The 42,337-nt window shown below is 64.1% G+C and carries 41 protein-coding genes; 20 read left to right on the top strand and 21 right to left on the bottom strand.

The features are described 5' to 3' along the window. Together groEL and HY852_RS20185 are read left to right on the top strand one after the other, a co-directional pair. A partial coding sequence (gene groEL / locus HY852_RS20190; protein WP_291606574.1) for a chaperonin GroEL occupies nt 1–834 on the top strand: 834 nt, incomplete at its 5' end. A gap of 142 nt (nt 835–976) precedes the next feature. Further along, nucleotides 977–2,173: a hypothetical protein gene (locus tag HY852_RS20185; RefSeq protein WP_291606573.1), complete on the top strand. Its 1,197-nt coding sequence runs from the start codon at nt 977–979 to the stop codon at nt 2,171–2,173. A gap of 130 nt (nt 2,174–2,303) precedes the next feature. Here the strand turns inward: HY852_RS20185 and HY852_RS20180 are convergent, their stop codons facing one another. Continuing rightward, a complete protein-coding gene (locus HY852_RS20180; protein ID WP_291606572.1) occupies nt 2,304–2,708 on the bottom strand; it encodes an META domain-containing protein in 405 nt (134 codons plus the stop codon). A 601-nt stretch (nt 2,709–3,309) separates the two neighbouring features. Between HY852_RS20180 and HY852_RS20175 the strand changes: the two genes are divergently transcribed. Next, entirely contained in the window at nt 3,310–5,076 is a 1,767-nt protein-coding gene (locus HY852_RS20175; protein ID WP_291606571.1) for an ABC transporter ATP-binding protein/permease, read from the top strand. Between the two features lie 323 nt (nt 5,077–5,399). Here the strand turns inward: HY852_RS20175 and HY852_RS20170 are convergent, their stop codons facing one another. The 4 genes from HY852_RS20170 to HY852_RS20155 form a co-directional block, all read right to left on the bottom strand. Next, nucleotides 5,400–6,410, bottom strand: a complete 1,011-nt coding sequence (locus tag HY852_RS20170) for a TorF family putative porin (RefSeq protein WP_291606570.1) — start codon at nt 6,408–6,410, stop codon at nt 5,400–5,402. Nucleotides 6,411–6,827: 417 nt separating this feature from the next. Further along, nucleotides 6,828–7,208 (bottom strand): histone, encoded by a 381-nt coding sequence (locus tag HY852_RS20165; protein ID WP_291606569.1) that lies wholly within the window; start codon nt 7,206–7,208, stop codon nt 6,828–6,830. Nucleotides 7,209–7,282: 74 nt separating this feature from the next. Continuing rightward, entirely contained in the window at nt 7,283–8,596 is a 1,314-nt protein-coding gene (gene glcF, locus HY852_RS20160) for a glycolate oxidase subunit GlcF (protein WP_291606568.1), read from the bottom strand. Then, complete coding sequence (locus HY852_RS20155; RefSeq protein ID WP_291606567.1) at nt 8,593–9,831, bottom strand: FAD-binding protein; 1,239 nt, start codon at nt 9,829–9,831, stop codon at nt 8,593–8,595. Before HY852_RS20155 ends, glcF begins: the two co-directional genes overlap by 4 nt. Before the next feature lie 219 nt (nt 9,832–10,050). On the opposite strand from HY852_RS20155, the gene HY852_RS20150 reads away from it, so the two are divergent. Then, complete coding sequence (locus HY852_RS20150; protein WP_291606565.1) at nt 10,051–10,734, top strand: antibiotic biosynthesis monooxygenase; 684 nt, start codon at nt 10,051–10,053, stop codon at nt 10,732–10,734. A 17-nt stretch (nt 10,735–10,751) separates the two neighbouring features. On the opposite strand, the gene HY852_RS20145 is transcribed toward HY852_RS20150, so the two are convergent. Further along, nucleotides 10,752–12,245: an FAD-linked oxidase C-terminal domain-containing protein gene (locus tag HY852_RS20145; protein WP_291606564.1), complete on the bottom strand. Its 1,494-nt coding sequence runs from the start codon at nt 12,243–12,245 to the stop codon at nt 10,752–10,754. Nucleotides 12,246–12,471: 226 nt separating this feature from the next. Between HY852_RS20145 and HY852_RS20140 the strand changes: the two genes are divergently transcribed. Further along, nucleotides 12,472–12,867, top strand: coding sequence for a cytochrome c family protein (locus HY852_RS20140; protein WP_291606563.1), 396 nt, complete (start codon nt 12,472–12,474; stop codon nt 12,865–12,867). Between the two features lie 25 nt (nt 12,868–12,892). Here the strand turns inward: HY852_RS20140 and HY852_RS20135 are convergent, their stop codons facing one another. Next, nucleotides 12,893–13,849, bottom strand: a complete 957-nt coding sequence (locus HY852_RS20135; RefSeq protein ID WP_291606562.1) for an alpha/beta hydrolase — start codon at nt 13,847–13,849, stop codon at nt 12,893–12,895. Nucleotides 13,850–14,259: 410 nt separating this feature from the next. Here HY852_RS20135 and HY852_RS20130 point away from each other — a divergent pair, with 410 nt between their 5' ends. Then, on the top strand, nt 14,260–14,442 hold the full coding sequence (locus HY852_RS20130; protein ID WP_291606561.1) for a hypothetical protein: 183 nt from the start codon (nt 14,260–14,262) through the stop codon (nt 14,440–14,442). A gap of 117 nt (nt 14,443–14,559) precedes the next feature. Here HY852_RS20130 and HY852_RS20125 read toward each other — a convergent pair whose 3' ends face one another. The 3 genes from HY852_RS20125 to ykgO form a co-directional block, all read right to left on the bottom strand. Next, entirely contained in the window at nt 14,560–14,829 is a 270-nt protein-coding gene (locus HY852_RS20125; protein ID WP_291606560.1) for a hypothetical protein, read from the bottom strand. A gap of 190 nt (nt 14,830–15,019) precedes the next feature. After that, nucleotides 15,020–15,607 carry a hypothetical protein gene (locus HY852_RS20120; protein WP_291606579.1) on the bottom strand — a complete coding sequence of 196 codons (588 nt, stop codon included), beginning with the start codon at nt 15,605–15,607 and terminating at the stop codon, nt 15,020–15,022. Nucleotides 15,608–15,759: 152 nt separating this feature from the next. Further along, entirely contained in the window at nt 15,760–15,885 is a 126-nt protein-coding gene (ykgO, locus tag HY852_RS20115; RefSeq protein WP_006611362.1) for a type B 50S ribosomal protein L36, read from the bottom strand. A 290-nt stretch (nt 15,886–16,175) separates the two neighbouring features. On the opposite strand from ykgO, the gene HY852_RS20110 reads away from it, so the two are divergent. From HY852_RS20110 to HY852_RS20095, 4 genes are read left to right on the top strand one after another with little or no spacing between them, the layout of a single operon-like run. After that, nucleotides 16,176–17,060, top strand: coding sequence for an amidohydrolase family protein (locus HY852_RS20110; RefSeq protein ID WP_291606552.1), 885 nt, complete (start codon nt 16,176–16,178; stop codon nt 17,058–17,060). Between the two features lie 32 nt (nt 17,061–17,092). Beyond that, nucleotides 17,093–17,929: a dienelactone hydrolase family protein gene (locus HY852_RS20105; RefSeq protein WP_291606551.1), complete on the top strand. Its 837-nt coding sequence runs from the start codon at nt 17,093–17,095 to the stop codon at nt 17,927–17,929. Further along, nucleotides 17,926–18,666 (top strand): haloacid dehalogenase type II, encoded by a 741-nt coding sequence (locus HY852_RS20100; protein WP_291606549.1) that lies wholly within the window; start codon nt 17,926–17,928, stop codon nt 18,664–18,666. The genes HY852_RS20105 and HY852_RS20100 overlap by 4 nt, the downstream gene beginning before the upstream one ends. Further along, nucleotides 18,663–19,130, top strand: a complete 468-nt coding sequence (locus HY852_RS20095) for a YbaK/EbsC family protein (protein WP_291606548.1) — start codon at nt 18,663–18,665, stop codon at nt 19,128–19,130. The genes HY852_RS20100 and HY852_RS20095 overlap by 4 nt, the downstream gene beginning before the upstream one ends. 12 nt (nt 19,131–19,142) lie before the next feature. Here the strand turns inward: HY852_RS20095 and HY852_RS20090 are convergent, their stop codons facing one another. The 3 genes from HY852_RS20090 to HY852_RS20080 all read right to left on the bottom strand — a co-directional run bounded on the left by HY852_RS20090 (nt 19,143) and on the right by HY852_RS20080 (nt 21,755). Further along, nucleotides 19,143–19,505, bottom strand: coding sequence for a hypothetical protein (locus tag HY852_RS20090; RefSeq protein WP_291606547.1), 363 nt, complete (start codon nt 19,503–19,505; stop codon nt 19,143–19,145). A gap of 124 nt (nt 19,506–19,629) precedes the next feature. Beyond that, a complete protein-coding gene (locus tag HY852_RS20085; RefSeq protein ID WP_291606578.1) occupies nt 19,630–20,619 on the bottom strand; it encodes a tripartite tricarboxylate transporter substrate binding protein in 990 nt (329 codons plus the stop codon). A 227-nt stretch (nt 20,620–20,846) separates the two neighbouring features. Next, nucleotides 20,847–21,755: a LysR family transcriptional regulator gene (locus tag HY852_RS20080; protein WP_291606546.1), complete on the bottom strand. Its 909-nt coding sequence runs from the start codon at nt 21,753–21,755 to the stop codon at nt 20,847–20,849. A gap of 105 nt (nt 21,756–21,860) precedes the next feature. Here HY852_RS20080 and HY852_RS20075 point away from each other — a divergent pair, with 105 nt between their 5' ends. The 3 genes from HY852_RS20075 (at nt 21,861) to HY852_RS20065 (ending at nt 23,533) form a co-directional block, all read left to right on the top strand. Continuing rightward, nucleotides 21,861–22,559 (top strand): pirin family protein, encoded by a 699-nt coding sequence (locus HY852_RS20075; RefSeq protein ID WP_291606545.1) that lies wholly within the window; start codon nt 21,861–21,863, stop codon nt 22,557–22,559. Nucleotides 22,560–22,732: 173 nt separating this feature from the next. Continuing rightward, nucleotides 22,733–23,332 (top strand): NAD(P)H:quinone oxidoreductase, encoded by a 600-nt coding sequence (wrbA, locus tag HY852_RS20070; RefSeq protein WP_291606544.1) that lies wholly within the window; start codon nt 22,733–22,735, stop codon nt 23,330–23,332. 69 nt (nt 23,333–23,401) lie between these two features. Next, nucleotides 23,402–23,533, top strand: a complete 132-nt coding sequence (locus HY852_RS20065) for a hypothetical protein (protein ID WP_291606543.1) — start codon at nt 23,402–23,404, stop codon at nt 23,531–23,533. A 51-nt stretch (nt 23,534–23,584) separates the two neighbouring features. Here the strand turns inward: HY852_RS20065 and HY852_RS20060 are convergent, their stop codons facing one another. Further along, entirely contained in the window at nt 23,585–24,748 is a 1,164-nt protein-coding gene (locus tag HY852_RS20060; RefSeq protein ID WP_291606577.1) for a GNAT family N-acetyltransferase, read from the bottom strand. Nucleotides 24,749–25,004: 256 nt separating this feature from the next. Here HY852_RS20060 and HY852_RS20055 point away from each other — a divergent pair, with 256 nt between their 5' ends. Beyond that, a complete protein-coding gene (locus HY852_RS20055) occupies nt 25,005–26,102 on the top strand; it encodes a glycosyltransferase (RefSeq protein WP_291606542.1) in 1,098 nt (365 codons plus the stop codon). 13 nt (nt 26,103–26,115) lie between these two features. Here the strand turns inward: HY852_RS20055 and HY852_RS20050 are convergent, their stop codons facing one another. From HY852_RS20050 to HY852_RS20035, 4 genes are all read right to left on the bottom strand, one after another. Beyond that, nucleotides 26,116–27,429 carry an O-antigen ligase gene (locus HY852_RS20050; protein WP_291606541.1) on the bottom strand — a complete coding sequence of 438 codons (1,314 nt, stop codon included), beginning with the start codon at nt 27,427–27,429 and terminating at the stop codon, nt 26,116–26,118. Continuing rightward, on the bottom strand, nt 27,426–28,352 hold the full coding sequence (locus HY852_RS20045; protein ID WP_291606575.1) for a glycosyltransferase: 927 nt from the start codon (nt 28,350–28,352) through the stop codon (nt 27,426–27,428). Before HY852_RS20045 ends, HY852_RS20050 begins: the two co-directional genes overlap by 4 nt. Nucleotides 28,353–28,660: 308 nt before the next feature. After that, entirely contained in the window at nt 28,661–29,644 is a 984-nt protein-coding gene (locus HY852_RS20040) for a hypothetical protein (RefSeq protein WP_291606540.1), read from the bottom strand. Then, nucleotides 29,631–31,526: an acyltransferase family protein gene (locus HY852_RS20035; RefSeq protein WP_291606539.1), complete on the bottom strand. Its 1,896-nt coding sequence runs from the start codon at nt 31,524–31,526 to the stop codon at nt 29,631–29,633. Before HY852_RS20035 ends, HY852_RS20040 begins: the two co-directional genes overlap by 14 nt. 585 nt (nt 31,527–32,111) lie before the next feature. Here HY852_RS20035 and HY852_RS20030 point away from each other — a divergent pair. From HY852_RS20030 to galE, 6 genes are all read left to right on the top strand, one after another. Beyond that, a complete protein-coding gene (locus HY852_RS20030) occupies nt 32,112–33,041 on the top strand; it encodes a DUF6492 family protein (protein ID WP_291606538.1) in 930 nt (309 codons plus the stop codon). Continuing rightward, nucleotides 33,035–34,480: a lipopolysaccharide biosynthesis protein gene (locus HY852_RS20025; protein WP_291606537.1), complete on the top strand. Its 1,446-nt coding sequence runs from the start codon at nt 33,035–33,037 to the stop codon at nt 34,478–34,480. Before HY852_RS20030 ends, HY852_RS20025 begins: the two co-directional genes overlap by 7 nt. Before the next feature lie 4 nt (nt 34,481–34,484). Further along, on the top strand, nt 34,485–35,309 hold the full coding sequence (locus HY852_RS20020; RefSeq protein WP_291606535.1) for a bifunctional 2-polyprenyl-6-hydroxyphenol methylase/3-demethylubiquinol 3-O-methyltransferase UbiG: 825 nt from the start codon (nt 34,485–34,487) through the stop codon (nt 35,307–35,309). Between the two features lie 331 nt (nt 35,310–35,640). Continuing rightward, nucleotides 35,641–37,911: an exopolysaccharide transport family protein gene (locus HY852_RS20015; RefSeq protein WP_291606534.1), complete on the top strand. Its 2,271-nt coding sequence runs from the start codon at nt 35,641–35,643 to the stop codon at nt 37,909–37,911. Next, the gene (locus HY852_RS20010) at nt 37,904–38,704 is read left to right on the top strand and encodes a WecB/TagA/CpsF family glycosyltransferase (RefSeq protein WP_291606533.1); all 801 of its coding nucleotides are present in this window, start codon (nt 37,904–37,906) and stop codon (nt 38,702–38,704) included. Before HY852_RS20015 ends, HY852_RS20010 begins: the two co-directional genes overlap by 8 nt. Nucleotides 38,705–38,719: 15 nt before the next feature. After that, on the top strand, nt 38,720–39,715 hold the full coding sequence (gene galE, locus HY852_RS20005) for a UDP-glucose 4-epimerase GalE (protein ID WP_291606532.1): 996 nt from the start codon (nt 38,720–38,722) through the stop codon (nt 39,713–39,715). 84 nt (nt 39,716–39,799) lie between these two features. Here galE and HY852_RS20000 read toward each other — a convergent pair whose 3' ends face one another. The 3 genes from HY852_RS20000 to HY852_RS19990 form a co-directional block, all read right to left on the bottom strand. Next, nucleotides 39,800–40,345, bottom strand: a complete 546-nt coding sequence (locus tag HY852_RS20000) for a heme-binding protein (protein WP_291606531.1) — start codon at nt 40,343–40,345, stop codon at nt 39,800–39,802. Between the two features lie 160 nt (nt 40,346–40,505). Further along, nucleotides 40,506–41,363, bottom strand: coding sequence for a D-amino-acid transaminase (locus tag HY852_RS19995; protein ID WP_291606530.1), 858 nt, complete (start codon nt 41,361–41,363; stop codon nt 40,506–40,508). Nucleotides 41,364–41,485: 122 nt separating this feature from the next. Then, the gene (locus HY852_RS19990) at nt 41,486–42,217 is read right to left on the bottom strand and encodes an amino acid ABC transporter ATP-binding protein (protein WP_291606529.1); all 732 of its coding nucleotides are present in this window, start codon (nt 42,215–42,217) and stop codon (nt 41,486–41,488) included. Nucleotides 42,218–42,337 lie beyond the last annotated feature (120 nt).

Below are 42,337 nucleotides of genomic sequence, written 5' to 3'. Positions count from 1 at the left end.
GGCGGCCTCAAGGTCGCGGCGGTCAAGGCGCCGGGCTGCGGCGACCGCCGCAAGGCCCTGCGGGAGGCCATCGCGATCCTGACCGGCGGCCAGCTCATCTCCGACGAACTCGGCATCAAGCTTGAAGGCGTCACGCTCAACATGCTCGGCCGCACCCGCAAGGTCGTGATCGACAAGGAGAACACCACGATCGTCAACGGCGCCGGCAAGAAGAAGGACATCGAGGCGCGCGTCGCGCAGATCAAGGCGCAGATCGAGGAGACCACCTCCGACTACGACCGCGAGAAGCTGCAGGAACGGCTGGCCAAGCTCGCCGGCGGCGTGGCGGTGATCCGTGTCGGCGGCGCCACCGAGATCGAGGTCAAGGAGAAGAAGGATCGCGTTGATGACGCGCTCAACGCCACCCGCGCCGCGGTGCAGGAAGGCATCGTGCCCGGCGGCGGCGTGGCGCTGCTGCGGGCCAAGCGTGCGGTCGGCCGCATCCACAACGAGAACGCCGACGTCCAGGCCGGCATCAACATCGTGCTGAAGGCGCTGGAAGCGCCGGTGCGCCAGATCTCCGAGAACGCCGGGCTTGAAGGCTCGGTGGTGGTCGGCAAGATCCTGGAGAACAAGTCGGAGACGTTCGGCTTCGATGCGCAGTCCGAGCAATATGTCGACATGGTCGAGAAGGGGATCATCGACCCGGCCAAGGTGGTGCGTACCGCCCTGCAGGACGCCTCCTCCGTCGCCGGTCTGCTCGTGACCACCGAGGCGATGGTCGCCGAGCTGCCGAAGAAGGAAGCCGCGCCGGCCATGCCGTCCGGTGGCGGAATGGGCGGCATGGGTTTCTGACCCGGTCTGCTCGCTCCATTTCGACAAGAAGGCCGCCTTCGGGCGGCCTTTATTTTTGCGCAAGCCGCCGTGCTTTCCGATTCAAGTGCCGCCGAAAAGGCACTAGGTTGGCGCCGATTCTGCCCGTTCAAGGAAGGTACCGATGCGCGCGCTTCTGTTCTGCCTGGCGGCCCTGGTGGCGGCTTTGCCAAGTTCCGCTCCCGCCCAGATCAAGGCTTCGCCCAAGGCTGCACCGCCGACCACGGAGACCCGCTATTTCACCTCCATCGACGGATTGATGGAGGGCAACGCCGACGTGATCCTGAAAGAGACCCGGCAAGGAAAGACGCTCACCGCGGCGGTCCTCGACGTTTGCTACCCGCTCGACAAGGGTTCCGGACGCAAGGACCGCTTCGTCGCCAACCTGTCGGTCAGCGGCCAGACCCTTACCGGCAACACGCAGACCCTTGGCGAGAAATCGCCCGTCACGATCAAGCTGCAGCGCAAGCCGACCGGCGAGACGTTCGAATTCCGCGGCCAGATCACGATCGGCCGCACAGTGACCGAAGTGGCGTCCTCGGACAATTCCGACCTCAGCGAGAGGGAATTCCAGGAAAACCAGACCATTGACGACGGCATCACGCCGTCGCCGAAGGATTTCACCGAGGTCTCTCCCGAAGCGATCGGCGTCCGGATCAAGCTCGAGGCCGCAACCGAGCTCCTCAAGAGCCTGAAGGGGCAGGACGTCGAGGTGTCGCTGTCAAGCCTGCCCATCACGTGCGACGAGCTGCGCGCCGGCGAGCAGACCATCAATCTCACGACCGACCCGGAGCGCGCGGGCGCGCTGATCGCACGGCTCAAGTCGACGCCCGGCGTGGTCGCCGTCGGCTGGACCGCCGGCATCGTGGAGATCGATCGCGCGATCCGCTTTCCGGCGGCCGACTGGCGCGACGGCGACAACGTCAACAAGGACAAGCTCGCGAGTGTCGTCTCAGGCGTGCTGAGCAGGACGCTGGCGGCAAGTCCGGCCTCGTCCAGCTGGAATCCGACGACCGGAACGTTGAAGCTGACCTTCAAGCGGCCGAGCCAACTCTATCCGGCCCTGGGCCTTACCGACACAATCGAGGTCGCCGGGCTGGTGTCGACCGACAAGCCCGGCGCATCCGACCGCCTGATGTTGTGGATCGGAAGCCCCTCGATCACGACCGCGGACGAAGGCCCCGGCCCCAAGCTCAACCTGTCCGACGAAGCGACCGGCGAGGAAGAAGGCGAGCTGCCCGACGACAACGGTTCGGTCGAAGCGCTGGCCAGGGAATTGAATGGGCAGCGCTGGGACGCCGACAAGTCCGCTTGGAAATAGGCGCATCCCTGCGCCCGTCATCCCCCGCAAGAGCGGACGATCCGGTATTCCGGAGAAAAGGCAGAGAACGGAAAGGCCGCGGCGTACTGGATGCCCCGCATGCGCGGAGCATGACCAGGCGGTAGAGCTGTCAGTTCGTATTGATTCGGAAGCGCAGCGTCTTCGGGCCGATGAAGGAGACGAGAGTGCCCTGCCGCTTCCAGCTCGCAGTCTCGCTCAATGCCGCGACCAGATCGTCATCGGCCTGCGCCTTGGCCGGCGGACAGGCCCGGTCCTGCATCTGTCCGGGCATGAAGATCACGGTGTTGCCGGCAACCGAGAACTGGCCCTTGCCGCCCTTGCACCAGAGCTCCAGCACGACCTCGCCATTGTCTCCGATCTCAAGGTTCGGAATCCGTTTCGAGCCGGGCTGCGGCGCGGTCTCGAGGGACATCTCGGTCCCGAACGGAAACTCCTCCGCGGCCCGGACACTTTCGGCCAAAGACACCAGCAACACCGCAGCAGCGGCGAATGCGAACCACTTGCTCGAAACCATGCACACCCTCGATTTCTGACCGGACGCCCTTCTATAAGACGGCAAGGGGCTTGAACAGGTTCGCCGCGCAAGGCGCGCAACGGGATCATGTTGAATTTCCTGTCGCCCTCAAGGAGTCCTTGATCCTGATCTTTGGGAATGAGGGCGCCCGTTTTAGTCGGATGAGACCCATTCGGTCCGCATCATGCCCCAACAAAACAAAATCCCGCCAACGGATCGCTCGCGGGGATTTTCGTTGCGAAACGCGCCTCGTGGCTACTTCAGAACCATTTCCGTGAATGGATAGACACAGGCCTGTAGCGTCACCGGCACGCCGAGCATGATCGAGTGCAGAACAGGCGTTGATCATTTTGCCCGTCACGACGCCAGAGGAGGTGGAGAGTGGAAGTGGCTATGAGGGTTGCGGATACCCGCAAATCCAGCGGTTCCCAACCCGCTCACAAGCTCGCGAAGTCGAAGTGCCCGACCGTTGCGCCCGTGCTAGGGTCGATGACCGGGCCGGGACAAGTCGTCGCAGGCTGTGAGATTTGCAATCGTCTCGCCGCCCTTTTCCCGCTGTTGCCTCCGGCATTTGCGCCCACCCCGCAGGAGACCATTATCTGTGAAGAACTTCCGCGCGACGCTCGCGACCGTATGGCGTATCGCCATCCCCTATTTCCGATCGGAAGACAAACTGGCGGGCCGGACACTGCTTGCAGCCGTGATCGCGATCGAACTGTCCCTGGTCGCGATCGATGTCCTGGTCAACCAGTGGTACGCCCGCTTCTACAATGCGCTGCAGGAGCGCGCCTGGGACGCGTTCGTCTGGGAACTCGGCATCTTCACCGTCCTGGCGACGACTGCCGTCGTGCTGGCCGTCTATCAGCTCTACCTCAACCAATGGCTCCAGATCCGCTGGCGGCGCTGGCTGACCATCCACTACCTCGGTGAGTGGCTCGACGGCGCCAATCATTACCGGATGCAGCTCAGCGGCGATGCCGCCGACAACCCGGATCAGCGCATCACCGAGGACGTGAAGATGTTCGTTGAGCAGACGCTGGGCATCTTCATCGGCCTGCTCAGCTCGATCGTAACGCTCGCCTCGTTCGTCGTCATCCTGTGGGGCCTCTCCAACGCGGCGCCCCTCCACCTGTTCGGCGGTGAACTCGAGATCCCCGGCTACCTGGTCTGGGGCGCGCTGATCTATGCGATCTTCGGCACCGCCCTGACGCACTGGATCGGCTCGCCGCTGGTCAATCTCGACTTCCACCAGCAGCGCTTTGAGGCCGACTTTCGCTTCAATCTGGTCCGGGTGCGCGAGAACTCCGAGCAGATCGCCCTGCTCAAAGGCGAGAGCGCCGAGCGCGAGCGGCTGCTCGATCGCTTCGGCCGCGTGGTCGGCAACTGGTACGCCATCATGAGCCGGACCAAGCGCGTCACAGCGTTCACGGCGAGCTACGCGCAGGCCGCCGTGATCTTTCCCTTCGTGCTGGTGGCGCCGGCCTATTTTGCGGGCAAGATCCAGCTCGGCGGCATGATGCAGACCGCCTCCGCCTTCGGCAGCGTGCAAAAGGCGCTGTCCTTCTTCGTTACCATCTACCGCTCGCTGGCGGAATGGCGCGCGGTGGTGGCGCGGCTCGACGGTTTCGAGCAGTCGATCGGCAGCGCCGCGAGGCTGCAGCAAAGCGACGAGGCGATCGAAGTGCTGACTCCGGAAGGCCACGACGAGATCGGACTCGAACAGCTCCTCGTCAAGCTGCCGAACGGCGCGCCGCTGGTGGCCGCGAGCGGTTTCAGGATTTCCACCGGCGAGCGGCTGCTGGTGACCGGGCCGTCGGGTGCCGGCAAATCCACCCTATTCCGCGCCATCGCCGGGATCTGGCCCTTCGGCACCGGGACGATCTCGATCCCGAAGCAGACCACGCTGATGATGCTGCCGCAGCGGCCGTATTTTCCGGTCGGCCGGCTGGCGGACGCCATCATGTACCCCGCCCGGAGCGGCGAGTTCGGCCCGGAGCGCATCCGCGACGTATTGACGGCAGTCGGGCTGCCCCGGTTCGCGGAGCGGCTGGAAGAGGAGGCGCACTGGAACCGAATGCTGTCGCTCGGCGAGCAGCAGCGGTTGGGGCTTGCACGGGCGCTGCTGCATGCGCCGGATTTCCTGTTCCTCGACGAGGCGACGGCCTCGCTGGACGAACCCTCCGAGGCGAAGCTCTATCGGTTGCTGGAAGAGAAACTGCCCTTCACCACAATCGTCTCGATCGGCCATCGCTCGACGCTGGAGGCGTTCCACAACCGCGATGCGGTCCTGACACACGATGGCGAGGTCTTCGTGCTCCAGGCCCGCAGTGAGCCGGCGATCCCCGCCGAACAAAGCGGGGCCGGCTAGAGATCGACAGATACGAACTCACCAGCCGTTATCGGGTGGAAAGCGTGTCGGCGCGGTGTCGATGTTTCTCCTCATGGTGAGGAGGGCGCCGTCTCGAACCATGAGGTGCGGCTGCCGCCTCGGGGCCTCATCCTTTTGAGACGCGCTCCTTCGGAGCGCTCCTCAGGACGAGGAGCTAAAGCCGATGACGTGGGACTGATTTGATCCGCGCCGCTGAACGCCTGCTGGAGCGCCGGCAAGCGCGTTCACGTCTCGAACCAACGCCCAAAACGAAAGGGGCGGCAGATCGCTCTGCCGCCCCTCAGGTAATTCCGGATCAGACCTTACTTCAGGTTGGTGACCGCCGTCAGGTCGACCGAGAGCTTGGCGATGCCGGCCGCGCCGCACCAGTTGGAGCCAACGCCCGTTGGATTGATCGGCGTCACGTTGGTACCGCTAGACGCGGTGATGTTGCCGCGCGCGGCAAAGTCGCTGGTGAACGCGTTGCAATCGCCCTTGGACAGGTCGGTGTCGGAGTAACGCAGATCCAGCGTGAACACCTTGTAGGTGAAGCCGATGCCGATGTTCCAGGTGTTGTAGTCGGCGTAATCAATGCCGTTCGGGAATGCAGCGACACCGTAGAAGCTGTCCGACGTTCCGAGCCACTGACGGCCGAACTCACCGGACACATACATGCCGACGCCGCTCGAACCGAAGACCGTGCTCGGCGCGGTGAACTTGGCGGTGATCGAGGAGTAGTTGCCCCAGGCGCCGGAGTTGAGGAAGCTCGGCGTATAGTACTCGTTCAGGCCGATCGCCCAGTTGTCGTTGATGGTGTAGGTCATCTTGCCATACACCTCGAAGAAGTTCAGGTTCTTCTTGATCACGTTGGTGTTGAGCAGCGCCTTCTCGGCGCACTCGGCGCCCTGGAAGTTGCCCGCAAAGTCGATTCCGGGGGCGCCGTAATAGCAGGTGCCGCCTGGATACAGATAGCCCCACACACCGATGTCGAACGCGAAAGCGCCGAAGGTCGGACGAATACCGCCGTAGATGTCGATCTCGGCCGCGGCGCGGTTCGGGAACGAAATGCTCTCACCGGCAACACCGATATAGAGCTGCAGGTCCTTGGTGACGTTGTAGCGCGGCTCGAAATAGGCGGCGACCGACGGCTTGTGGTTGGACTGGGTGATGCCGCGGAAGACGTAGTCGCTCATGATGGCGCTGCCGAAGGCGATATCCCACGGATCAAATGCCGGCGCCGGAGGAGCCTTGTAGGCCTTGACCGGCATATCCGCCGCCAGAGCCGAACCTGTTACCATTGCCAGCGCCGTTGCCAGCAGAGCGACTTTCTTCATGAGGATCCCCATCACCGTTCTTGATGTCGGTCCGATCCCGGCCCCCCGGGCATGCGACCGACTGCAACCAATGTTCTTACTCGGGCCAATTTGTTACGCGGCCCCGGACTCCGGAAGCAAAAAACTCGTGCATCTGCCGACTTTTTGGGCGTTGCGGCCGTTTTGCGACAGGTTGTTCGCGTGTGTTGCATTAACACCACATCTTTTGGCGAACCGGACGGCAGCAAATCCCGTGGCAATACGGGCCGGCAAGCGTTGTAATGCGGTGCCGGGCGCCGCCGCGAATCAATCGGCGCCGCGCTGTTCGCACATGGAAAAGGCCGCAGCGATGCTGCTGCGGCCTTATCAAGTCCCATAACGAGTGGTGAGACGGGGCCGGGATTCCTGACCCGCCTCCACTCGGGGCTAACTTGGAGTCTACCCCTGGCCTTCGCTCGTCGGCGAGGAGCCGTCACCGCCCCATGAGTTTGAAGACGGGGTCGCCCAACTCGCTTCGGATGACGCCTCGGGAGCCGGAGCTTCTGTCGAGACCTCGGGCTTCGGGGCAGGCGCCGCTTTTCTCTTCGCTGCGCGCTTCTTCGGTGCGGCCTTCTTCGCTACCTTTTTCGCTGCCTTTTTCGGCGCGGCAGCCTTCCTGGCGGATTTCCTCGCCGACTTCTTGGCGGACTTCTTCGCCGACTTCTTGGCTGCCTTCTTGCCTGCCTTCCTGGCAGACTTCTTCTTCGCCGCTACGACCCTTTTAGCCTTCTTGGCATTTTTAGCCTTTTTGGCCTTCTTGCTCTTCTTCGCTTTCGCCATTGTGAACCTCCTGTTGCCGCCGAACGATGTCCATCGGGCGATTCCAGAGTCACTCGAGGCGTGAGGCCAGTGGACTAACTTGATCCTGGCCGCGGACCGCCCGTCGCCCAATCGAGAAGCTCAATCGTGTGCACAACCGGAACTGATGTGCCGCTGGCAATCTGCACCATGCAGCCGATATTGCCCGCAGCGATCATGTCCGGTTTGACGCTTGCGATATTGGCGACCTTGCGATCGCGCAATTTGCTCGCAAGGTCGGGCTGGAGAATGTTGTAGGTCCCCGCCGAACCGCAACACAAATGGCTCTCCGGCACATCTTTCACTACGAATCCGTTCTTGGAAAGCAATTCTTTCGGCAGCTGCGTGATTTTCTGCCCATGCTGCAGCGAACAGGCCGAGTGATAAGCGACCACAACGTTGGTCGTTTGCACGGGGCGCAGCTCGAGACCAGCGACATATTCGCTGACGTCCTTTGCGAGCGCGGACACCTTTGCTGCGTCCTCGGAGAAGTTGCGATCCTCACGCAAGAGATAGCCGTAATCCTTGATGACCGTGCCGCAGCCGGACGTCGTGACCAGGATGGCATCAAGGCCGCCCCGCGCCGCCTCGGCGCACCATGCCGTCACGTTGGCCCGCGCCCGAGCCAACGCGTCATCTTCGCGACCGAGATGATGGGTCAAAGCACCGCAGCACTGCTCGTCCCTGACCAGCACAACCTCGACGCCATGGCGGGTCAGAAGGTTGATGGCGGCCTGGTTGATCCGGGGAGCCAGCACCTGCTGCGCACAGCCCTGCAACAGAGCGATCCGCCCGCGCTTTGGCCCGATGGCGGGGAAAACCGTGCCGGCGGCCGGCCCGGGCGACGGCAGGCTGCGTGGCGCCAGCGCCAGCATTGCCCTGATCCGCCGCAGGAGGGTCGGGGTTGAGGAGGGCCCCTTCGGCGCCGGCAGCACGGCCAGTATCGGCCGGCCGAAGCGCGCCAACATCATGCCGGCGCGGAATCGCTTCGGATCCGGCAGGATGTGCCCCAGCACCGCACGCAGCATGCGCTCCGTTACCGGTCTGCGATAGTTTCGTTCGATCCTGACCCGCGCCTGATCGACCAGATGCATGTAGTGCACGCCCGACGGACAGGTGGTCATGCACGCAAGGCACGACAGGCAGCGGTCGATGTGCTTGACGACGTCCTCGGTTGGCGGCTGGTCCTTCTCCAGCATTTCCTTGATCAGGTAGATGCGGCCGCGGGGGCTGTCGAGCTCGTCTCCGAGCAGCACGTAGGTCGGACAGGTCGCGGTACAGAAGCCGCAATGCACGCAGGCGCGCAGGATCTTGTCGGCCTCGGCAATGTCGGGATCGGCGAGCTGGGCCAGGCTGAACTCGGTCTTCATGGCACGCCGCTCCGGCTCAGCCTGCCGCGATTGAAGATGGTCTTGGGATCGAAGCTGGCGCGCACGCGCTCGCTCAAGCCGGCAATACCGGAAGGCTGCGGGTGGAAGACAGCCACGTTGCGGCGGACCTCGTCGGAGGCGCGAATCAGGGTGGCGTGGCCGCCAACCGCCTCGGCCCGCTCTCGGACCAGGGCGGCGTGCGCATCCGCCTTCGGCGGCAGGGCCGCCCAGATCAGGCCGCCGCCCCAATCGTAAATCACGTCGCCACCGGTCTCCCGTGCGAGCTGCTGGCCGACAGTCCCGCCGATGGCGGGAGGACAGACGATCCGCCACACCGGCCAGGCCCCGAGCGCCGCGCCCGCCGCAAAGGGCCGCACGTCGCGGATGACGCTCCAGAGCTCGGCCGAAGCCGCATCTTCGACGACCCGGGCAGCTCCGAACGGGGCCAGCAATTGCACCAGCGAAGCGGCCCGGCTGGCGGCGGAGGCCGTGATCCCCTCGAGCCGGAGCAGCGTGATCGCCGCCTCGTGCGAGAGCCACTCGGCTGGCCCCTCGGTCCCGGCGCGGAAGGCCGAGCTCGGCAGGTGGGCTGCGGCGGACACGTCGAAGGGCGAGCCCAGCGCCGCCGTCATGGCCTTGTTCGCCGAGACGTCGTCCAGACCTTGCAGCACCAGGGTGCGTTCGCTTTCCGGCTTTGGCATGACCTTCAACGTCACCTCGGTCATCACCGCGAGCGTTCCCCATGAGCCGGTCAGCAGCTTGCAGAGATCGTAGCCGGTGACGTTCTTCACCACCTTGCCGCCGGTCTTGAAGCTGTCGCCGAAGCCGGACACGGCGTGGGCGCCCAACAGGTGGTCGCGCGCTCCACCCGACTTGATGCGGCGCGGCCCCGCCAATCCTGCGCCGATCATGCCGCCGATGGTACCGACCTCGGGCGTGCCGAGGAGCGCGGCCGTGTTCATCGGCTCGAAGGCGAACTGCTGACCCTTGGAATCGATCAACGACATCACGTCGGCGAGCGGCGCGCCGGCCTCGGCCGTGATGATGAGCTCGTTGGGCTCGTAAGAGGTGACCGCGTTCAGCGCCGATACGTCGAGCACCGCGTTGGTCCCCATCGGCTGGCCGATCTGGCGCTTGCTGCCATGGCCAATGATCTCAAGCGGCTGCTCGCTGGCAATCGCCGCGCGCACCGCCTGCTCGACATCCCTGGCGTCGCGTACTTTGAGAATATCCACCTGCCAGCGGGTAGCGAAATTTGCGTCCGAAATCAAATTGAGCGACCCGCTGTCCTGCCCCTCCGCCGGTTGAGGCCAGACCGTTTCACCGCCTCCCGACCTTCGCTTGAGAGCCCCATGGAACCGCGCGGCCGGTCCCCTTCTTGTCTTTCCGGCCCCGAGCACATCAACTTGCCAGATACGAGAGCTCCCGTTCAGGACGGGCCGAAAGGACAAGAGATGTTTTCCGTGATCTTCGAGTTTCGTCCGAAAGCGGAAAAGAAGGACGAATATCTCGGCCTTGCCCACCGATTGAGGCCCATTCTTCAAACGATGGACGGCTTCGTCGACAACGAACGTTTCGAGAGCGCGCTGCGGCCGGGATGGCTGCTGTCGCATTCGAGCTGGCGCGACGAAAAATCCCTGGTGCGGTGGCGCACCAACGCCGAGCATTGCGCGGTCCAGGCCAGGGGACGATCGGAGATTTTCGACGACTACCATCTGCGCGTCGGCGAGCAGATCGCCGACAGTGACCCGCCGCCGCACGCCGCCATTGGCCAAAGCCGCTTCGACGAGACCGAAATCGGCAGCGCCAAGATCGTGACGTTCACCGAAGTCGCTCCGATCGAGGCGAGCGCGTTGACCGCCGATCGCCTGCCAGCCGAGCTTGGGCTCGACCTCAATCAGGGCGCGCTTGCCGGCTATGACATCTGGGCCAGCATCTATCATGAGGGCAATCTGGCCGTTCTGGTCGGCTGGAAAGATGCGAAGTCGGCCGAGGCCTTTGCGCCAAGGAAGACCGACGCCATCGACAAGCTGCGCCACCGCAAGGTCCGCATCCTGCGCGACTACGGGCGGTTCGACCGGCGCGAGGCGCCGCAGTTCTATCCCGACATCACGGACGCGAGGGCCGCGCCCCCCTAGCCGGCCCGGTCAGGCGGTCAGAACCTCGGGATATCCGGGAATGCGAGCTTGCCCGCGTGAACGTGCATGCGGCCGAGCTCGGCGCAGCGGTGCAGCGTCGGGAATACCTTGCCGGGATTGAGCAGGCCCTGCGCGTCGAACGCACATTTCAGCCGCTGCTGCTGGTTGAGATCGATCTCGCTGAACATCTCCGGCATGAGATCGCGCTTCTCGATGCCGACGCCATGTTCACCGGTGAGCACGCCGCCGAGTTCCACGCAGCAGCGCAGAATGTCGGCTCCGAACGCTTCCGCGCGCTCCATCTCGCCGGGCTTGTTGGCATCGTAGAGAATCAGGGGATGCAGGTTGCCGTCCCCGGCGTGAAAAACGTTGGCGCAGGCGAGCTGGTACTTTTCCGAGAGCTGGCGGATGCGCGCCAATGCCTTCGGCAGCATGCCGCGCGGGATGGTGCCGTCCATGCAGAGGTAGTCGGGCGAGATGCGCCCGACGGCCGGAAAAGCCGCCTTGCGGCCGGCCCAGAACAGGTTTCGCTCGGCCTCGGACGTCGAGATCTGGCACGTCGTCGAGCCGCAGCCGCGCGCGATCGCTTCGACCCGCTTGATCAGTTCGTCGACTTCGACGGAAGGGCCATCGAGCTCGATGATCAGGAGCGCCTCGACGTCGAGCGGATAGCCGGCATGGACGAAGGCCTCCGCGGCGTGGATGGCGGGCTTGTCCATCATCTCCATGCCGCCGGGGATGATGCCGGCGCCGATGATCTGCGCCACGCACTCACCGGCCGCCTCGACCTCGGCGAACCCCACCATCAGGGCCCGCGCCGTCTCCGGCTTCTGCAGGATGCGCACGGTGATCTCGGTGATGACGCCGAGCAGGCCTTCGGAACCGGTGATGATGCCCATCAGGTCATAGCCGGCGTTCTCCGCCGACTTGCCGCCGATCCGAAGCACCTCGCCCGTCACCAGGACGATTTCGCAGCCCAGCACGTTGTTGGTGGTCATGCCGTACTTCAGGCAATGAACGCCGCCGGAATTCTCCGCAACGTTGCCGCCGATCGAACAGGCGATCTGCGAGGACGGATCGGGCGCGTAGTAGAAGCCGGCATGCGCCACCGCCTGGCTGATGGCGAGATTGGTGACCCCGGGCTCCGTCACCACCACGCGGTTGTCGAAATCGATTTCACGGATGCGCTTGAACTTGCCAAGTCCCAGCAGCACGCCGTCCGCAAGCGGCAGGGCGCCGCCCGACAACGACGTTCCCGAGCCGCGGGGCACCACCTTGATGCCCTGCTCGAAGCAGTATTTCAGGACGCGCGACACCTGCTCGGTCGTATCGGGGAGCACCACGACCATCGGCACCTGCCGATATGCCGTCAGGCCGTCGGTCTCATAGGCGCGCATCTCCTTGTTGCTGTCGATCACGCCTTCGCCGGGGACGATGGCGCGCAGCGCGGCAACGATCTCGTCCCGGCGCGCCAGGACGGCTTCATCGGGCGCGGGCATCATGATCGCCATATGCAGAAGTCTCCCCGGGATTCTGACCCACTCGAATTGCACCACGGATCGAGCACGTCCAAGCGTTGTCGCTGGACAGCCTTGGAGCAGCATCGGACTACAACATAGCTCATCTCCGACGTCGTCGACATCGGTAATCCTTGAACTTTGTTTGGACTTGTGGGTCCGGGGAGACCCATGCCAAGAACCGCGGGGCCAACGTTCCGGAATCACACGAGCCATTCTCATGAACAAGTTCAGCTTCTGCGCCCTCATCCTCTTCGGCTCGTGCGTGGCCGCTCGCCCGGTCGTGGCGCAGGACGTCGCGGCCGGCAAAACGTCGTTCAACAAATGCGTGGCCTGTCACGCGGTCGGCGAAGGCGCGAGGACCAGGGTCGGACCGCAGCTCAACGGACTCGACGGTCGCAAGTCCGGCACCGCGCCGGGCTTCTCCTATTCGGACGCGAACAGGAATTCCGGCATTACCTGGAACGAAGCCGAATTCAGGGAATACATGAAGGATCCGAGGTTGAAGGTTCCGGGCAACAAGATGGCCTTCGCCGGCATCAAGAGCGAGAAAGAGATCATGGATCTCTGGGCCTTTCTCTTCCAGTTCGACGGCGACGGAAAGATCAAGAAGTAATCTCGGACCGCGCGCGGGAGACGCGCTATCTATTGCAGCCCCGGCCGACCACGACGCCTTCGATCATCGACTCGATCTCGGATCTGACGAGATCAGGTACGGCGTTCTGCACCATGTGACCAAGTTCGGGCCGCACGACCAGCCGCGCATGAGGGACGGCCGCGGCAAAACGGCGCGCGTGGATATTGGTTGACACGGTCTTGTCGGCCTCGCCTGCGATGATCACGGTCGGCGCCGCGATCTCGCGGTAACGGGGCGCCTGCTCCGCGACGGCTTCCTTCAGCGTCACGAGATCATACGCGTTGGCGATGAACTCGCGCGGGCGCAACAGCAGCGGCGTTGCCGAGTCCCTTACGAAGCCGTCCGGCATGGTCTGGGGCAGAAACACGCCGCGGGCGCCCGGCCCGGTGAGGAAGTAGCCGAGCGGCAGGGTGATGGTGTAGGCGAGCAGCGGGCCGATGACCGGCCTCGCGATCATGGAATTGTATCGTCCGACGCCGCCGCGCCAGGGGTGAGTGACCGGCGCAAGCATCACGAGACCGGCGACGCGCCGCGGATAATCCAGCGCCATGCGCGTGCCGAGCGCGCCGCTCCATGAATGAACCACGAACAAGGCACGATCGATGCCGAGCTTGCCGAGCATTTCATCGATCATGCGAGCCTGGATCGCCGGCGTCGAATCCTGGCGCCTTGCCCGCGTGCTCCAGCCATGGCCCGGACGATCGATCAGGATCACGCGCCTCGTTGCAGCAAGGAGGTCGCCGAGCGGCCGCCGCATCACCTCGAGGTTGGAGCTTGCGCCGTGGAGCATGACGATGGGCGGCCCGGCATCCCGTGGGCCGATATCGACCATGTGAAGCGTGGCGCCTTCGACTTCGATCATGCGGCCTTGCGCAGGATGCCGGCGCTCAACCACCCGAACACCGAGTTGCGTGATCACGACGAGCAGCGCGAGCGCCGTCACGGCAAGGATTGCGATCATGGAGATGATCCGGGCAATGAAGGCACGCGCGAATTACGAATGTACCGACTGGGGCTCCCGCACGGAAGCCGGCATCAGCATCAAGGTACCAGCGCGCGCTCAATCTTCAGCGCCGGGCGGCAGCATCCGAGCCTCGGTTGGACTGCGGTCTGCTGGCCACTCCCAACACGAAAACTTTAGCTGTGGATATCAAGCCTGCCGCAACGAACCGAAACATCAGTGGAATCAACGAACTCCTCAGTCGATGAAACTGGAAACGGCCCACCTTCATCCAGCCGTCAGGTTCCTACTCCATATTATCGCCATCGTCAGTTTCGCCATGATGGGGAGAAGGCGCCGGTACCTTCCACGTAATCCACAGGAACGCGGGAAGAACCTGCTCATTGTTAAGTTTTGTACAGGAGGCTTGTATGAGTTCCAGATCAAGCGACGCGGCGATCGATGAGATCGTGGAAAGCTGCAGCGGCGACCTGCGCGGTGCGGTGCGGGCGCTTCTCTTGGTCAACGAGCGCCTGGAGGCTGAACTTGCCGAACTTTATGCGGCCGCGGCTCACCAAAGCCTCACCGAACGCGGCGGCAACGTTCTGCACTAGCCGACACCCGCTCCTTCGCGCCTGTTTCTGCGTGGGTGTCCGGCTCTGATGAGCGCCCGCTTCTCGTCTGAACGCCGACAGGCTCACATCAACGTCCGCTGAACCGTCTTGCCGCCCTCACTTGTCGGCGGAATTGCCATCGGCCGCCGGCTCGTCTTTGGTGTCGTCCTTGGGGCACGCGCCTATCGTCGAGCGGGCGAGCTTGGCGTCGTCCTTCGACGTGTACGGACCGTCCCCGAACCAGATATCGCCAAAAATGACCGGGTTGCTGGTTACGATGTCGCATGTGTTGGTGGCGCGGTTGCCGACAACCCAGTAATTGTCGGCCGAGAACGCGGCCGCTTCTAGGACCATCAAGGTCGCACCGGCGAGTATCAAACGCCGCATCGCTTTGCTCCTACCGCGTAGTGAAATGCAGGTAAGTGTCGGGCGCGGAAACCGCACCCGGCCGCGAGCGAGCATATACGCTGGAGGTTAATTTTAGTGCGGCCGGATCGATCAATTACGATCATTGCCCGCACCACACCCGGCACGGAATTCCGCAACATACGCACAGCTCCCGCGCAAAGCTCGTACGCTAGATGTCGCGGCCCTCAACCTTCTCGCTCAAGCTCCTGACCAGTTCCGGCACCTTTTCGAGGTGCGGATTGACGGCGAGCGCCTTGCGGAAGGCATCCAGGGCGCGCTTGTCCTGACCAAGCTCCTGCATGATCATGCCAAGGCCGGCCAGCGCACCGAAATGACGGGGCTCCCGCAACAGCACCTGCTCGATATCGGCCAGCGACCGCATGTAATCGTTCTTCAGGTAGTAGAGCGTGGCGCGCCGATTCCACGCCTCGATGTAGTCGGGCCGTAGCTTGACGATTGCGTCGAGCAGTTTCATGGCGACGTCGGCCTGGTGCGCGTCCATGGCCGTCTTGGCCCGCGTCATCAACAGTGCGGCGGTATCGCTGGACGTCTGCAGCCAGACCGCCCAGATCCGGGCCTCGACATGCTTGGCGCTGGCCTGGTCCGGCGCGGCCTTCAGCGCCCCGAACAGGAAATCGAGGTTCTTGCCGCGCTCGACCTTCGGCAGCTTGCTGGGAGCTTCCGGCAACCGCTTCTGCTTGGGCGAAAGGGCGTGCGGGTCGTCCTGCGCAAAGGCTGCGGCCGGCACCGCGATCATCAACGCGGCGAGAAGCACGGTGTGCCGGAGGTTGCGCACGTCAGGGATTCTCAACTCCATACGAGGACTCTAAACGCAGCAAGCCGCCCTTGCAAAGCAAGGACGGCGTCAAAGACCTGTGAAGCGGAGTTTCGCGTTCGGGAACGCGCCGGTCAGCCCTGCCGCGCCTTGAACCGACGCTGCACCTTGTTGATGACGTAGACCCGGCCCTTACGACGGACCAGACGGTTGGCGCGGTGGCGGCCACGCAGCGATTTCAGCGAGTTACGGACCTTCATGAGAGAATCCTAAAGCTTCGAAAGGCCGTGTTCGGCACTACCGTGACGGGCGCGCGAATATGGCAAAATGGGATTTCCCGCCGACGGACCGATCCGCCCGGGACGGGGCGGTTTCTAAGCCATGGAGAGGCCGACTGTCAATGCAACCGGCTGTGCCGGGGCTTCCCGGGGCAGCTCGTCGGAGCCAGGCCCGCCTGCCCGGGAACCCGACTTCAGGCCTCTCCATTGCCAAATTCGTTATATAGTATAATCAATTCGCCAGAACCAAGCCTCCCCCGGGGAAACGAACAATGGCCAAACTGAAGCTGCCCAACATCGACGACGTCGTCGCAATCGACATCCACACCCATGCCGAGGAGCCCTGCGGCTGTCATCCTGACGACGGCTACGACGATTTCCAGGCGCGGATGGCCGAGTATTTCAAGTCGCCGAACAAGCATCCGCCGACCGTGCCGGAGACCGCCGCCTACTACCGCTCGAAGAATATCGCCGCCGTGATCTTCCCGGTCGATGCCGAGCGGGAGACCGGTTTCCGCCGCTACAACAATTACGAGATGCTGGAGGTCGCCTCAGAGCATCTCGACGTCCTCATCCCCTTCGTCAGCATCGATCCCCACAAGGGCAAGCTCGGGGTGCGCGAGGCGAAGAAGCTGATGGAGGAATACGGCGTCCGCGGCTTCAAATTCCACCCCACCATGCAAGGTTTCTACGCCAACGATCGCCTCGCCTATCCGCTCTATGAGGCGATCAGCGACGGCGGCGCGATTGCGCTGTTCCACACCGGGCAGACGGGCGTGGGCAGCGGCATGCCCGGCGGAATGGGTATGCGGCTGAAATATTCCAATCCCATGTACATGGACGACGTGGCGGCGGATTTCCCAGACCTGAAGATCATCCTCGCCCACCCGTCCTTCCCCTGGCAGGAAGAGGCACTGTCGGTCGCGACCCACAAGCCGAACGTCTACATCGACCTGTCCGGCTGGTCGCCGAAGTATTTTCCGCCGATCCTCGTGCGCTACATCAACTCCATCCTGCAGGACAAGATGCTGTTCGGCTCGGACTGGCCGGTGATCACGCCCGACCGGTGGCTGGCCGATTTCGCCAAGATCGAGATCCGCGAGGAGATCAGGCCCAAGGTACTGAAAGCGAACGCGCGGAAGATTTTGGGCATCTAGCGGAGTATCTTCGCGGCGACGCGAGGTGGTCCGTGACAAACTTCGCCAACGTTGCCGCCCTCCTAGCCGCGCTCCTGCCTGGAGGCGCGGTTGTGAACGCCGCGGCCGAGCCGCCCGCGGCGCTTGTCGAACTCGAAAGTCCGCTGGCCAGCCCGCAGCCGCTGCAGGGCTATCTGCGACTGCCCGGCGGCCCGGGCCCCTCGCCTGCTGTCGTGCTGCTGCATGGCTGCAGCGGCAATTGGCGGCAGCTCGACGAGCGCTGGGGCGGGCGGCTCGCGGCCTGGGGTTATGTAACGCTGACCGTCGACAGGTTCGGTCCGCGGGGACTCTCCAGCACCTGCACCGCCGGCCCGCCGGCCGCGATGCTTCACGACGCCTATCGCGCGCTGAGTTTCCTGACCGGACAATCACCGGTCGACCCTGCCCGGGTTGCAGTGATGGGATTTTCCCAGGACGCGTGGCTGGCGCTGTTCTCGGTCGAGCGCGGCGTCATCGAACGCAGTGCGACGGAAAAATTTCGTGCGGCGATCGCCTTCTACCCGCCTTGCCGCGGCTTCAAGGACGACATGACGGTGCCAACCCTGATCCTGGTCGGCGAGTTCGACGACTGGACACCCGCGAGAGAGTGCCGCAACCTGGTCGAGGGCCGCGACGATTGGGGAATCTCGCGCGAGAAGGGCAAGGGTATTCCGATCGAGCTCATCGTCTATCCCGGCGCGTATCACGGCTTTGACATGCCCCAGTACAGGACGCCGGCGCGGCTTCTTGGCCGTCATCTCGAATTCAATCAGGTCGCGGCGGATCAATCGGTCGACGCGGTCAGAAAATTCCTGTATGCGACGATCGGCGGAAAAGAGAAATCACCGTGACCCTCAAAGCCGTTGTGTTCGACGCCTACGGTACGCTCTACGACATTCAGTCGGTCGCTGATGTCACCGAGGACGCGTTTCCCGGCTACGGCGAGATCATCACGCAGGTCTGGCGCATCAAGCAGCTCGAATACAGCTGGCTGCGTTCGTTGATGCGCCGCTACCAGGATTTTTCCGTGGTGACGCGCGAGTCGCTCGCCTACACGCTGCGGGTGCTCGGGCTGAACTACGAGAAAGATGTGTTCGAGAGCATCATCGACAAATATCTGCATCTCGATCTCTATCCGGATGCGCCGGCCGCGCTTGCGGCGCTGAAGCCGCGGCGGCTGGCCATCCTGTCCAACGGCAGCCCGGAGATGCTGAATGCGCTGGTGCGCAACAGCGGGCTCGACCGCGTGCTCGATGCCACGATCAGCGTCGACGCGAACAAGATCTTCAAGCCGAGCCCCGAGGCCTACACGCTGATCGAACAGGAGCTCGGCACCCCGCCGGACCAGGTCCTTTTCATCTCCTCCAATCCGTGGGACGCCTGCGGCGCCAAGGCCTTCGGCCTGAACGTCGCCTGGATCGAGCGCGTCACGCCGGAAGCGATGGCGCTCGCCTGCGTCGAGAGCGACCTCGTGCCGCCGCTCACGATGTTCAAGGCGCTGAGGACCCAGATGGACGAGCTTGGCCTCGAGCCGGACTACCGCATTCGCTCACTATCGGAACTGCCTGACATTGTTGCCAGCCTATGAGCCTTGAGTCCGTTCGCGCGTTCTTCGCCGCGAAAGCCCCCGACATCGCCGTGATCGAATCGCCGATAAGCTCGGCAACGGTGGCGCTAGCCGCCGAAGCCTATGGCGTCGAGCCGGGACGGATCGCCAAGACGCTCTCCTTGCGCGTCGGCGAGCGCGTGGTGCTGATCGTTGCGAGCGGAACCTCGCGGATGGACAACAGGAAGGTGAAAGCCCTGTTCGGCGTGAAGCCGAAGATGCTCTCGCTCGACGAGGTCGCCGACATCACCGGTCACGAGGTCGGCGGCGTCTGCCCGTTCGGACTGAGGAGCCCGCTTCCGGTCTATTGCGACCTCTCGCTGAAGGCGTTCGACGAGGTGGTGCCGGCCGCCGGCTCAACCCACAGCGCCGTGCGTATCGCGCCGCAGCGAATGGCCGAGCTGGTCTCGGCCGATTGGGTCGATCTCTGCGAACACCGGCCCTGAGGGCGAAGCGATCTAGTACTCCTCATCATCATAGTAGGGCGGCGGCGGCCCAGGCCGCATGGCATAGGGCGGCGGCGCAGGCACTGCGTATGGCCGCGCCCGTACCATCCGGCCGTTTGGACCCCGAACCGGCGCAACGACGTCGGATTGGAATACGGCCCGACAGCCCGGAGAGAGCTGCGGTGTATTCTGCTGCAGGCAGGCGACGATGCCGTTCACATTCGGAATCTGGTGGCCGCACAGGCGCCAGACGTCGGGCGTACAGGCCATCTGCTGTTCGGCCGTGCCGCGATATTCCTGCGCTGATGCCGGGCCCTGAATGATCAAGCCGCCGATCGACAGCGCAAGGCTCAGCGCAATCCGCTGTGTTCGCATGCTGGGGCCCTCCCAAAACAAAATGAGTGGCCGATGAAGGAAGTTGGTCAATCAATGAGGCAGAGGAAGGTTCTTACGCGCAACAAAACGTGAAGTGATCCATGCCGGGCGTGGAAGCTGGCGGCTATTCCACCCGGCCGATCTTCTTCACCGCCGCGATCAGCCGGGCGCTGTCTTCGGCGACGAACTTCGAGAATTCCGGCGCGTCCAGATAGGCGACCGGGCTGCCCGCGCTCTCGAAGGTCTTGATGACCTCGGGTGCCTTCACAGCCTGTGCCATCGCTTCGCGCAGCCGAGTCATGATCGGCGCGGGCACCGCGGCCTGCGCGAATAGTCCCGCCCAGATGTAGAACTCGACGTCTTTGTAGCCGAGTTCCCCGAATGTCGGCAGATCCGGAAAACTCGCGATGCGGGTGGAGCCCCAGTTGGCCAGCACGCGCATCTTGCCCTCATCGACCTGCTGCTTCAGCGTGCCCGGCGCCGAGGCCAGCGCCTGCACCGTCCCACCAAGCAGCGCGGTCAGCGCCGGACCGGCGCCGCGGAACGGCACGTGCAGCAGTTTGATGCCGGCGCTCGCGGTGAACATTTCCATCGCGACGTGCAGCGTGCCGTATGGACCGGACGAACCATAGGGAATCTGGCCGGGACGTTTCCTGGCGTCCTCGACGAAATCCTGCAACGTCTTCCATGGCGCCGAGGCGGGCACCGCGAGCAGCGTCGGATCGGCGAGCACGCGCGCTACCGGCGCGAACTGCGAGACTTCATACGCCACGGGACGGCCGAACAATCGATCCGCCTCCGGCAGCACCGCCAGCGACGACAACGTCATCAGCAGCGTGTATCCGTCGGGCGCAGCACGCGCCGCCGCCGCATTGCCGATCGAGCCGCCGCCACCGCCGGCACGATTGTCCACGATGACCGGCTTGCCAAGGATGCGCTCGAGCGCCAGCGCCACGGGACGGGCGGCGAGATCGGCCTGCCCGCCTGCGGGAAACGGCACGATCATGGTGATGTTGCGAGAGGGATAGGCGTCTTGCGCGAGGGCTTCACCGGGGAATGGGGCGCGCGCCAGCGGCAGGATCGCGGCAGCGCGCAAGAGGTTGCGGCGGTTTATCACAGGCGCCTCCGAGGTGTTTTATTGTCTTGATCAGCAGCCTAGCTTGTTCGGCCATCCGCACGAAAGATCTCTTTGCGCGCATCCACGTGTTGGCCTGCCGGTGGAAGATTCCGGCTTTTGCCCTGCGGCATCGAGACATAAGCAGTTGCTGCTTGTGGCGGTGGGCACGCTTCAGCAGCCCACCCTACGAACTTTTGTTTTAGCGGGTTCAACACCCATCCACGCTAGCGCTTCTTTCCCTTCGCGAATTGCGTTGTGAGAAATTCCACCAGCACCTCGACGCGCGCGGGTCGCGGGCCGCCGGGCGGCATCACCAGATGCACCGCGCCCTCGGGTTGCTTCCAGCCCTTGAGGATCACCTCGACCTCGCCGCGCGCGATGGCGTCGCCGACGATGAACTCCGGCAGATCGGCAATCCCGAGTCCGGCGAGTAACGCCGGCATGACAGCTTCGCCGTTGTTGGCGCGCAACTGCCCGCCAGGACGTACGCTGGCCTGCTCGCCCGCCGCATTGGTGTACTGCCAGACGTTGGGCGTGGAGAGATAGGCGTAGCCGAAGCACTTGTGCTGGGCCAGATGCATCGGATGGGTCGGCCGGCCGTAGCGCTTCAGGTAGGAAGGCGCGGCGACCGTATAGCGGGGCATGGCGCAGAGGCGTCGCGCGATGAGCGAGGAATCCGGCAGGCGCGCTATCCGCAAGGCAAGATCAAAGCCCTCGCCGATCAGGTCGATGGTCGCATCGCTCAGGTGGAGGTCGATCGACACTTCCGGATATTCCTTGAGGAATTGCGGCAGGAGCGGCGCCACCGTCTTCACGCCGAAGGTCATCGGCATCGCGAGCCGCACCAGGCCGCGCGGCGCAACCGATTGCGCCAGCGTCTCGTTCTCCGCCGCCTCGCCGTCGGCGAGGAGGCGCGTCGCCCGTTCGGCGAGCCTTTGGCCGGCGTCGGTGAGCGCAAGACGCCGCGAGGTGCGGTTGAACAGCCGCGCGCCGAGCCGCTCTTCCAGCCGGGTCACTGCCTTGGAAACGGTCGCTTTGGAGATCGCCAGTTCGCCTGCGGCCGCCGCAAACGACCGCAATTCCACGACTTTTGCAAAGATCGCGAGCGCCTCGAAGTCGGGAAGCCTGGCCATGCGCGAAATCCAGTTTCTCACTTTTGGAAACAATATGTTTCGATAGTTTCTATTTTTATACCAGGCGCGAGTGCTTATCCAGAGGGCAACGAAAGGGGTTTAAGCATGATCGAACTCAGACCATTCGCAAGGCTCGGCAGCGCCGATCACGGCTGGCTCAAGGCCAAGCATCATTTCTCGTTCGCCGGCTATTTCGACCCTGACAACATGGGACACGGCTCGTTGCGGGTGTGGAATGACGACGAGATCGCGCCCAACACCGGCTTTCCGGCCCATCCCCATGCCAACATGGAGATCATCACCTACGTCCGCGAAGGCGCGATCACGCACCAGGACAGCCTCGGCAACAAGGGACGCACCGAGGCCGGCGACGTCCAGGTGATGAGCGCAGGGACCGGCATTCGCCACTCCGAATACAATCTGGAGCCGACGACGACAAAGATCTTCCAGATCTGGATCGAGCCGGTTGCGCCCGGCGGCCAGCCGACCTGGGGATCGAAGCCGTTTCCGAAAGCCGATCGCTCCGGCAAGCTCATCACCATCGCAAGCGGCATCGAGGGCGATAGCGAGGCCCTGCCGATCCGTGCCGACGCGCGCGTGCTGGCGACGACCCTGAAGGCGGGCGAAAGCGCGGAATACGCCCCGGCCAGATCGCGCCATCTCTATCTCGTGCCGGCCGCAGGCAGCCTCGAGGTCAACGGCGTGCGCGTGAATGCGCGTGACGGCGCAGCGATCCGGGACGAAGCCAAGCTCAAGATCACCGCGCTGGAAGATTCGGAACTGGTGCTGGTCGACGCGGCCTGATCGCAACCTTTGTGATCCCCGGGCAGAAGCGCAAAGCCCGTCTTTGCGTGATGCCGCGGCATTCACGACTTCCCAAAAATTCGGAACCGCTGATGGCCGGAAACACAGTCCGGCCATGACGGCCGAAACTATTTCGAACAGTTCACATCAAGTTCAAAACCACGGAGAGCCTCATGGCAAAAGTACTCGTCCTCTACTATTCCTCCTACGGCCATATCGAGGCGATGGCGAACGCGGTAGCCGAAGGGGCGCGCGAAGCCGGCGCCACGGTCGACATCAAGCGCGTGCCGGAACTGGTGTCGCCCGAGGTCGCCAAGGCATCGCATTACAAGCTCGATCAGGCCGCGCCGGTGGCGAGGATCGAGGAACTTGCGAACTACGATGCAATCATCGTCGGTACCGGCACCCGCTTTGGTCGAATTGCGTCGCAGATGGCAAACTTCCTCGATCAGGCCGGCGGGCTGTGGGCCAAGGGCGCGCTGAACGGCAAGGTCGGCGGTGCCTTTACCTCGAGCGCAACCCAGCACGGCGGCCAGGAGACCACGCTGTTCTCGATCATCACCAACCTGCTGCATTTCGGCATGGTGGTGGTCGGCCTGAACTACGGATTCGCCGGCCAGATGAAGCTCGATGAGATCACCGGAGGCGCGCCCTATGGCGCCACCACCATCACCGGCGGCGACGGCAGCCGGCAACCCAGCGCCAACGAGCTGGCAGGCGCACGTTATCAAGGACGCGTGATCGCGGAGACCGCGAACAAACTGCATGGCTGATGCGATGCGGGCGGCATTCTTTTTTGCGAATGCCGCCCCCATTTCCCGCCGGCACCGAAGGAGAAGGTAATGGTCGAAATTCTGCTGATTGCCCAGTTGATCCACAAGCCGATGCAGGTCATGGCGCGGCGCTGGTATTGCCGCGGACTGTCTCGCGCTTCACGCGGGCGACTGCACTGCGCCGACTGCACTCGTTCGTGAGCCGCGCGTGATCAACGGCTCGCAGTCGGCCGCGTCTGATCCGGCTCGCACTCAGTTGTCCTCGCGCGGCGCAGGCCTGCCGAGCGCGCGGCTGATCCATTCGGCAAGCCGCGGATAGCGCCGCAATTCCTGGGCGGCACGGTCACGCAGAACGAGAGGAATTCCCCGCCAGCCGATTGCAGCGCTGACGTCGGTCAGCGGCAGCGGCGTTGCACCGAACCGGCGCTTGTAGACGAAATTGCCGATGCTGAGGTCGAACTCACGCACACCGTCTGCGTGCAAAGCAGCCATGGTCCGCTCGGTGATGAGCCGGCTCGGCGAACAATGCGACCATTTCTTTCCAGCGTTGCTGATGCGCAGGAACACGAAATTGCTCTCGCGCCGGATACCGAGAACCGTTGCCACCACGCCTTCGTCGCAACTCAAGGACGACACGACGGCATAGCCTTCCTTGAGTCCGCGCTTCACCAGATCCCGATAGAACTTGCCCCAGCTCCCGTCGTTCAGGATGAACGACTCGCCGATCGACTCCATTCGCGCTTCCTGCTGCGCATCCATGACGTCGATCAACCGCAGGGCCTCTTCCGTGTCGTTGATCATCCTGAAACCGGCGCCCGGATAGCGATTGAAGACGCGCCAGCTTCGCGGCAGCTGCATCCGCTTGATCGAGGCCCGGTAGGTCTCGAAATCGTCATCGACCTCGATGATGTTGCCGTTCAGCGAGCACGACCCGATGCGCCCCAAAGCCACCAGCGGATTCGGCCTGCCGTCGATTTTGGCCGGCATCTTCTGCATCCGGATCAGATCCACGCGTTCGGGCAACCGGCGCAACGCGGCATGCAGCGCCCGGGCCATGGCGTGCATGGCTTCGGGGTCGCGCGGCGCACCCGCGCCCAGTATCGGCGCATTGTAGTCGGTTAAACCGAGGTCGGCGAACTCGACCAGACGAACGCCGTGCTGCTCGCGGCAGATCAGCGGCACCAGCGCAACGTTGCGCTGCGTAGCGGCGTCCGAGATCAGGGCGATCAAGGGGGAGGCGCGATCGAACGCGCTGTACCATGCATCCAGCCACTGCTTGTGCTGGAAGGCTGTGCCGTAACCCGAACCGTCCCAGAGGGCGCAGGCCAGATTCCAGTCACGCACAAATTCGACGCGGAACTCGGAAGCGGTTGATGCTGCCCGCACCTCGGCCCTTCCAAGCTCCCAGACGGCCATCTCGTTCACTTTATCTTACCTTCTTTCGCACTCTCGTGCTTGTCCCGCGATCGCTTGGTCCGGTTGGGGTGTTCGTCGCAGGTTGCTGTCGCATACCGTCACACCACCAGCTGCCGTCCCGATCTGGGACGGCACGTGGCGCTTACCGGACTATCTGGCAATTTGAGTGCCTCGGACCGGCGCTCTCGCTTACCGGAAGCTAATGTCTGCACGGTATGGCTAACGGGACACCGTCCCTCAGGCGCACAGCTCCACGATGGCCTCAGAACCTGCATATCAGGCGCTCTTCCTGACCGCCGGACCGCAGATGCACTGCGGCGTCGGTCAGTTCACCCGCAAGCTTTGCGAGACCGTCGGCAAGCTCGAACCTGGCGGCGTCGCCACGTTAACCTTGACGCGGACGGAAGGAACGCTGGCCGACATCTGGAGCCGTGTCGGATCTGCACGCAATGTGGTGTGCAACTTCCCGATCGTGGCCTGGAAGCGCGTGATCGCGAGGCCGCTGCTCGCGCTGGCGATGGCGCGGCTGCGCGGCAGGCGCGTCATCCTGATGCAGCACGAATGGGCAGGCCTGCACTGGATGCGACGGCTGACCTACGTTCCGGCACTGCTCCTTGCCGATACAATCGTGATGTTCTCGCCGCTGGTTCGCCGCGAGCTCGCCGCCGACCGCCTCGTCGGCTGGACGGCTCGCAAGTGCGTGCTGGCCCCCTTGCCTCCGAACCTCCCGGCACCGGCCGCAATTGCCGAATCCGAGCTGCGGCAGCGGCTCGCCGATGCCAGGAAGCAGGGGCGGCTCGTCATCGGCCATTTCGGGTCGATCTATCCAGGCAAACAGCCCAATGCGCTGCTGTCGATCTGCGCCGCCCTCAAGCAACGCGGCCTGAAGCCGGTGATCGTCTATGTCGGCTCGTTCATCCGCGGCATGGACCGGATCGAGCAGGAGTTCTATGCCCGCGCCGCCGAGCTCGGCCTGACGGACGACGTCATCGTTAGCGGTTACGTCGCTTCCGATCACGAGGTGTTCGGCATCTTCAACCAGGTCGACGCGTTCTGCTATCCCCTCGAAGAAGGCATCAGCGCACGACGATCCAGTATTCTCGCCTGCGCGCAATCGGGCCGTCCGCTGATCGTCACCGGTCCGGCAGAGGCGGATGAATTCGACCATCATCCGAGGTTCAAGGAGCTGATCGACCGCGGCGCCATCATTCTGGTGCCGCGCGGCGCCACCGAAGCGGCCTATGCGGACGGCATCGCAGCCGCGGTCACGCGGCACTCGGTACGGGTACCGTTCGACTTCGACGCCTGGTGGCGCGACGTCGCCGAGGCGACGCGGGCACAATTCGCGAACTGACCTGAAAAGCCGCCTACCCGACCGCCTTGAAGCGGGCGAGATAGTGCAGGCCGAACACAGCGAGCAGGAAGGTGAACCACAGTGGATCGGAGCGGTCGAGGAAGAAGCTCTCGAGCGAGGAGAGGTAGAGTCCGAACAACCAGATGCGCAACAGCGCCATCGCCAACGGGCCGTTGTTGCCGCCTTCGTCGGCAAGCTGAAAGTCGCGCAGCGGCGTGATGACCACTGCGAAAATCAACAGGAGGAGCCCCGGCAGCCCCATGCCCAGGGCCGTGTCGAGATAGCCGTTATGACTGTGCGAGGCGGTTTCCGCCCATTCCTTGCCTTCGGGAAGGCTGCGGACGGTATCGGAGCCCCAGAACGCCGCAAAGCCGTAGCCCGTCGGCAGGCGCTCCTGCAGCGACTGCAGGGCAAAGGTCCAGATGTCGGTTCGGCCGGTGAAGCTGGTGTCGAGCGGCAGATGCTGGACGAGCTCGGCGAACAGCGGGCTTATCACCGTTCCGATGCTGAGCAGGTTGAGCACCACGAGCGGCGTCACCAGCATCACCATGCGCAAGCCGTAGCTGCGCACGATCGAGGTCAACGACGTCACCACCAGCACGGCGATTGCCAGCACCGGCGCGCTCTTGCCCGAGGTGTTCAGCAAGAACACCGACGCCAGCGCCAGGATCGCAACGCCCGAGATCCAGGCGCCGGACCGGACGATGTAGATGCCGATGAACAGCAGCATCGCCATGATGCCCGCGGCCATGTTCTTGTGGCCGAATGCGCCGCGCCAATCGCCCGCAAGCTGCGGCTCCTGGGTATCGCTGGCGAGGTGGATCGATAGTTGCGGGGCGAACAGGATGCCGAGATAGCACACCACCAGCAGCACCAGGGCCGCGACACTGAACCAGCGCATCAATTCGTGCTGCGATTTTGGCAGCAGCATGATGGCCGCGGCGACGCCGATCACGCAAACGGTCAGGCTGACGCGGCGGATCGACGTGCCGGGGTCAAGCGACAGCACCACGGTGATGGCCAGCCACGCGGCGAACAGCATGAAGGGCGGTGAAAGCAGGGTGGCGATGCCGCGCATGTTGTCGCGCATCGCAAGCGCGACCGTCATCACCGCGAGACAGCCGAAGGTGATATAGGTCGGCGCCTCGTTTCCGGTCGTGGTGTCCTTGAGCTGCTGGTCGCCGAGGTCTACGAACGGACGCAGCGAAATCCAGGCCAGCAACACGGCGCCGATGAACGCAGCGCCGCGCACAATGTCCATCACCTGCTGGCGCCGCATTCCCGACAGGACGGCACGGAACTCCGAGCTGGTGACGAGCTCGCTCACGTGATCTTCGAGGCCTTGTAGGGTTGCGGCTCGATGCCGAGCGCCGCCAGCGCACTGCCGAGGGCGACGACAATCGGATGCAGCGCGGTCAATGCCTCCCGCCTGCTCAGCGCGACACGAACGGCCCGAAACAGCGACAGCGGCAACCTGGCCAGCACCCTTGCGAACAGCGCCACCCGGGACCACGGCGTCTGCGCCCACTTGCGCTGGACATGGTAGTTGATGGCGCCGATCCGCAGGCCGCGGATGGCGATCCAGCGGGTACTGGTCCGCACTTCCGGCACGGTCTCGGTGATCACGGCTTCGGCGACCCAGTGGAATTTCATGCCCGCCTGCCGGCACTGCTCGAAGAAGTCGACGTCGCCGCCGCCGAGATAGTTGAAACGCAAGTCGAAAGCTGGCGCGCCCAGCGCATCAAATACCCTGCGGGTGATCAGGCAATTGCCGCAGCCATAGATGACCGGCACCGGGCCGGTCCGGTCGTAGAAGGGAGCAAACGCCGGGTGGCTCTGAAGCTTCTGCTTAGATCCGTTGTCGAACACAGGGAAGACCGGGCCGCCCACTACATCCGCATCGGCCGTCTCAGCGGCGCGAACCATCAATTCGAGCCATTCGGACGAGGCGACCTCGTCATCGTCGATCATCAGGAAATGCGCTGCGTCGGGGAAGATCGCGAGCGCGGTCTCGAAAGCGGCGTTGATGGCGTGGCAGTTGCCCTGCTGCTGCTCCACCACGCAAACGCCGGGAAACCTGCCGCCGCGCAGGAATTCAGCCGCAACGCCGGCGCCCTCGGCTCCAATGGCGTCGTTGTCGACGATCACCACGGCGAAGCGGCGGGTCGTGAGCTGCTGGGCCAGCGACTCCAGGGTCTTGCGCAGGTGCTGCGGGCGACGAAAGGTCGGAATGCAGACGACCGTCGTCATCGACGGGTCCAGCGCCGGAGAAGCGGCGACCCAGGCGCGGACGGAAAGCGATCGGTTCGTGGGGATTGGCGTCGGCAGGCGGTCGAGCATGTCAGTACGCATTCTTCTTGAAAACGGTCTCGTCGCGTCCAGACGCATCGTCTTTCGAGATCGGGACAGAATTGTCCCGATCTGATCGACGGGTTCGGATCGCCGGAACCTAGGCCATGGTGGTTGCAATATTCGGTCCGCCACCTGCCTTGGCGCTGCCGAAGCCTGCCTATGGTTAACTCAGTCCGAAGATGGCGGCAGCAAGCCGGCCCCGCCCATTAGTGGCGGCCGGCGAAGAGCTTCCTGAACAGCCGTTGCGACTGCGGAAACTGGTTGTTGTCGATCTGGGTTGGCCACAGGCCGTTCACGTCGAAGTAGGCCGCGTAAGCGATGAGGGATTCGTTCTGTACGAACCAGGCGTGCATTCGCTCGATGAAGAACGGATTATCGCCGAAATTGCCGACGCCCCATTCGGGATAGCTCATCTGCTTGCCGTGCCGGGCGGCAAAGTCGCGCTGCCACTCCAGTCCGAACGGTGCGTTCAGATAGAACCCGTTCCAGCGTTCCTCGGCCGTGCCCTCATACTTGAAATCATAGACGTCGAGGCCGATGTAATCGACGACGTCGTCGCCGGGATAGGCGAGGTCCGCAGGTGATTCCTGCGGTCCCCAGCCCGGACACCAGTCGAACCTGAACTCGCCGGAGTGTCGCCGGAAGATCGCGACCACGCGGCGGAAGGCGGCGACGTAGTCGGCTTCATGACCGCCGGCGAACCACGCCATCTGGGCAAGGTTCATCTCCCAGCCGAGGCGGATGATCGCCCGGGGCTGCCCTTCGGCAATCGCGCGGGCGGCGGCTTCGAACTCGGCGTCATGGCGCCCGTCCGCGACGTCCGAAAGCGGCGTGCCTTTCATCGTCAGCGGCACGGACCACACGACATTCCGCGAGGGATTGAGCTTCTTCCAGAGACCCGGCACCCAGGTCCAGCGATGGAAATCGTCCCAGGTCGAATCGGCATAGAAATCGATTGCAAGCACGGAAGACGGTTTCTGCTTCAGCCACTTCTCCCAGGACTGGAGCGTCGGCTCGCGCCCTTCGCCCTGCCATTTGACGAAGGCACCGGCGAGCTTGGGCGGCATCGCGCTCGAAGGCGAATCGTTGGCTTCCTCGCGCGCGCCGGCACCCGAGGCGCCCACAGCGACGACCAGGACCAGGGCGAGTGCGGCGTGCCAGATACGATCTTTGTGCTCAGTTCGAGACATCGTCAGCCTTGGCCATGCGCTTGACGAAATGCGCGGCAAGCCGTCGAGCCACCTCGACCGAACCTTTCATCGTGAGATGCCCGGCATCGAACTGCATCGGGGTGTCGCCTTCGGCAAATTCGTCGCACTGGCCACGGCCGCACATCGCGTCATAAACGGAAAGATAGCTGGCGCCATGCGCGGTCACCATCTGACCCATCTTCACGTCGCGCTCCTGAATGCCTGGTGTGCGCATACGGCCGGCGATTGCCGGATTGCCGCGCAGGATCTCGTCGGCGAGAAGGCGCGGCAGCGCGCCGTCATATTCCACGATCGGACCGAGGACGGCAACGTCGAGCCCGCGCGCCTTCAGCGCATCCAGCGTCCGCTCCAGGCCGGGAAGGTCCTCATCCTTCCACGAGGCCGCGAGCAGGACCTTGTCGATCCGGTTGTTGACGAGAAAATCGTCAAACACGAACCGCATGAGCTTGGGACAGGCGCGCGTATCCAGCAGCGAAACGCCGGATATGGCCGGACGGCACATGCTGACGGTGGCCTGCATGACGTTCACCTCTGGCAAGGCCGAGGTGAGGCCGAACCAGAGATGCGCGGCGTGGCTGTCGCCGACGAGCAGATAGTTCGGCCGCGTCGCGTCGAGCTTGAGGCAGGATTCCAGATCGAGCTGTTGGCGGTTGGTCGCAAGAAAGCAGCGCCCGGTACGGAACTGGCCGGACGGATCGTAGGCAAGAAAGGAGGCGATCGAGACCACCCGCTCGGGGAAGCGGAACGGCGCGCCCTTGACGACGAGGACCAGGCCGCACAGCGCCAGCGTCGAGGCCATGGCCGTCGACGCTGTTCCGAACACAATCGCCTTGGATCGCGTCTTCGCCATCGCACGGAACGGCGTCTCGATATATTTCCACGACAGGTAGGCGACGCCTATCGAGATTGCGACCAGCACCACCTTGGTCAACCCGGCAGGCCCGAGCGAGAACACCGCGTCGGTGCGCTCGAAAACGATGAACGGCCAGTGCCACAGATAAAGCGAATAGGAGATCAGGCCGATGAAGACGATCGGCCGCCATGAAAGCAGTCGTCCCGCGAGCGAAACCCCAGCTTCGCTGGAAGCGATCACCAGCGCCGCGCCCAGACCCGCGAGCGACGTCATCAGGAGCAGCGGCACCGAGGGGGAGCCAAGAAAGATGACGCCGAGCAGCAGGAACAGGCCGGCGATTCCGCATACGTTCCTCACCCATTCGCCTTGGGGCGCCGGAATGAACCTGATCGACAGCAGGGCCCCGAGCGCCAGCTCCCAGGCGCGCAACGGCGTCAGATAGAACACGAAGGCCTCGTTGCGGTAGCTGACAACGAAGGCTGCCGCGAAAGAAACGAGGGCGGCCCCCGCAAACAGCAGCTTGGCCCGCTTCGGCACGAAGCGATAAGCAAACAGCATGAAGAGCGGCACCACGAAATAGAACTGCTCCTCGACCCCGAGCGACCAGGTGTGCAGCAGCGGCTTGGTCTCGGCGGGCGCGTCGAAATAGCCGGCTGTGCCGGCGAAGTAGACGTTCGAGACCGAGAACACCGCGCTCGCAAGACTCCTGGCGTAATCTTCCAGCTCGACGGGCAGCAGGTAGGCGTAGGCGAGAACGCTTGTGACCGCGAACATGGCGAACAACGCGGGCAGGATGCGCAGGATTCGCCGCTTGTAGAACTGACCGAGTGAGAAGCATCCTTTGGCGATATCCGCGTCGATCATTCCGCAGATCAGATAGCCGGAAATGACGAAGAAGATATCGACGCCGACGAAGCCGCCGGAAAAGCCGGGAATCCCTGCATGGTAGAACAGCACGGGAAGTACGGCGAGCGCGCGCAGGCCGTCGATGTCGGGACGGTATTTCATCAATCTCGCTCCAGCCTGGTGCGGCGAGATCGGCGAACGGCGGCCGTCTCAAAGACGGACAACCCGCAGAACGGGATTGTGCCGAAACGGGGCTGCGCCATTGCTAACGCCGCGCTGCCAGACCATCTCGGGCGAAAATGCGCCTCTGTCTTCATACTTCCAAACCTTCGTCGAGGAGATCGGCGATTCCCGGCCGCTTCTGCAATATCCGGTCCAGCCATTCGGCTCCTGACGACGACGGTCGCATCATGGTTACCGCTCGCCCTTGATACCGGCCACTTTGAGGCCTTTCGCCTCCGTAGACCGCTCGCGCTGACACGGGCGGTGTTGCAAATGCGGACAGGCCGGACAGTCGCGCGCGTGCATGCCGAAGGGGTCGTTCGCCAATGCCTTTTCGCAGCACGCGCGGGAGCGGGTTTGCTGGGGCTGATTCGCTTGATGGGCCTACAGTTCGCGAAATTAACCCTTCCAGCGTCGCGCTCCGGAGTTTGGGTCCATCCGGCACCGATCTTGCTGACAGGTTCCTCGAGTCATCAAAGCCTCGAAAACGACGGCCGAAGATGTTGCTGCCGGAGCTTATTGTAAATGAACCCCGTCGCGTTGCTGACCCCGACCTACAGGCGCGATCTGGAATTGTGCACCCTGCTTTGCGAGAGCGTGGACCGCCACGTCACCGCGTTCTCCAGGCATTACCTGCTCGTGCCCGATTGCGACGAGGCCATCTTCGCGCCGCTTGCAAGCGAGCGCCGAGTCGTGCTGCCGGCCTCGCGCTTTCTGCCCGCCTGGCTCCGGCCGCTGCCGTCCGTCATCCAGCGCAAGCGACGCCAGTTCTGGTGGTCGTTGCGGGCGAGCCCCGTGAGCGGCTGGCATGTGCAGCAGATCCTGAAGATCGCGGCCAGTGCCTCCCTGCCCGAACAGCGGTTCTGCATCCTTGATTCGGACGTGGTGTTCTTCCGCAAGTTCGACCTGACGCCGTTCGAACATCCAAACGCAATTCCGCTCCTCAACATCGTGAACGGGGTGACGCCGGGTCTGCTGCGCCATGTAGCCTGGATTGAGACCACCCATCAGCTGCTGGGCTATCCGGTACCGAACCTGCCGGCCTCCGACTTTATCGGCCACCTCATCTTCTGGGACCAGGAGACGGTCCGAGAAATGATCTCGCGCGTCGAAGCCATCGGCGATTGCGAATGGGTCGAGGCACTGTGCCGGGTCCGCAACTTCTCCGAATACATGCTGTACGGCTACTTCGCCCAGACCGTCAGAAAGGCGCGCGCCCGCCACATCCCAGTCGCGACCACGCCCTGTCTCAGCTACTGGGACGAACCGACGCTCGGTAAGGACGAATTGCATTGCCTGCTGCAGCGCGCCGACAGCAATGATGTCGCTTTCTCCATCGCCTCCTTCTCCGGCACGCCGGTCAAGACCATTCGCGCGGTCATCGCCGAGAACGAGGCTCCGCTCGCGCCCGCCAATTTCAGCGGCAAGGATGCCGAGGTCGCATTGTCATGCTGATTGGCCAGGCCAGCCTCTATCTGATCGCCAACGCGGTCTCAGCCTTGGTCGGGCTGGTGAGCGTGTGGGTCTTCACACGCCTGTTCTCGCCGCACGACTACGGCATCTACCTGCTCGGCGTGGGCTTCGCTGCCGTCGTCAGCGTGTTCCTGGGGGGCTGGTTTCGCAACCTGATCATGGGCGGGCAGGCCCGCAATGACGGGACCGACGTTCGCGGCACCGTGATCGCCGGATACACGCTCTGCTGCTTGTTGACTCCGATCGCCTACGGCATCGCCCGACTTGTCGGGCTGGAGACGGAAGCGGCGATCGCCGCGGTCGTATTGGCTGTTGCCATCGGGCTGTTCGAATTGAACCAGGACCTGGCCAAAGCGCGCTTGCAGGCAAGCACGGTCATGATCGCGACCGTGGTGCGCGCCGTCTCGGCGGTAGGTCTCGGCATAGCCGTTGCGCTTCTCGGCGCGCAGGGCGTCCTGCTGTTGCTGTCGTCCGCCGCCGCCTATCTGCTCGCCGTCCTGATCCGGTCGCGCCGGACCTGGCACGGCACGATCATCACCTTCCGCCGTGCCGAACTTCTGCAGGCGGCCCGGCAAGGCCTGCCGCTCACCCTGTCCTTGACCCTGCTCGCGATTGCCAGCGTTACCGACCGCTTCATGGTCGGAAACCTCGTCGGGGCGGCAGCGGCCGGAAAGTATATCGCCGCACAGGATCTGGTCCGACAGACCCTGATGCTGCCGGCCATGAGCGCCGCGTCGGCCTTCGTGCCGCTATCGGTGCAGATTCGGACTCATGAGGGCGATGCGGCGGCGCGAAGTCACCTCGCCGAATGCGCCGAGCTACTGCTGAGCATCACGCTGCCGGTATGCCTGGGCTTTGCCATGATTGCCTCGCATGTCGCCAACGTCGTCCTGGGACCGGAATTCCGCGACCTTGCCGCCGAGATCATGCCGATCATCGCGGTGGCGGTGATCTTCCAGATCCTCACCCAGCAGTATCTGCACAACAGCTTCCTGCTGTCGGGGCGCAACAGCTTCTATCTGATCAATACCTTCTCGATTATCGCCGCCAATGTCATCCTGTCCTACGTCCTGGTCGGGCACTACGGCACCATAGGCGCGGCGTGGGCACGGCTCGGAGCCGACGCGATCGGCCTCGCCACGGCACTCGCCCTCACCCGCCGGGCCTATCCGATCCCGATTCCGCTGCGCCGGTTTGCGCTCACGATTATCGCCGGGCTGATCATGTCGCTGGTGGTCGGCGCGCTCGATCGCAACCTCCATGTGGCGGACCTGACCGCCTGCATCCTGCTTGCCGGAGCCGGGATGATCGTCTGCGCAGTGCTGTACTGGCTGCTCGACATCTCCAAGACCCGCGCGCGCGCCAGATACGGCCTTGCGCTGTGCCGGACCAAACTCGTCAATCTGAACATCGGGCAGTGAACGAATGCCACAAACAGCAGCACTCGATCTCGACGACACCGTTCCTTCCATCGCGCCCGCTGAACCGGCCGCGAAGCCGCAGCTTGCGCCCACCTTGCCGCGGGCGCTTCTTGATCTCGCGCCCGGCGAGGCGCGCGACAGCCTGCTCAGGATCCACACCCTTCTCGTCGCCGAACTGCCGAAAGGCAACCTCGCCATCTACGAAGCGGGCGGCGGCTCCACGAGCTTCCTTCCCCTCAACGTCCTCGATCGCGCCCGTATCACGGTAGTCGACATCGACGAAGACCAGATCCGCAATAACGACTATGCGCAGGAGCCGATCCTGGGCGACATCCAGACCCATCGCTTCGCGCCCGACAGCTTCGATCTGGTCATCTGCTACAACGTCATCGAGCATCTGCCCGATGTCGAAGCGGCGCTGACTAATTTCTGCGAGGCGCTCAAGCGCGGCGGGCTGATCCTGATCGGCGCGCCCAATCCGCGCTCCCTGTCCGGCGTCGTCACCCAATACTCGCCTCACTGGTTCCATGTCTGGTTCTACCGGTATGTGCGCGGCATCAAGGAGGCGGGCAAACCAGGCCAAGCGCCGTTTCCGACCTTCTTCCATTCGCTGGTGACGCCTTCCAGGCTCGAAGCCTTCGCCCGCGCGCATGGGCTCGAGGTGATCTACCGCAGGGAGGTCGAGAGTCCGCGATTTCCGGAAATGCGCGCGCGCAAGCCGCTGCTTGCCGCCTTGGTCGACGCGCTCGCCGCCACGCTGAACATGGTGCTGCCCGGCAAGACCGACGTCCGCCGCGGCGACTATCACATCGTCCTGCGCAAGCGCTGAGCCGCCAACATGGTGCACCATCGCATCCGCACGAGAGCAGAAGAGGGGTCGCCGATCGGCGGCATCCCGCGGACGCGCGCCGTGCACGAAGCACGACGCACTAACGAAGCATTAAGCTTTGAAAGCAGCTGGAGCGCAGCACTTCACAGGCGCGGAACCCGCGGCGGGCCAAGGCCCTTAAACGCTTTGTTTGCCAATTCGGTGAATAGTCCCTCAATGGGTATGGTTAATTTTTCCTGTTGCATTGACCCGGTGCCGGTCCCGGCTCGCGTGACCCGAAGAGCAGCCCCTCAGCCGAAGCGTATGACAGTTGCAATGGAAGCTGGGGCTCATGCTTGACTATGATCAGCCGATAGATCGCGCCGAGCCGGCGACCCGATCCGCGCCGAAACCGCTGGCAGGACTCAGCGTGGCTGAGCTCTCGCGCCTGGTCTGGCGGCGCAAGGCGATGATCGCGAGCGCCGGCCTGATCTGCGCCTGCCTCGCCGTCGTGATCGGCAAGAACCTTCCACCGCGCTATACGGCGACCGCCCAGCTTTATGTCGATCCGCGAGAGCTGCAGCTCGTCGATCGCGAGTTGACCCCGCGCGCCCAGGACGTCTCGGGCATGGCCATGGTGGTGGAGAGCCAGGCCCGCCTGATCACGTCGAACGGCGTGCTGCTGCAGGTTATCCGAGAGAACAACCTGGACAAGGATCCGGAGTTCGGAGGCGTCGGCGGCGGTGGCGCAAAGGGGCTGCTCTCGTCGCTGTTCGGCGGCGAGCCCCGCCCGGCCGACGAAGACAAGGCGGCGCAGACCGCAGCGCTGGAGGCGCTGAACAAGCACATCACGATCCGCAAGACGGAACGCAGCTTCATCGTCGACGTGGAGGTGTGGTCGCAGGATCCCGCCAGGGCGGCGATGCTCGCCAACACCCTGGCCAAGGCCTATCTCGCCGAGTCCCGCAACTCGCAGGCCACCGCCGCGCGGCGCGCCACCACCGACCTGTCGAGCCGACTCAAGGAGCTGCGCGACCGTCTGCGCAATGCCGAGACCGCGCTCGCGACCTACAAGGCGCAGAACAACTTCGTCGGTACGCAGGACACGCTGATCAGCGACCAGCAGCTTTCCGCCAGCAACCAGCGGCTCGCCGCGGCCCGGGCCGCGACGCTGGACGCGCAGGCTAAATACGACCAGATCGAGGCAAGCCGCCGCGCCGCGACCGACGCCGGCGCGATCCCTGAAGCGCTGCAGTCGCCGACGATTGCCAACCTGCGCTCGCAATATGCCGATGCCCGCAAGCGCTACGCGGAGCTGGCGGCCGAACTGGGACCGCGTCACCCTTCGCTGCGCCAGACCGAGAAGCAGGTCGAGGATCTCAGGCGGACCATCAACGAGGAGATCGACCGTTTCGCCCAGGCCGCCAGGAACGACCTGACCCGCGCCCGCGACTATGAGGCATCGCTGAACAAGGCGCTGGAGACGCAGAAGCGCTACAGCGTCCAGCTGAGCCAGGCTTCGGTGCGGCTGCGCGAACTCGAACGCGAGGTCGATGCCAGCCGCGACGTCTATCAGGCCTTTCTCAAGCGATCACGGGAGACCGAGGAGCAGGAGAGCCTCAATACTTCGGCCGCACGCATCATCGGCGAGGCCACCATTCCGCAGCGGCGCACCTTCCCGCCCGGGATGAGCCTGCTCGCGATGCTCGGACTGCTGCTCGGGGCGCTTGCCGCTGCCGGCTGGGTGATCGCGGCCGACCGGCTGTCCTTCGACGCGACCGAGCCGGAACCTTCCAGGCGCGGACGCGCCGCCATGATGCCGACGCAAGCGACGGCCGCGCCGCCGCAGCAGGCACCGCTCGCCCTCATCGAAAAGCCGCTCATCGCGCGCCTGCAGGAAACCGACGTCATCCGTACGCTCGGCGCAATCCTCGCGATCGACGACACGATCGACCTCACCCGGCTGGGTTGGCCGACCCTGCGCCCGGGTTTCCCGTTGACTACCCTGCTCAACGCCTTGCGCGACATGCGGACCGCAGTCGTGAAGCGCTCGCCCGGCCACCCCGTTCCCGTGATTGCGATCGTCGGAGCGGGTAATGGCGAGGAACGCACCGTCGCAGCGCTCAACGTTGCTCTCGCGGCCGCGCGTGACGGCGCCAGGATCCTGATCATCGACGCCGACCACTCGGCCCAGCTGCTGTCGAACAGAATCGACAAACCCAACAGTGACGAGCCGAGCAGGTTTGGCTGGCTCTCACTCGGCAACAAGGGGCCGGGCGAGATCAAGACCGCGAACGAAATCTCGATCTTGCCGGCAGCGACGGCCGAAGCCGGCAAGGCCGCGGACACGATGATCAAGGCCATCGCCCAGGTGCGCTCCGCGGGCGGCTACGATTTCATCATCCTGGACGGGCCCGCCATGCCGGTCAGCGATGCCGATCGCAAGCTGCTTGATGGGGCCGACGGCCTGATCGCAGTGCTGCCGACCAGCCTCGATATCAACGACAGCATGGAAGACATCATCACCGCCCTTGGCGGCGCCGAGCGCAAGCTCGTCGGCGTCATCCTCAACGAACTCACTCCCGCGTCCGAGCCCCTCCCACAAGGCAAACAATATGCTTGAGCGCCGGGTCAACCCGATCGGCAGAGCCGCGACCGCCAGGGTGCCGCGAATTACGGTTGGCGGACTTCGGCTGGCCGTGCTCGATCTCCAGCAGACCGCCGATTTCATGATCGAGATGGCGAATCACCGGATCGGCCGTCCGCTGTACTTGACCTCGGCCAACGGCGAGGTGCTTGCCCGCTGCTCGACCGAGCCGATGACCGAACGGCTGTTCCGTGCCGCCGACCTGATCAACGCCGACGGACAGCCGCTGGTGACCGTTTCGCGGCTGAAATCCTGGACGCCACTGCCCGAACGCGTCGCGACCACCGACCTGTTTCATGTCGTGGCCCGGAAGGCGGCTGCGGCCGGACTGACCTTCTACATGTTCGGCGCCAGCGAGGAGGAGAACGCCGCCGCCGTCGCCAACGTCCGGAACATGCATCCGAACCTCAAGATCGTGGGGCGTTGCCACGGCTATCTGCGGGGCGAGGCGCTGCGGGCCAAGGTCCAGGAGATCAACCAGCTGGCTCCCGACTATCTGTGGGTGGCGCTCGGGGTTCCATATGAGCAGGCCTTTGTCGAGGAATATGCGCACTGCCTGTGCAACGTCGGTGTCATCAAGACATCGGGCGGATTGTTCAATTTCCTGTCGGGAAGCCGCCCGCGCGCGCCGCAATGGATGCAGAATGTCGGGCTCGAATGGGTCTGGCGCACCTTGTTGGAACCTCGTCGCCTGTTCTGGCGCTATTTGACCACCAACCCCCGCGCGCTTTATCTGTTGTTCAACCGCAGCAAGCCATTCGATCGCTGACCTTTTGGAGCTGACATGAAGGACCGACCGATCGTCCTCGTCACCGGCGGCGCTGGCTATATCGGCTCGCACTGCTGCAGGGCGCTGGCGGCGGCTGGTTACACTCCCGTGGTCTACGACAACCTGTCGACCGGTCATCGCAGCTTCGTCGCAGGGGAACTGGTGGTCGGTGACCTCCTCGACAAGGCGACGCTCGCGCAGGTTTTCACGCAGCGCAAGATCGCAGCCGTGATGCATTTTGCGGCCGCAAGCCTGGTCGGCGAGTCGGTTGCCGACCCGCAGAAGTACTACATCAACAACGTCACCGGGACGCTGTCGCTTTTGCAGGCGATGCGCGAGGCAAACTGCAGGCGCATCGTGTTCTCCTCGACCGGAGCGGTCTATGGCAACGCCGACAGCAAGGCGCTGCCGGAGGATTTTCCCTGCGCCCCGATCAACCCCTATGGCGCGTCGAAGCTGATGATCGAGCGCATGTTGGCCGACTACCGCGGGGCCTACGGCTTCGGGGCATTCTGCCTACGCTATTTCAACGCCAGCGGTGCCGACCCTGCCGGCGGCATCGGCGAATTGCGGGACAATGAGACCCACCTCATTCCCCGCGCCATGATGGCGCTGCAGGGCCATGTCGGCGACTTCGCCGTGTTTGGCGAGGACTACGACACGCCCGACGGCACCGCCATTCGCGACTACATCCATGTCACCGACCTTGCGGCGGCGCATGTTGCCGCGTTGAATCTGCTGCTGGAAGGCCATTCCGGCGGCGCCTTCAACCTCGGCACGGGCTCGGGTTTTTCGGTGCGCGAGATTCTCGCGGCGATCAATGCCGAGACCGGGCGCGAAGTGCCCCACGTCGTCAGGCCGCGGCGTCCCGGCGATCCCACCTACCTGGTCGCTGATCCGGCTGCGGCGCGCAAGGTCCTGCGCTTCACTCCCCGCCACTCCGAGCTTGCGACGATCATCCGCACCGCCTGGGCCTGGCACCAGAGAGCGCACCCGCTGAAGACGCGTTGATCGGCAACAGGGCTCGCGTTCGTCATCGCCGGTTGACTGACCACTTCGATCGTGGCGAGGTTCACCGTGACTCCGCAGCCGCGTCTACTTCACGACGTCCGCGCCGGCCTTGCAGATCACGGCGTCCTGATCGCCGGTGCCGCCACTGCAGCCGATAGCGCCGATGACCTTGCCGCCTTCCACCAGGGGAAATCCGCCGGGGCTCGCGACAAGCATCGGATCGAGCGTTGCGAGATAGGGCTGACCCGTTTGGATGGCATTGAAGAACGCGCGCGTCTCGCGACGGTATCGCGCCGACGTGCGCGCCTTGCCGATCGAGACGTTCCCGGATCCGATCTGCGCGCCCTCCATACGCGAGAAATGGACGACCTCGCCGTTGGTGTCGACCACGGCGATATTCATCTTCCAGTTCCGCTTGCTGGCCTCGGCCTCCGCGGCCGCCATCACCTGCTTGGCCTTTTCCAGCCCGATCGATAGCCCGTAGGGAATGTCAAACGGTACCTTATCCGGCGTCCCGCCGCCGGATGGTGGCGGGGGCGGTGCAGCCGGAGTTGGCGTCTGTGCCAGCGCCGGACCGCACAGGGCCGCAGTTGCGAAGACGGCTACGGCCATCAGATTGATCGATCGCATGACTTCCTCCCGTCTCTGTCTGGGCGCCTTGAGGCGGCGTGAGAGAGTTATGTTGCCGTCCGATGAGCTGACACGTAGCCAACACCGACTGGCACTCATTATTCCGATCAAAAAGCGCTACGCCTGCGCAGTCCGCGTCGGCGCTCGAAACGGTCCGCCCTCACACCGACGTGGAGCGCGCGAAATCGACGTAGATTTCGCGCAGCCGATTGGCCATCGGGCCCGGCGTGCCGGAGCCGACCTTCTTGCCGTCGATCGAGACCACTGCCTGGACGAACACGCTGGCGCTGGTGATGAAGGCTTCCTTGGCAGCGAGCGCTTCGGCAATCGAGAACGGCCGTTCCTCGACCTTGAGCTGGCGCTCCTCGGCCAACATCTTCACCGCCTTGCGGGTGCAGCCCGGCAGGATCGAGTTCGAGTTCGGCCGCGTTACGATGACGTCGTCCTGGGTCAGGATGAAGGCCGACGACGAGCCGCCCTCGGTGACAAGGCCATCCTCGATCATCCACGCCTCGCCGGCACCGGCCTCGGCGGCGGCCTGCTTGGCCAACACCTGCGCCAGCAGCGCCACGCTCTTGATGTCGCGCCGCGCCCAGCGAATGTCGGGCACCGTGATCACGCCGATGCCGGTCTTGGCCGATGCGGCGTTGACGATGTCCTTCTCGGACGTGAACATGACGAGCGTCGGCTTCACGCCTTTGGGGAAGGCGAAATCGCGTCCCTTGTCCGCGCCGCGCGTCACTTCGAGGTACACCATGCCGTTGACCAGCTTGTTGCGCGCGATGAGCTCCTTCTGGATTTCCTGAATGCGCTGGATCGTTTCGGGCAAGGCCAGCGAAATCTCGCCGACCGAGCGCTCGAGGCGCGCCAGATGCGAGGCATTGTCGATAAGCTTGCCGTCAAGAACGGCCGAAACTTCGTAGATGCCGTCGGCAAACAGAAAACCGCGGTCCAGGATCGACACCTTGGCCTCCGAAAGCGGAACGAACGAGCCATTGACATAAGCGATCTGGTCCAAGGGTAGTCTCCTGTCGGGCAAACGGGCTGTGCTGGTTTCTATACGCAATTCGCTAGTGTCGATAAACCTCATTCGTCATTCCGAGGACGCCTCGAAGAGGCGAGCCGGAATGACGATCGCTGTTAGTGTGACAGGATCTTCGACAGGAATTTCTGAGCGCGTTCGCTGCGGGTCTTTTCGAAGAAGTCCGCCTTCGTCGCGTCCTCGACGATCTCGCCCTGGTCCATGAAGATCACCCGGTGCGCGACCTTCTTGGCAAAACCCATCTCGTGCGTGACGACCATCATGGTCATGCCCTCGCGGGCGAGGTCGACCATCACGTCGAGCACCTCGCTGATCATTTCGGGATCGAGCGCCGAGGTCGGTTCGTCGAACAGCATGGCAATCGGATCCATTGCCAGCGCGCGCGCGATGGCGACGCGCTGCTGCTGGCCGCCGGACAATTGCGCCGGGTATTTGCCCGCCTGCTCCTGGAGCCCGACCCGATCGAGCAGGCTCATGGCCTTGGCCGCCGCCTTGTCATGTGCCCGCCCGAGCACCTTCTGCTGGGCGAGGCAAAGGTTGTCGATGATGCGCAAGTGCGGAAACAGCTCGAAGTGCTGAAACACCATGCCGACGCGGGCGCGCAGCTTCGGCAGGTCGGTCCGCGGGTCGTTGACCTTGGTCCCGTCGACGATGATCTCGCCTTCCTGGAACGGCTCCAGCGCGTTGACGCACTTGATCAGCGTCGATTTTCCCGAGCCCGACGGGCCGCAAACCACCACCACCTCGCCCTTGGCGACGCTGGTGGTGCAGTCCTTCAGCACCTGGAAGCTCGGGCCGTACCATTTATTGACGTGACTGATTTCGATCATGCGGGGCTCAGGCGTTGCGGCGAATGGGGAATCACCTCTCCCATGGGGAGAGGTCGGCGCGCAGCGCCGTGTGAGGGGTCCTGCTCCAAAGACAGGTCGTAAACCCACACCCCGATAACT

Origin of the sequence: Bradyrhizobium sp. (assembly GCF_016213215.1) — a bacterium.
GTDB lineage: Bacteria > Pseudomonadota > Alphaproteobacteria > Rhizobiales > Xanthobacteraceae > Bradyrhizobium.
Note: the sequence above shows the minus strand (reverse complement) of the source record. Positions and strands in the feature narration are given on the sequence as shown.

Bases quoted from the DNA above. Each gene is read 5' to 3' on its own strand.
- HY852_RS20185 (WP_291606573.1), top strand. From the start codon at position 977: ATGCGCGCGCTTCTGTTCTGCCTGGCGGCCCTGGTGGCGGCTTTGCCA.
- HY852_RS20180 (WP_291606572.1), bottom strand. From the start codon at position 2,708: ATGGTTTCGAGCAAGTGGTTCGCATTCGCCGCTGCTGCGGTGTTGCTG.
- HY852_RS20170 (WP_291606570.1), bottom strand. From the start codon at position 6,410: ATGAAGAAAGTCGCTCTGCTGGCAACGGCGCTGGCAATGGTAACAGGT.
- HY852_RS20165 (WP_291606569.1), bottom strand. From the start codon at position 7,208: ATGGCGAAAGCGAAGAAGAGCAAGAAGGCCAAAAAGGCTAAAAATGCC.
- glcF (WP_291606568.1), bottom strand. From the start codon at position 8,596: ATGAAGACCGAGTTCAGCCTGGCCCAGCTCGCCGATCCCGACATTGCC.
- HY852_RS20150 (WP_291606565.1), top strand. From the start codon at position 10,051: ATGTTTTCCGTGATCTTCGAGTTTCGTCCGAAAGCGGAAAAGAAGGAC.
- HY852_RS20145 (WP_291606564.1), bottom strand. From the start codon at position 12,245: ATGGCGATCATGATGCCCGCGCCCGATGAAGCCGTCCTGGCGCGCCGG.
- HY852_RS20140 (WP_291606563.1), top strand. From the start codon at position 12,472: ATGAACAAGTTCAGCTTCTGCGCCCTCATCCTCTTCGGCTCGTGCGTG.
- HY852_RS20135 (WP_291606562.1), bottom strand. From the start codon at position 13,849: ATGATCGCAATCCTTGCCGTGACGGCGCTCGCGCTGCTCGTCGTGATC.
- HY852_RS20130 (WP_291606561.1), top strand. From the start codon at position 14,260: ATGAGTTCCAGATCAAGCGACGCGGCGATCGATGAGATCGTGGAAAGC.
- HY852_RS20125 (WP_291606560.1), bottom strand. From the start codon at position 14,829: ATGCGGCGTTTGATACTCGCCGGTGCGACCTTGATGGTCCTAGAAGCG.
- HY852_RS20120 (WP_291606579.1), bottom strand. From the start codon at position 15,607: ATGATCGCGGTGCCGGCCGCAGCCTTTGCGCAGGACGACCCGCACGCC.
- ykgO (WP_006611362.1), bottom strand. From the start codon at position 15,885: ATGAAGGTCCGTAACTCGCTGAAATCGCTGCGTGGCCGCCACCGCGCC.
- HY852_RS20110 (WP_291606552.1), top strand. From the start codon at position 16,176: ATGGCCAAACTGAAGCTGCCCAACATCGACGACGTCGTCGCAATCGAC.
- HY852_RS20095 (WP_291606548.1), top strand. From the start codon at position 18,663: ATGAGCCTTGAGTCCGTTCGCGCGTTCTTCGCCGCGAAAGCCCCCGAC.
- HY852_RS20090 (WP_291606547.1), bottom strand. From the start codon at position 19,505: ATGCGAACACAGCGGATTGCGCTGAGCCTTGCGCTGTCGATCGGCGGC.
- HY852_RS20080 (WP_291606546.1), bottom strand. From the start codon at position 21,755: ATGGCCAGGCTTCCCGACTTCGAGGCGCTCGCGATCTTTGCAAAAGTC.
- HY852_RS20075 (WP_291606545.1), top strand. From the start codon at position 21,861: ATGATCGAACTCAGACCATTCGCAAGGCTCGGCAGCGCCGATCACGGC.
- wrbA (WP_291606544.1), top strand. From the start codon at position 22,733: ATGGCAAAAGTACTCGTCCTCTACTATTCCTCCTACGGCCATATCGAG.
- HY852_RS20065 (WP_291606543.1), top strand. From the start codon at position 23,402: ATGGTCGAAATTCTGCTGATTGCCCAGTTGATCCACAAGCCGATGCAG.
- HY852_RS20060 (WP_291606577.1), bottom strand. From the start codon at position 24,748: ATGGCCGTCTGGGAGCTTGGAAGGGCCGAGGTGCGGGCAGCATCAACC.
- HY852_RS20055 (WP_291606542.1), top strand. From the start codon at position 25,005: ATGGCCTCAGAACCTGCATATCAGGCGCTCTTCCTGACCGCCGGACCG.
- HY852_RS20045 (WP_291606575.1), bottom strand. From the start codon at position 28,352: ATGACGACGGTCGTCTGCATTCCGACCTTTCGTCGCCCGCAGCACCTG.
- HY852_RS20040 (WP_291606540.1), bottom strand. From the start codon at position 29,644: ATGTCTCGAACTGAGCACAAAGATCGTATCTGGCACGCCGCACTCGCC.
- HY852_RS20035 (WP_291606539.1), bottom strand. From the start codon at position 31,526: ATGAAATACCGTCCCGACATCGACGGCCTGCGCGCGCTCGCCGTACTT.
- HY852_RS20030 (WP_291606538.1), top strand. From the start codon at position 32,112: ATGAACCCCGTCGCGTTGCTGACCCCGACCTACAGGCGCGATCTGGAA.
- HY852_RS20025 (WP_291606537.1), top strand. From the start codon at position 33,035: ATGCTGATTGGCCAGGCCAGCCTCTATCTGATCGCCAACGCGGTCTCA.
- HY852_RS20020 (WP_291606535.1), top strand. From the start codon at position 34,485: ATGCCACAAACAGCAGCACTCGATCTCGACGACACCGTTCCTTCCATC.
- HY852_RS20015 (WP_291606534.1), top strand. From the start codon at position 35,641: ATGCTTGACTATGATCAGCCGATAGATCGCGCCGAGCCGGCGACCCGA.
- HY852_RS20010 (WP_291606533.1), top strand. From the start codon at position 37,904: ATGCTTGAGCGCCGGGTCAACCCGATCGGCAGAGCCGCGACCGCCAGG.
- galE (WP_291606532.1), top strand. From the start codon at position 38,720: ATGAAGGACCGACCGATCGTCCTCGTCACCGGCGGCGCTGGCTATATC.
- HY852_RS20000 (WP_291606531.1), bottom strand. From the start codon at position 40,345: ATGCGATCGATCAATCTGATGGCCGTAGCCGTCTTCGCAACTGCGGCC.
- HY852_RS19990 (WP_291606529.1), bottom strand. From the start codon at position 42,217: ATGATCGAAATCAGTCACGTCAATAAATGGTACGGCCCGAGCTTCCAG.